At 38.1% G+C, this 57,671-nt stretch carries 55 protein-coding genes, 1 tRNA gene and 2 pseudogenes (2 of these 58 running past the window's edge); 48 read left to right on the forward strand and 10 right to left on the reverse strand.

The annotated features are described in order from the left end of the window. A protein-coding gene (locus tag BTR42_RS02375) for a hypothetical protein (protein ID WP_077496226.1) crosses the window boundary here: on the reverse strand, positions 1–275 show its 5' portion. 28 nt of this gene lie to the left of the window's left edge; 275 of the gene's 303 nt are visible here — the first part of the coding sequence; it begins with the start codon at positions 273–275; its stop codon lies beyond the left edge, outside the window. Continuing rightward, positions 272–691: an HIT family protein gene (locus BTR42_RS02380; RefSeq protein ID WP_061459029.1), complete on the reverse strand. Its 420-nt coding sequence runs from the start codon at positions 689–691 to the stop codon at positions 272–274. Before BTR42_RS02380 ends, BTR42_RS02375 begins: the two co-directional genes overlap by 4 nt. A 63-nt stretch (positions 692–754) precedes the next feature. Between BTR42_RS02380 and BTR42_RS02385 the strand changes: the two genes are divergently transcribed. From BTR42_RS02385 to BTR42_RS02495, 23 genes and pseudogenes are all read left to right on the forward strand, one after another. Then, a complete protein-coding gene (locus tag BTR42_RS02385) occupies positions 755–1,480 on the forward strand; it encodes an ABC transporter ATP-binding protein (protein ID WP_009853437.1) in 726 nt (241 codons plus the stop codon). Between the two features lies 1 nt (position 1,481). Then, entirely contained in the window at positions 1,482–2,516 is a 1,035-nt protein-coding gene (locus tag BTR42_RS02390; RefSeq protein ID WP_077496228.1) for an ABC transporter permease, read from the forward strand. 64 nt (positions 2,517–2,580) lie between these two features. Next, positions 2,581–3,375: a cell cycle regulator CcrZ gene (ccrZ, locus tag BTR42_RS02395; RefSeq protein ID WP_012961430.1), complete on the forward strand. Its 795-nt coding sequence runs from the start codon at positions 2,581–2,583 to the stop codon at positions 3,373–3,375. Further along, the gene (trmB, locus tag BTR42_RS02400; RefSeq protein WP_003063401.1) at positions 3,375–4,013 is read left to right on the forward strand and encodes a tRNA (guanosine(46)-N7)-methyltransferase TrmB; all 639 of its coding nucleotides are present in this window, start codon (positions 3,375–3,377) and stop codon (positions 4,011–4,013) included. The genes ccrZ and trmB overlap by 1 nt, the downstream gene beginning before the upstream one ends. A gap of 41 nt (positions 4,014–4,054) precedes the next feature. Continuing rightward, a tRNA-Ser gene (locus BTR42_RS02405) sits at positions 4,055–4,139 on the forward strand. Positions 4,140–4,355: 216 nt separating this feature from the next. Further along, positions 4,356–5,381, forward strand: coding sequence for a sensor domain-containing diguanylate cyclase (locus BTR42_RS02410; protein ID WP_077496230.1), 1,026 nt, complete (start codon positions 4,356–4,358; stop codon positions 5,379–5,381). A 5-nt stretch (positions 5,382–5,386) separates the two neighbouring features. Then, positions 5,387–6,454 (forward strand): bifunctional glycosyltransferase family 2/GtrA family protein, encoded by a 1,068-nt coding sequence (locus BTR42_RS02415; protein ID WP_077496232.1) that lies wholly within the window; start codon positions 5,387–5,389, stop codon positions 6,452–6,454. Further along, positions 6,441–8,666 carry a glycosyltransferase family 2 protein gene (locus BTR42_RS02420; RefSeq protein WP_077496234.1) on the forward strand — a complete coding sequence of 742 codons (2,226 nt, stop codon included), beginning with the start codon at positions 6,441–6,443 and terminating at the stop codon, positions 8,664–8,666. Before BTR42_RS02415 ends, BTR42_RS02420 begins: the two co-directional genes overlap by 14 nt. Beyond that, entirely contained in the window at positions 8,663–10,603 is a 1,941-nt protein-coding gene (locus BTR42_RS02425; RefSeq protein ID WP_077496236.1) for a hypothetical protein, read from the forward strand. The genes BTR42_RS02420 and BTR42_RS02425 overlap by 4 nt, the downstream gene beginning before the upstream one ends. A gap of 203 nt (positions 10,604–10,806) precedes the next feature. After that, the gene (gene rimP / locus BTR42_RS02435; protein ID WP_174564797.1) at positions 10,807–11,340 is read left to right on the forward strand and encodes a ribosome maturation factor RimP; all 534 of its coding nucleotides are present in this window, start codon (positions 10,807–10,809) and stop codon (positions 11,338–11,340) included. Between the two features lie 84 nt (positions 11,341–11,424). After that, positions 11,425–12,615 carry a transcription termination factor NusA gene (nusA, locus tag BTR42_RS02440; RefSeq protein WP_012961433.1) on the forward strand — a complete coding sequence of 397 codons (1,191 nt, stop codon included), beginning with the start codon at positions 11,425–11,427 and terminating at the stop codon, positions 12,613–12,615. Between the two features lie 19 nt (positions 12,616–12,634). Next, a complete protein-coding gene (gene rnpM / locus BTR42_RS02445) occupies positions 12,635–12,931 on the forward strand; it encodes an RNase P modulator RnpM (protein ID WP_077496238.1) in 297 nt (98 codons plus the stop codon). Continuing rightward, positions 12,924–13,226: a YlxQ-related RNA-binding protein gene (locus BTR42_RS02450; RefSeq protein WP_061459024.1), complete on the forward strand. Its 303-nt coding sequence runs from the start codon at positions 12,924–12,926 to the stop codon at positions 13,224–13,226. The genes rnpM and BTR42_RS02450 overlap by 8 nt, the downstream gene beginning before the upstream one ends. A 19-nt stretch (positions 13,227–13,245) precedes the next feature. Then, positions 13,246–13,872, forward strand: a pseudogene (locus BTR42_RS13015) (translation initiation factor IF-2 N-terminal domain-containing protein); the annotation flags it as partial. Between the two features lie 75 nt (positions 13,873–13,947). Continuing rightward, a pseudogene (gene infB / locus BTR42_RS02455) lies at positions 13,948–15,972 on the forward strand (translation initiation factor IF-2); the annotation flags it as partial. An 853-nt stretch (positions 15,973–16,825) separates the two neighbouring features. Continuing rightward, positions 16,826–17,176, forward strand: coding sequence for a 30S ribosome-binding factor RbfA (rbfA, locus tag BTR42_RS02460; RefSeq protein WP_077496240.1), 351 nt, complete (start codon positions 16,826–16,828; stop codon positions 17,174–17,176). 110 nt (positions 17,177–17,286) lie between these two features. Next, the gene (locus tag BTR42_RS02465) at positions 17,287–17,829 is read left to right on the forward strand and encodes an LOG family protein (protein ID WP_061459023.1); all 543 of its coding nucleotides are present in this window, start codon (positions 17,287–17,289) and stop codon (positions 17,827–17,829) included. A gap of 12 nt (positions 17,830–17,841) precedes the next feature. Next, positions 17,842–18,390: a nucleotidyltransferase family protein gene (locus BTR42_RS02470; protein ID WP_077496242.1), complete on the forward strand. Its 549-nt coding sequence runs from the start codon at positions 17,842–17,844 to the stop codon at positions 18,388–18,390. Between the two features lie 141 nt (positions 18,391–18,531). Next, positions 18,532–18,963 carry a CopY/TcrY family copper transport repressor gene (locus BTR42_RS02475; RefSeq protein WP_077496244.1) on the forward strand — a complete coding sequence of 144 codons (432 nt, stop codon included), beginning with the start codon at positions 18,532–18,534 and terminating at the stop codon, positions 18,961–18,963. 23 nt (positions 18,964–18,986) lie between these two features. After that, complete coding sequence (locus BTR42_RS02480; RefSeq protein WP_074658703.1) at positions 18,987–21,224, forward strand: heavy metal translocating P-type ATPase; 2,238 nt, start codon at positions 18,987–18,989, stop codon at positions 21,222–21,224. Between the two features lie 21 nt (positions 21,225–21,245). Further along, on the forward strand, positions 21,246–21,449 hold the full coding sequence (locus BTR42_RS02485; protein ID WP_003063427.1) for a heavy-metal-associated domain-containing protein: 204 nt from the start codon (positions 21,246–21,248) through the stop codon (positions 21,447–21,449). A gap of 102 nt (positions 21,450–21,551) precedes the next feature. Then, positions 21,552–22,169, forward strand: coding sequence for a trimeric intracellular cation channel family protein (locus BTR42_RS02490; RefSeq protein WP_009853452.1), 618 nt, complete (start codon positions 21,552–21,554; stop codon positions 22,167–22,169). A 2-nt stretch (positions 22,170–22,171) separates the two neighbouring features. Beyond that, complete coding sequence (locus BTR42_RS02495) at positions 22,172–22,984, forward strand: Cof-type HAD-IIB family hydrolase (protein WP_012961437.1); 813 nt, start codon at positions 22,172–22,174, stop codon at positions 22,982–22,984. Between the two features lie 35 nt (positions 22,985–23,019). Here the strand turns inward: BTR42_RS02495 and BTR42_RS12825 are convergent, their stop codons facing one another. From BTR42_RS12825 to BTR42_RS02510, 4 genes are all read right to left on the reverse strand, one after another. After that, entirely contained in the window at positions 23,020–23,589 is a 570-nt protein-coding gene (locus tag BTR42_RS12825) for an Mbeg1-like protein (RefSeq protein ID WP_231873065.1), read from the reverse strand. Beyond that, complete coding sequence (locus BTR42_RS12830) at positions 23,558–24,097, reverse strand: Mbeg1-like protein (RefSeq protein WP_231873066.1); 540 nt, start codon at positions 24,095–24,097, stop codon at positions 23,558–23,560. Before BTR42_RS12830 ends, BTR42_RS12825 begins: the two co-directional genes overlap by 32 nt. Next, positions 24,098–24,691 carry a TetR/AcrR family transcriptional regulator gene (locus BTR42_RS02505; RefSeq protein WP_074658707.1) on the reverse strand — a complete coding sequence of 198 codons (594 nt, stop codon included), beginning with the start codon at positions 24,689–24,691 and terminating at the stop codon, positions 24,098–24,100. A gap of 149 nt (positions 24,692–24,840) precedes the next feature. Further along, a complete protein-coding gene (locus tag BTR42_RS02510) occupies positions 24,841–25,398 on the reverse strand; it encodes a TetR/AcrR family transcriptional regulator (protein ID WP_009853456.1) in 558 nt (185 codons plus the stop codon). A 133-nt stretch (positions 25,399–25,531) separates the two neighbouring features. Between BTR42_RS02510 and BTR42_RS02515 the strand changes: the two genes are divergently transcribed. Next, positions 25,532–26,377, forward strand: a complete 846-nt coding sequence (locus BTR42_RS02515; protein ID WP_039692312.1) for a DegV family protein — start codon at positions 25,532–25,534, stop codon at positions 26,375–26,377. Positions 26,378–26,401: 24 nt separating this feature from the next. Here the strand turns inward: BTR42_RS02515 and BTR42_RS02520 are convergent, their stop codons facing one another. Continuing rightward, entirely contained in the window at positions 26,402–26,917 is a 516-nt protein-coding gene (locus tag BTR42_RS02520; protein WP_077496246.1) for a YgjV family protein, read from the reverse strand. Between the two features lie 5 nt (positions 26,918–26,922). After that, entirely contained in the window at positions 26,923–27,504 is a 582-nt protein-coding gene (locus BTR42_RS02525) for a GA-like domain-containing protein (protein WP_077496248.1), read from the reverse strand. Positions 27,505–27,854: 350 nt separating this feature from the next. On the opposite strand from BTR42_RS02525, the gene BTR42_RS02530 reads away from it, so the two are divergent. The 15 genes from BTR42_RS02530 (at position 27,855) to BTR42_RS02600 (ending at position 44,521) form a co-directional block, all read left to right on the forward strand. Continuing rightward, positions 27,855–29,486, forward strand: a complete 1,632-nt coding sequence (locus BTR42_RS02530) for a Na/Pi cotransporter family protein (RefSeq protein ID WP_012961444.1) — start codon at positions 27,855–27,857, stop codon at positions 29,484–29,486. 134 nt (positions 29,487–29,620) lie between these two features. Next, a complete protein-coding gene (gene nagA / locus BTR42_RS02535; protein WP_013642708.1) occupies positions 29,621–30,769 on the forward strand; it encodes an N-acetylglucosamine-6-phosphate deacetylase in 1,149 nt (382 codons plus the stop codon). Between the two features lie 620 nt (positions 30,770–31,389). Continuing rightward, positions 31,390–32,307, forward strand: a complete 918-nt coding sequence (gene glyQ / locus BTR42_RS02540) for a glycine--tRNA ligase subunit alpha (protein ID WP_012961446.1) — start codon at positions 31,390–31,392, stop codon at positions 32,305–32,307. Next, entirely contained in the window at positions 32,307–34,346 is a 2,040-nt protein-coding gene (gene glyS, locus BTR42_RS02545; RefSeq protein WP_077496250.1) for a glycine--tRNA ligase subunit beta, read from the forward strand. Before glyQ ends, glyS begins: the two co-directional genes overlap by 1 nt. Positions 34,347–34,524: 178 nt before the next feature. Then, positions 34,525–34,782, forward strand: a complete 258-nt coding sequence (locus BTR42_RS02550) for a DUF896 family protein (RefSeq protein WP_003063463.1) — start codon at positions 34,525–34,527, stop codon at positions 34,780–34,782. 138 nt (positions 34,783–34,920) lie between these two features. Beyond that, positions 34,921–36,402, forward strand: a complete 1,482-nt coding sequence (locus tag BTR42_RS02555; protein WP_013642711.1) for a BglG family transcription antiterminator — start codon at positions 34,921–34,923, stop codon at positions 36,400–36,402. Beyond that, the gene (locus tag BTR42_RS02560) at positions 36,392–36,814 is read left to right on the forward strand and encodes a PTS sugar transporter subunit IIA (protein ID WP_012961449.1); all 423 of its coding nucleotides are present in this window, start codon (positions 36,392–36,394) and stop codon (positions 36,812–36,814) included. The genes BTR42_RS02555 and BTR42_RS02560 overlap by 11 nt, the downstream gene beginning before the upstream one ends. A gap of 14 nt (positions 36,815–36,828) precedes the next feature. Next, complete coding sequence (locus tag BTR42_RS02565) at positions 36,829–37,266, forward strand: PTS sugar transporter subunit IIA (protein ID WP_061460061.1); 438 nt, start codon at positions 36,829–36,831, stop codon at positions 37,264–37,266. Between the two features lie 5 nt (positions 37,267–37,271). Next, a complete protein-coding gene (locus BTR42_RS02570) occupies positions 37,272–37,571 on the forward strand; it encodes a PTS sugar transporter subunit IIB (RefSeq protein ID WP_003063470.1) in 300 nt (99 codons plus the stop codon). Between the two features lie 27 nt (positions 37,572–37,598). Then, complete coding sequence (locus BTR42_RS02575; RefSeq protein WP_074658715.1) at positions 37,599–38,957, forward strand: PTS ascorbate transporter subunit IIC; 1,359 nt, start codon at positions 37,599–37,601, stop codon at positions 38,955–38,957. A gap of 13 nt (positions 38,958–38,970) precedes the next feature. Continuing rightward, entirely contained in the window at positions 38,971–39,624 is a 654-nt protein-coding gene (gene fsa, locus BTR42_RS02580) for a fructose-6-phosphate aldolase (protein WP_013642715.1), read from the forward strand. Positions 39,625–39,713: 89 nt separating this feature from the next. Next, entirely contained in the window at positions 39,714–41,699 is a 1,986-nt protein-coding gene (gene tkt, locus BTR42_RS02585; RefSeq protein ID WP_009853471.1) for a transketolase, read from the forward strand. Between the two features lie 139 nt (positions 41,700–41,838). After that, positions 41,839–42,141: a bacteriocin immunity protein gene (locus tag BTR42_RS02590; RefSeq protein ID WP_077496251.1), complete on the forward strand. Its 303-nt coding sequence runs from the start codon at positions 41,839–41,841 to the stop codon at positions 42,139–42,141. Between the two features lie 15 nt (positions 42,142–42,156). Continuing rightward, positions 42,157–42,891 (forward strand): ABC transporter ATP-binding protein, encoded by a 735-nt coding sequence (locus BTR42_RS02595; RefSeq protein WP_013642717.1) that lies wholly within the window; start codon positions 42,157–42,159, stop codon positions 42,889–42,891. Between the two features lie 4 nt (positions 42,892–42,895). Continuing rightward, the gene (locus BTR42_RS02600) at positions 42,896–44,521 is read left to right on the forward strand and encodes an ABC transporter permease (RefSeq protein WP_077496253.1); all 1,626 of its coding nucleotides are present in this window, start codon (positions 42,896–42,898) and stop codon (positions 44,519–44,521) included. Positions 44,522–44,578: 57 nt separating this feature from the next. Here the strand turns inward: BTR42_RS02600 and BTR42_RS02605 are convergent, their stop codons facing one another. Continuing rightward, the gene (locus BTR42_RS02605) at positions 44,579–46,432 is read right to left on the reverse strand and encodes a beta-glucoside-specific PTS transporter subunit IIABC (protein WP_077496255.1); all 1,854 of its coding nucleotides are present in this window, start codon (positions 46,430–46,432) and stop codon (positions 44,579–44,581) included. Positions 46,433–46,567: 135 nt separating this feature from the next. Next, entirely contained in the window at positions 46,568–47,437 is an 870-nt protein-coding gene (locus tag BTR42_RS02610) for a MurR/RpiR family transcriptional regulator (protein WP_012961456.1), read from the reverse strand. A 152-nt stretch (positions 47,438–47,589) separates the two neighbouring features. On the opposite strand from BTR42_RS02610, the gene BTR42_RS02615 reads away from it, so the two are divergent. The 9 genes from BTR42_RS02615 to BTR42_RS02655 all read left to right on the forward strand — a co-directional run. Next, positions 47,590–49,011, forward strand: coding sequence for a 6-phospho-beta-glucosidase (locus BTR42_RS02615; RefSeq protein WP_074658946.1), 1,422 nt, complete (start codon positions 47,590–47,592; stop codon positions 49,009–49,011). Positions 49,012–49,119: 108 nt separating this feature from the next. Then, positions 49,120–49,923: a glutamate 5-kinase gene (gene proB, locus BTR42_RS02620; protein WP_013642721.1), complete on the forward strand. Its 804-nt coding sequence runs from the start codon at positions 49,120–49,122 to the stop codon at positions 49,921–49,923. Between the two features lie 14 nt (positions 49,924–49,937). Then, positions 49,938–51,188 (forward strand): glutamate-5-semialdehyde dehydrogenase, encoded by a 1,251-nt coding sequence (locus BTR42_RS02625; protein WP_077496257.1) that lies wholly within the window; start codon positions 49,938–49,940, stop codon positions 51,186–51,188. 150 nt (positions 51,189–51,338) lie between these two features. Then, positions 51,339–52,289, forward strand: a complete 951-nt coding sequence (rsmH, locus tag BTR42_RS02630) for a 16S rRNA (cytosine(1402)-N(4))-methyltransferase RsmH (RefSeq protein WP_331852236.1) — start codon at positions 51,339–51,341, stop codon at positions 52,287–52,289. A 2-nt stretch (positions 52,290–52,291) separates the two neighbouring features. Further along, positions 52,292–52,615 carry a cell division protein FtsL gene (gene ftsL / locus BTR42_RS02635; protein ID WP_009853480.1) on the forward strand — a complete coding sequence of 108 codons (324 nt, stop codon included), beginning with the start codon at positions 52,292–52,294 and terminating at the stop codon, positions 52,613–52,615. 9 nt (positions 52,616–52,624) lie between these two features. After that, the gene (gene pbp2x, locus BTR42_RS02640; RefSeq protein ID WP_009853481.1) at positions 52,625–54,889 is read left to right on the forward strand and encodes a penicillin-binding protein PBP2X; all 2,265 of its coding nucleotides are present in this window, start codon (positions 52,625–52,627) and stop codon (positions 54,887–54,889) included. A 6-nt stretch (positions 54,890–54,895) separates the two neighbouring features. Further along, positions 54,896–55,909, forward strand: a complete 1,014-nt coding sequence (mraY, locus tag BTR42_RS02645; RefSeq protein ID WP_009853482.1) for a phospho-N-acetylmuramoyl-pentapeptide-transferase — start codon at positions 54,896–54,898, stop codon at positions 55,907–55,909. A 198-nt stretch (positions 55,910–56,107) separates the two neighbouring features. Further along, positions 56,108–57,451: a DEAD/DEAH box helicase gene (locus BTR42_RS02650; protein ID WP_009853483.1), complete on the forward strand. Its 1,344-nt coding sequence runs from the start codon at positions 56,108–56,110 to the stop codon at positions 57,449–57,451. 185 nt (positions 57,452–57,636) lie between these two features. Further along, positions 57,637–57,671 carry the start of a transporter substrate-binding domain-containing protein gene (locus BTR42_RS02655; RefSeq protein ID WP_077496261.1) on the forward strand. Its footprint extends 790 nt past the window's final position, so only the first 35 of its 825 coding nucleotides appear in the window; its start codon is at positions 57,637–57,639; its stop codon lies beyond the right edge, outside the window.

Genomic DNA, 57,671 nt, shown 5'->3' on the forward strand with positions numbered 1-57,671 from the left:
GTTGCTTTGATTTGCTCTAAGCGGCTATTGGTTTCTTGTTCAAAAAGGCGACGTTTGTAATCCAAATCTTGGCTGATTGTTTGAAGTATTGGAAGCTGGTTGTTAATGTCATCAATACTGCGACGAATTTTTGCGATGTCAGTTGAAATTCTTTCGCTAATGTCATCAGCTTCTACGATTTCTGCTTTAAATTGGTCGCGGTTTTTATAGACGTGATAAGCTGCATATCCTGCGCAACCAGCCACGCCGAGTGCGATAAGATGTCTTAATTTCATGCTTTTACCTCTTGAGAGATTTGCTCTGCTAATTTACCAAGCGCTTCAAAGTCAGGTTCGTGTTCTGTGAAGGCAAATGTGACTTCGTCGTTAGTATCATAACGTGGGATGAGGTGGACGTGTGCATGGAAAACAGTTTGTCCAGCGACTTCTTCGTTGTTATTAAGAATATTCATGCCGACAGCACCAGTAGCTTTTTGGACGGCACGTGCGACTTTTGGTAAACGAGCAAAGAGTATTTCTGATGTTTCTTGAGACATGGCAAGAACATTGCGGACGTGCTCTTTTGGAATTAATAGAGTATGTCCTTTAGTTGTTTGTGAAATGTCTAAAAAAGCAAGTACTTGGTCATCTTCATAGACTTTTGATGATGGGATGTCACCAGCGATAATTTTACAAAAGATACAATTTTCCATTTGAATCACCTATAATCCTTTGATTTTGTTATAATTATTATATCAAAAATTTGTGGGTATCTTATGTTAAAAATTGAAAATGTAACTGGGGGATATATTAACATCCCTGTCTTAAAAAATATTTCTTTTGAAGTTGGTGACGGTGAGCTTATTGGCTTAATTGGTTTGAATGGGGCTGGTAAGTCAACGACAATCAATGAAATTATCGGACTTTTAACGCCATATCAAGGGCAAATTTCGATTGATGGTTTGACTTTGGCGCAGGATCAGGCGGAATATCGTAAGAAAATCGGATTTATCCCAGAAACGCCAAGTTTATATGAAGAACTGACTTTACGTGAACATTTAGAAACGGTTGCAATGGCTTATGACCTTAATTATGATGAGGCGATGGCGCGTGCGACAGAATTGTTGGAACTTTTCCGTTTATCTGATAAATTAGAGTGGTTTCCGATTAATTTCTCTAAAGGGATGAAGCAGAAGGTCATGATTATTTGTGCCTTTATGGTCAATCCAAGTTTGTTTATCGTTGATGAACCCTTTTTGGGATTGGACCCATTAGCGATTTCGGATTTGACAGAATTATTGGCGCAAGAAAAGGCAAAAGGAAAAGCGATTTTGATGTCAACACACGTTTTGGATGCTGCTGAAAAGATGTGTGACCGTTTTGTGATTTTGCATCAAGGGCAAATTCGTGCGACTGGTACATTAGCAGAGCTACGTGAAGCTTTTGGTGATGAGACAGCAACGCTTAATGATATTTATATGTCATTGACTAAAGAGGTGTGATATGAAAGAAGTTTTTCAAAAGCGCCGTAGTGCTTTTTTAGGGCAATGCTTAAAGTATCTTCGTTATGTTTTTAATGACCATTTTGTGCTAGTCTTGGTTTTCTTAACAGGTTTTCTGATGGTTCAATACAGCCAGCTGTTACGTCAGTTTCCAAGTCAGACAGTCGTTATTGACGTGATTTTGGTCTTGGTTATCCTTGTTTTGCTTAGCCTTGGGAAGATTGCGACTTATTTGGAAGCACCTGATAAATTGTTCTATTTGCCAAAAGAAATTGAGATTTTGCAATGGCTATCACAGGCAAGACGTCGTGCTTTTGTGATTTGGACGATCGTGCAAACGGTAATTCTTGTCTTATTAGCTCCTATCTTCTTTAAACTAGGTTTTTCAACGGTTACCTTTGGCATTTTATTGCTTGCTTTAGCGGTTGTGAAATGGCTTGTAATGAAAGAAAAAAGCAAGGTATTCTTTTCTCAAGGAAAATTTTCATGGGATGCTGCCATTTCTTATGAAGCAAAACGTCGTCAAGGAGTGCTTAAATTCTTTTCACTTTTCACAACGGTTAAGGGAATTTCAGCTAGTGTGAAACGTCGTTCGTATTTGGATGGTCTGCTTGGTTTGGTCAAAAAAACACATGCCGAAACATGGTCAAATTTGTACCTACGTGCGTTTTTACGGAGTTCAGATTATTTTGCTTTAACCTTGCGATTACTCGCATTGAGCTTGCTTGCGCTTATCTTTATTTCTAATCGCTTGGTAGCAGTTGGCTTGGCTTTGGTCTTTAATTATTTATTACTTTTTCAATTATTAACCCTATCCCAACATTTTGATTATCAATATTTGACCAGTCTTTATCCAATTTCTGAAAAGCAAAAGGCGGCTAATTTAAAGACATTTTTGAAAAAATTATCGTATTTACTGGGCTTTTTGGAGTTGTTATTAACGTTTTCTTGGCAAGCAGCGGGCTTGTTGGTTTTGGTAACGGTTATTATTACAGAATGGTATCTTCCTTACAAAATCAATAAGATGATTGACTAGGCGCTGTAAAACAAGTAAAATAGGAGTAAACAAACGATTCACGAAAGAAAAGGAGGGCGGACAGGTGACAGTATCGGATCAAGAATTGACAATGACTCCCTTGCAAGGTAAGAGTGGTAAAGCCTTTATTGGTCAATATCCAAACGGTGAAAAAATCTTTATTAAATTGAATACGACACCGATTTTGCCTGCACTTGCTAAAGAACAGATTGCACCACAATTATTGTGGGTACGTCGAACTGGCAATGGTGATACAATGAGTGCTCAAGAGTGGCTTGATGGTAGAATTTTGACAAAAGAGGATATGGGGAGTAAACAAATTGTCCATATTCTTTTGCGTTTGCACAAATCACGCCCTCTAGTTAATCAGCTGTTACAGTTGAACTATAAGATTGAAAATCCTTATGATTTGTTGGTGGATTGGGAAAAAAATGCCCCACTTCAAATCCAAGAGAATACTTATCTGCAAAGTATCGTCAAAGAATTAAAACGCAGTTTACCAGAGTTTCGTTCAGAAGTTGCAACGATTGTGCATGGTGATATTAAGCATAGCAACTGGGTCATTACGACTAGTGGTATGATTTACCTTGTTGATTGGGATTCTGTGCGATTGACAGATAGAATGTATGATGTAGCCTTTCTTTTGAGCCATTACATTCCATATTCACGTTGGCATGAGTGGTTAAATTATTATGGTTACAAGGATAATGAGAAAGTACGCCAAAAAATTGTTTGGTACGGACAATTCTCATATCTTTCACAAATTTTAAACTGTTTTGATAAGCGTGACATGGAGCACGTGAATCAAGAAATTTATGGTTTACGAAAATTTAGGGAGTTAGTTAGTAAAAAGAAATAATGCGAGTTAGAAAACGTAAGGGTGCTGAGGAGCACTTAGAAAATAACCCACACTATGTTATTTTAAATCCAGAAGAAGCCAAAGGACGTTGGCGCGAAGTATTTGGTAATGATAATCCGATCCACATTGAAGTAGGTTCAGGAAAAGGAGCTTTCATTACTGGAATGGCTTTGCAAAATCCAGATATTAACTATATCGGAATTGACATTCAAGTATCTGTGCTTAGCTATGCTTTAGATAAAGTGTTAGATAGTCAAGCACCGAATGTTCGTTTGTTGTTAGTTGATGGCTCTGATTTGACAAATTATTTTGCAGATGGTGAGATTGATTTAATGTATTTGAATTTTTCAGATCCATGGCCGAAAAAACGTCATGAAAAACGCCGTTTAACTTATAAGACATTCTTGGATACTTACCGTCAAATTTTACCAGAACAAGGTGAAATTCATTTCAAAACGGATAACCGTGGTTTGTTTGAATACAGTTTGGCAAGTTTCTCACAATATGGCATGATTTTAAAACAAGTTTGGTTAGATCTGCATGCTAGTGATTTTGAGGGAAATGTCATGACTGAATATGAGGAAAAATTTTCTCAAAAAGGACAAGTCATTTACCGTGTTGAAGCACAATTTCAGTAATTAGTGGACTGGTTAAAGAAGTGGTTATCTAAGCTTCTTTCGGAGAGGTCGCATAGTGGTCGAGTGCGCACGCTTGGAAAGCGTGTAGTCCAATTGGGCTCGGGGGTTCGAATCCCCTCCTCTCCTTACAAAATTGAATAGTAAAAAACGCCCTTTATTTTATAGATAATGATGTAAAAAATCAAGGCATTTTTTTGTACTCAATTATCGTAATGTTATTGAGATTTATGAATGGGAAAAACTCTCACCGGAGTTAAGAAATATTTAAAAAATAACAACTATAGTTTGAATGTTTGGGAGCAAGCTGCTGGTAGTAAAACTACTTAGAATGGTGAGGCTGTAATGGTATTAGGAAAAGTAAGTGATTTTTTAATCAAGCATCAAAGATTGTTAACGTACTTAAGTATTTTTGCTGCGTTAATATTATTAATGCGCTTAGTGTATGATGATGTTTTGATTGACCATGATAATCCCATCGTTTTAGCAATCTTGATAGGAATACTAGTTCTTTGGACCCTAGCATCTTACCTTAATCGAAGACAGCATATGCTATCCCACTTTATCTTACAGAGTTCGAAACTTATTAACGTCTATGCTGTAGACTTAGATTATCGTTTTATTGCGGTTAATAAGAATGATATTCGGCTCATGGAAGAAATCTTTTATTTCACTCCCAAAATTGGTGACTTTCCAATGAATTATCTTGATAGTGAAGATGCTGCGCGTTTAAAAGCAAATGTTGATCGTGCGAAAAAGGGTGAAACATTTACATTTATGGATACTATTAAGACAGGCGACAAAACGCTTTACTGGCAAAATATGTATTCTCCCATTTATAACAATCGCCAAAAAGTGATTGGTGTTTTTTGTTTTGTTCTTGATGTTACAGAGCAGAGACTTCATGAACTTGAAATACAGAGGATGGCATACGAAGATGTTTTAACACGGGTTCATAATCGACGATATATTGAGCTTGCTTTTGAGGAATGTCTGACGCGTAAAGAAGAACAAATTACGGTTATTATATCTGATTTGGATAAATTCAAGGAAGCAAATGATACCTTTGGACATGCTACGGGGGATAAGATTCTAATTGAATTTGGTGATATTTTAACGAAGATAATGCCTGAAAGTGCTGTAATAGCAAGGTTAGGTGGAGATGAATTTGCGGTTCTATTACCGGAAGTTTCTGAAAATCAAGCTGAATTTTTAATAAAACTTGTTCAAGCAGAAATGACTGTCAAAGATATGGGTGTCACAGCATCTCTAGGTGCTTATACAGATTCTTATCAATCACATAAAACCTTCGTTGATTTTTGTGCAATGGCGGATAAGAAAATGTACGAAAATAAAAGTCAGAAAGGATAAAGCAGATGATATATCAAGATGTTGTTATTGTTATTCCTGCCTATGAACCTGATGAACGTTTGTTGGAACTTTTGAAAAATATTCGTGACAAGGAAAATCACGCATTTGACATTGTTCTTGTTGATGACGGTAGTGGGGTGGAGTTTGCGTCGTTATTTGCAACAGCACAGAGTAACTATGCTTGTCATTTGCAAAGACACGCTGAAAATAAAGGAAAGGGTCGTGCTTTAAAAACGGCTATTTCATATATTTTGGACAATTTTCCTAATGCCAAAGGAATTGTGACGATTGATTCTGATGGTCAACATACCTACGAAGACATGATGAAATGTTTGGCTGAATTTTTGCAACATCCTGATAGTTTGGTGCTGGGTGTTAGAACATTTGAAAAATCTGTTCCTTTACGTAGTAAATTTGGAAATTTATTGACAAGAGACGTCTTGGGGGCTATGACAGGTATGAACGTTTCTGATACGCAAACAGGGCTTCGTGTGATTCCTATGTCATGGCTACCAAAACTCTTAACCGTGGAGGGTGAACGGTATGAATTTGAGATGAATATGTTACTTGAGGCAAAAGAGGAAAATATTCCGATTCGTGAAGTTGGTATTGCAACGATTTATTTGGATGAAAATCAGTCGTCGCATTTTGATGTGATTCGTGACTCGATTAGAATTTACAAGGTTTTCTTCAAGTACATTTTTTCATCATTGTTTTCCTTCTTGGTTGATATTGTTGCTTTTACGATTTTAATTTCTTTGTTTAATGGATTGAGTTTTAGTGCGGTGACGTTAGCTTCGATTTTAGCGCGTGCGATATCATCTGTTGTTAATTTCACCTTGAATCATAAAGTGGTCTTTAAACAAGGTCAATCAAATAGTGCGATAAAATACTTCACTTTGGTGGTAGTACAGATTGCTCTGTCAAGTTTATTGGTAACAGTTCTAGGAAATGCCTTGACGATGCTGCCAATTTCAGTGGTGAAGATTTTAGTTGATGGTACACTTTTCTTTGTCAGTTATTTTGTGCAAAAACATTTGATTTTTAGTGGAGGCGAGAATGAAAACCAGTAAGAGGATACTCTATTTCGTTGCATTTGTAACGACTGCCTTTTATTTAACTTGGCGTTTGGTGGCGACTATTCCGTGGCATGATTCATGGTTTGCGCTGATTTTTGGGATTTTATTGTGGGGAAGTGAGGTAGTTTCAGCCATTACAGGATACATTCTCATTTGGAATAAGCAAAAGGACTTTGAGCTTGAAAAGCCTGAGATTGCTAAGGAGCGTTACCCAGATGTGGATGTTTTGATTGCAACGCATAATGAGGATCCAGAGTTGCTTTATAAGACGATTAATGCCTGCACTTTTATGGAATATCCTGATAAGTCTAAGGTGCATATCTACGTCTGTGATGATACCAATCGTCTAGAAGTTGCCAAATTGTCTGATGAGCTTGGTGTTGGTTATTTTGGTTTGGCGGATAATAAAGATGCCAAATCAGGAAACTACAATAATGCTTTACGTCAGACGTCATCACCTTTGGTGGCGACATTTGATGCGGATATGATTCCTTATCGTGAATTCCTGTTGGAAACTGTGCCTTATTTTGTTGAACAAGTTGAGGCTTATGAAAATGGTGACGATTATGATAAGTCAAAAGTTGGTTTGATTCAAACGCCACAAAGTTTTTACAATGCTGATATTTTCCAATTTAACTTGTTTTCAGAATCAACCTTACCAAACGAACAAGATTTCTTTTCCAAAGAAATTAATGTTTTCAATAATTCGCACGGCGCAGCGGTTTATACGGGGTCTAATACGGTTATTTTCCGCAAGGCGATTGAAGATGTTGGTGGTTTTCCGACAGATACCATTACGGAGGATTTCGAGCTAGGTGTTCGGATGAATGCGGCTGGTTATGTAAATTATTCGACGAAAAGTCCAATGGCTAGCGGGTTAACGCCAACAGATTTGAAGAGTGTCATCAAACAGCGCGTGCGCTGGGGACGTGGCGTTATTCGCAGTAGCTACAATATGAATATCTTCTTTAATCCCAAATTGACAAAGGGGCAAAGAATTGTTTATATTAATGGCTATCTTTACTGGTGGTCTTTCTTTAGACGGTTGTTGTATATCTTGGCGCCAATTTTATATACGGTTTTCCATGTGCGTGTGGTGGTGTCAAATATCTGGCTACTGTTCCTATTCTGGTTGCCAAGTTACGCCTTGACACGCTTGTCAATGCGAGAAGTCTCAAAACAATACCGAACACAGGTTTGGGGAGAAATTGTGGAAACGATTTTTGCTCCGTATTTGTTTATTCCCATGATGTTGGAGTCCTTTGGCATTAGCGAGAAAAAATTTAAGGTGACACGTAAGGGAAATGATACGTCGTGGACGTTGTACCTTTATGCGCTTCCTTATCTTGTTTTGTGGGGATTAGCCGTTTATGGTTTGGTGACTTTTAACTATGGAAAATTTGGTTCAGAGCTTTTTTATGGAAGTATTATCAGTTTTTGGTTGATTTATCATATTATCAATTTGACCTTTGCGATTTTCTGTGCGCTTGGTCGTCCGATTTATCGCTCAAGTGAGCGTTTTACTGTTGATGAAGCTATGGTTATTGAGGTTGATGATGATTCTTACCAAGTGAGAGTCTGTGATATTTCAGAAACGGGGATTTCATTCTATACGGATTTACCATTGTATTTGCCGAAAGAAAAAGAACTGACGCTTAATTTGCAATCACGTGATTACCATGCGAGAGTAAAAGGTCATGTTGTTCGTGTTTTTGCGATTGATAATGGTTGGCGCTACGGCGTTCAATTTTCAGAAGTTCCTGAAGCTGATAAGCGCGAATTTTATCAGTACATTTATGACCGCATTAATCACAATCTTCCGAAGGAAAAAGACCCTTGGATGACAACATGGGATGATTTATTTGAGAACTTTAGTCAACGTTTCCAAAGTAATGAACGTCCTGTTTCAGCCTATGACCAAGTAGCTTTTCCGAAAGTTCGCGTCAATGAAGAGGTTCAAGTTGCTGGAAAAAAACGCCAGCTTAGAAAGACAGATTATTATTACATGACATTTTCTGGAAAATTGACAAATCCTAAAAAAGAACCGAATGTCGCATTTACCTACAAAGATTTGCCAATTCAGTTGACTTTTGTGTCCTATGATATTGATAGAGACGAATCGCTTTATCAAGTTACCAATTTAGCGGATTTGGATAGCCTACCTGCTTTTAAAGCCTTGGCAAATGAATGGAGAGGGAGAGTATGATTAGTATTGCTAGATTACTGTTGTTCTTTGTAATTACTATGGGGTATGATGCCTTTTTCCGTAATACTGTGAAGATGAATCGTCGTTTGACATGGGTGTTTACATTTTCGGTCATTACATTGGTATTGTACCTTGGTAGTTTGTTAGGCTTTATGTTGCAGACTGTGTATGCCATTTCTGTTTTAGGCTGTCTTTTGAGTCTTTATTATCTTTGGGCGGTATGGAAAAAGAAATATCGCTTTAGGAGACTTGATTATATTGCGCTTGGAATGATGGCTTATTTGCTTTTGTTTGGAATAACGCTCTGGCATTCACCGCTTTTACATTATGATAATTTTACGCATTGGGCAACGATTGTAAAATTTTTCCATATCAATAATGCTTTGCCAACACAGCAGGATACGATTATTAGTTATTATACCTATCCTGTTGGAAGTTCACTTTTCATTTATTTTTTCACGACTATCGTAGGCTTTTCAGAAGGCAGTATGTTGGTCGGGCAATTCTTCTTGATTGCTTCATCTCTTTATGCCATGTTTGCAGCACTTCGTGATGATCGACGTGTCTTAATGGTTAGCATGATTTTTGCTTCGTTTGCTGTTTTTAATACGTTCAACGTTGCTATTCGATTAAATAATTTGCTGGTTGATTTTCTGCTTCCAGCCTTGGCCTTGGCAGCCATAGCAGGTTGTTTTGCCTATCGTAATCGTTTCTGTTTTTTGTCGCTAAATACGGCGGTAATTCTTGGATTATTAAGTATCGTCAAAGTAAGTGGACTTTTCTTTGTCGCTCTCGTTTTAGTAGCTTATGTGGTTTGTATTGTGCGTTTACTTGTTCGTAAAAGAGCACGCTTAAAAGCACTAGTGCTGCTCATAATGACCTTGCTAGTCAGCTTTCTTCCCTTTGTTATTTGGCAAAAGCACGTGACGGATAATTTCCCAAATGCCTCAAGTGCCAAGCATGCGGTGTCCATGTCAGAACTTGGTCAGGTATTGACTGGGAATCTGTCAGGCGACCCACAAAAAATTATCACTCTTTTTGTCAAATCGGTGTTTACGTTTGACAGTTTGGCAAGCAATGGAATTTTGATAATCAATCTGATTATGCTGATTGCCTTTATTGTGATTGGCATTCGTTTGAAACATAAGAAATTTGTCTTGTTGACATGGGGATTTGTTAATATTTCGATTGTGACTTACTATATTGGCATTTTACTCATGTATTTGACAGCAATGCCGACTGATGAAGCGTTAGAATTAGCAGGATTTGAGCGCTATGCTTCGAGCATCGTTATCTTTGCTTTTGGTTGTTTGACCATGGCTTTAGCATGGGTAATGGACAAGTGTCTGTATGAAAAAATCATTAGTAAACGTAATGCTAGGTCTTACAAGAGCTTATTTAATAAACGCTTGTACCAATATGTGAGCCTTGTTTTGACAGTTTATGCCATTGGAATGTTCTTGTCAGAAAATAATAGCATTGTTTACAATAACAATCAGGAAACAAACGAGGTCGCAAAAGAAATTCATCAGCTTACTGGAAGTCAGAGTGATTCGTCAACGGATAGAATTTTGGTTGTAACAGCAGACAAGGAGAATGTAGATAGTTATTTTGTCCAATATGCTAGTCGTTATTATCTGTGGGATGTCAATGTTGATGCCAGAGAAAATTTTGTGTCGGCTGACCAAGAATTTTTAGATTTAATGGCATCATACAGCGACAGCGCAACAAGTTATTACCTCTGGAATGAAAATATCGATACTAGAGATGATTTCAATTTAACAGACGATGACTTTATTGCACTCTTAAAAACATATGACGAAGTCTTGATTTTAGATGACCATTATACGTTTAATGCCTTGACGAAAAAGCTTTTCGGTCGGACATATTCCCCAGGATTGTATAAAGTATCAGATATTCTTGCTGGAAAAGGGTAAGTTTTCTAGCTTTATCAAGCATAAGTCTTGATATTTCAAATAAAATGTGCTATTATAATAAAAAATATGTAGAAGGAGGCGGAGTTTGTGACTTCGCCTCTTGTGGTGCTTAAATCTCATTTTAGCTAAAAAGGCTAGTGATTACATGAGATTAGGAGCGAAGTTCTACGATGAGACGCTACAAGTCCACTTCGTAGAAGTGAATGAGCGTAGTGAACTTTCTATTTTTGATTTTGAAGATAAAGGAGGGGATTCTTATCGCAAACGCAAATACAATCATTGATGTTGTTACAGAAGTGGTTGCACCAGCTATTAAAGAGCCGTTTGAATTGGTTGATGTCGAGTATGAGAAAATGGGGAGCGATTATGTGCTTAGCATTTTAATTGACAAACCAGAAGGGATTACGGTAGATGATACAGCAGAGTTGACTGAAATTATCAGCCCTTTGCTTGATGCGATTAAACCAGACCCATTTCCAGAGCAGTATATGTTGGAAGTGTCTAGCCCTGGTTTAGAGCGTCCGTTAAAAACGAAAGAAGCTCTTGAAAAAGCTGTAGGTTCTTATGTCAATGTTAGTCTCTACAAAGCGATTGATAAAGTTAAGGTATTCCAAGGGGACCTTGTTGCTTTTGACGGTGACACATTGACCATTGATTATTTGGATAAAACGCGGAAAAAAACAGTTGAAATTCCGTATTCGACAGTTGCAAAAGCGCGTTTGGCAGTGAAATTGTAGTCAAGATTTACAAACTACAATCTGATTTTATTTAGATATAGACGAAAGGATACGCTCTACTGACCATGTAGAGCAATGAAAACAATGAGCAAAGAAATGCTAGAAGCCTTCCGTATTTTGGAAGAAGAAAAACACATTAACAAAGAAGACATCATTGACGCTGTGAAAGAGTCTTTGAAATCAGCTTACAAACGTCGTTATGGTCAATCTGAATCATGTGTTATTGAATTCGATGACAAAAAAGGTGATTTTAAAGTTTACACTGTTCGTGAAGTTGTTGAAGAAGTTTTTGATAGCCGTTTAGAAATCAGTTTGTCAGATGCGTTGAAAATCAGTTCAGCTTATGAACTCGGTGATAAAATTCGTTTTGAAGAATCTGTTGCTGAATTTGGTCGAGTTGCTGCTCAATCAGCTAAACAAACAATCATGGAAAAAATGCGCCGTCAAATTCGTGAAGTAACTTACAATGAGTACAAACAACACGAAGGTGAAATCATGACTGGTACTGTTGAACGTTTTGACCAACGTTTCATCTATGTTAACCTTGGTTCGCTTGAAGCGCAATTATCACACCAAGATCAAATTCCTGGTGAAACCTTCAAATCACATGACCGTATTGAAGTTTATGTTTACAAAGTTGAAAACAATCCAAAAGGTGTCAACGTTTTTGTAAGCCGTAGCCATCCACAATTCATCAAACGCATTATGGAACAAGAAATTCCTGAAGTATTTGACGGAACAGTTGAAATCATGAGCGTTTCACGTGAGGCTGGAGACCGTACAAAAGTTGCTGTTCGTAGCCACAATCCAAACGTTGATGCTATCGGTACTATCGTCGGTCGTGGTGGAAGCAACATCAAGAAAGTGATTAGCAAATTCCATCCAAAACGTTACGATGCCAAAGCTGGTGTTGAAGTGCCAATCGAAGAAAATATCGATGTTATCCAATGGGTTGAAGATCCAGCAGAATTCATCTACAACGCCATTGCGCCAGCAGAAGTTGATATGGTTCTTTTTGACGAAGAAGACAGCAAACGTGCGACTGTTGTCGTTCCTGACAACAAATTGTCACTTGCTATCGGTCGCCGTGGACAAAACGTTCGTTTGGCAGCTCATTTAACTGGTTACCGTATCGACATCAAATCTGCATCAGAATACGAAGCACTTGAAGCTGAACGTGAAGCAAACGCAGCTGTAGCACAAGAAGAAGTTGCACCTGTTGAAGAAGCAGCTGAATCTGTTGAAACTGAAGTTGTAGCAAACGACGCAGAGTAAAGAAAGATAGAGGTGTTTGATGGCTAAAACACGTAAAATACCTTTAAGAAAATCAGTTGTTTCAGGCGAAGTAATTGATAAGCGCGATTTGCTTCGCGTTGTTAAGAACAAAGAAGGCGAGATTTTTATCGACCCGACTGGTAAGAAAAACGGTCGCGGTGCTTACATCAAGCTTGACAATGAAGAAGCAATCCAAGCTAAAAATAAAAAAGTGTTTAATCGTAGTTTTTCAATGGAAGTTCCTGACGAATTTTACGATGAATTAATTGCTTACGTCGATCACAAAGTTAAAAGAAGAGAGTTGGGTCTTGAATAACCGTGAAAGATTGTCAAATTTGATTGGTCTAGCACAGCGAGCAGGAAAAGTTATCTCTGGTGAAGAATTAGTTATCAAAGCGATTCAATCTGGAAAAGCACAGCTTATTTTCCTAGCCAATGATGCTGGCGCTAATTTGACAAAGAAAACAACTGATAAATGTCAATATTACAAAGTAGAAGTCTCCACAGTGTTTAACACACTGGAATTAAGTGCTGCTCTTGGAAAACCGCGTAAAGTGGTAGCCATAGCAGATGCTGGATTTTCAAAGAAAATGAGGACTCTTATGAACTAAAAGAATAGGAGGACATCAATTGTCAAAGAAAAGATTATATGAAATCGCTAAAGAATTGGGTAAATCAAGCAAGGAAGTTGTTGAATATGCTCAAGAATTAGGACTTGCTGTTAAGAGCCATTCTTCTAGCGTTGAAGAATCTGATGTCAAACGCATTGTGGCAAAATTTTCAGATAAGCCTCAATCTACTCCAGCTAAACCTAAAGTAGAAAAAGCATCTGAAAAAACAGTTGCACAAGCTCCAAAAGCTACTCCTGCAACACCAGCAAAACCACAAAGCCGTAATTTTAAGGCTGAGCGTGAAGCGCGTGCCAAAGCCGAAGCTGAAAGACGCGCTAATGGTGGCGATAAAAAACGTCGTAACGACCAACGTCGCGATGACCGTTCAAATCGTAATGATCGACAAGGGAATGCCCAAAATAATCGTAAACAAAATAAACGCGATCGCAATTCTCAAAATCATAATCGAAGAGATCAACGTGATAATCGCCACGATAACCGTCAGCAACCAGCAAAACCACGTGTTGACTTTAAAGCACGTGCCGCTGCTATAAAAGCTGAACAAAATGCTGAGTATTCACGTCAAAGCGAAAATCGAATTCATGAGCAAGAAAATGCCAAACGCAAAGCAACCGCTGCAAAAGAGCAAGAACAAAAGGCTCGTGTTGAGGCAAAAGCTAAGGCTGAAGAAAAGAAAGCAGTAGTTAAAAAGGCTGCGCCTTCTCCACAAACTGTGGTGGCAGAACATCCTGCACCAACTGCTGATAAACGTCGTAAGAAACAAGTTCGTCCTGAAAAATCACATGATTACAATCATGAGCATGAAGACGGACCGCGCAAGAATAAAAATAGAAAAAACTGGAATAATCAAAACCAAGTGAGAAATCAAAGAAATAGTAACTGGAATAATAATAAGAAAAACAAAAAAGGTAAAAATAATCGTAATAATGCTCCAAAACCTGTAACAGAGCGTAAGTTCCATGAATTGCCTAAAGAATTTGAATATACTGAAGGTATGACAGTCGCTGAAATCGCAAAACGTATTAAACGCGAACCAGCTGAAATTGTTAAAAAATTGTTCATGATGGGTGTTATGGCAACACAAAACCAATCCCTCGACAGCGATACAATCGAATTGTTGATGGTTGATTATGGTATTGAAGCTCATAAAAAAGTTGAGGTTGACGAAGCTGATATCGAACGCTTCTTCGTAGATGAAGATTACCTCAATCCTGAAAATATGGTTGAACGTGCACCTGTTGTTACAATCATGGGTCACGTTGACCATGGTAAAACAACCCTTCTTGATACCCTTCGTAATTCACGTGTCGCTACAGGCGAAGCTGGTGGTATCACTCAACATATTGGTGCTTATCAAATCATTGAAAATGGTAAGAAAATTACTTTCCTTGATACACCAGGACACGCGGCATTTACATCAATGCGTGCGCGTGGTGCGTCAATCACAGATATTACAATCTTGATTGTTGCTGCTGATGACGGTGTTATGCCTCAAACAGTCGAAGCCATTAACCACTCTAAAGCTGCTGGTGTCCCAATCATCGTTGCAATCAACAAAATTGATAAACCAGGTGCCAACCCAGAACGTGTTATCGGTGAATTGGCAGAACACGGTATCATCTCAACTGCTTGGGGTGGCGACTGTGAATTCGTTGAAATTTCAGCCAAATTTGGTCAAAACATTGATGAATTGCTAGAAACAGTTCTCCTTGTTGCTGAAATGGAAGAATTGAAAGCTGACCCAACAGTTCGTGCTATCGGTACAGTTATCGAAGCTCGTCTTGATAAAGGTAAAGGTGCTATCGCAACACTTCTTGTTCAACAAGGTACTCTTCACGTTCAAGACCCAATCGTTGTTGGTAACACATTTGGTCGTGTTCGTGCTATGGTTAATGACCTTGGACGTCGTGTAAAAGTAGCTGAACCATCAACACCAGTATCAATTACCGGTTTGAATGAAGTACCTATGGCAGGTGACCACTTCGCCGTTTATGAAGATGAGAAAGCTGCGCGTGCCGCTGGTGAAGAACGTGCTAAACGTGCATTGATGAAACAACGTCAAGTAACACAACGTGTTAGCCTTGAAAACCTCTTTGATACGCTTAAAGCAGGTGAAGTTAAGACTGTTAATGTTATCATCAAAGCCGATGTACAAGGTTCAGTTGAAGCTCTTGCTGCCTCACTTCTTAAAATTGATGTTGAAGGCGTGAAAGTTTCAGTTGTCCACTCAGCTGTTGGTGCTATTAACGAATCAGACGTTACCCTTGCTGAAGCCTCAAATGCCTTCATTATTGGATTTAACGTACGTCCTACACCACAAGCACGTCAACAAGCAGAAACTGATGAAGTGGAAATTCGTCTTCATTCAATTATCTACAAAGTTATCGAAGAAGTTGAAGATGCCATGAAAGGTATGCTTGACCCTGAATACAAAGAAAAAATCATCGGTGAAGCTATCATCCGCGAAACCTTCAAAGTTTCTAAAGTTGGTACAATCGGTGGATTCATGGTTACAAGTGGTAAAATCACTCGTGATGCTAACGCCCGTGTCATCCGTGACGGTGTCGTTATCTTCGACGGGAAACTTGCTAGCCTTAAACATTTCAAAGACGACGTTAAAGAAATCGGAAATGGCCAAGAAGGTGGTTTGATGATTGAAAACTACAACGACATTAAAGTTGATGACGTCATCGAAGGCTACATCATGGAAGAAATTAAACGTTAGGGAGTGGTACAGAACCCAAAGATTCAAAGTTCGTCGTACCACCCCCGCACAGTTGACTAGGTTGGTCGCAATTTTTGCGAAGCAAAATAAGAACTGCCAGTCAACCACTGCGCAACGATTGAGACTAAAGTCTCTAATGGGAATACGGCAATCTCTATGGAGCATTGCCTAAACGTTACACTAGTCTAAAACTTCCAGTATTATCGACTGAAAGTTTTAGCCGTCGAAACGCTTGGGAGTAAGACAACCACCAAAAAAAGTAGGTTCGTCGTCTTACACCCGCACAGCTCAAAAACTTTGGGGAAGCTTTTGAGGTTGGAAATGAAGTCAAGCGTAGCTTGATGTCAAAAGGGGTGTAAAAGCTGATTTATCAGCGCATTAGAACCCACTCAACTACTGCGCCAAGTATTGAGACTAAAGTCTCTAATGGCGTATGATAAGCTCTAGCAGACTTTCAGTTGATGGCTAGCTTTCAAGAATTCTCTAGTAAAAACAGAGCTACATACTGCAGTCTTGTTTTACCACGGTGGTAGCTATCTTTAGAGTATCAACAAATTTAGTTTTTATGAAATAATTTCTAAAATTTGCAAGTCTTGTCTATTGATTGATTATTTGCGAGCGAAGCGAGCAACAAGACGATACTTACCGCTGTGGTGAAAGTGGCTGAATTTACTACTATTCAGCCACTCGGAAGTTTTGAGACTTTAGGCTCAAAACTTAGGCATGGAATTTCTTGGATTCCTTCAATAGTCCACTGGACTATTGAACCTGCCGTCCGCACCACTTAAGGAAAGTATCAAAAAGACTTCTTTAGAAAAATAAAAAATATCAAAATAACTAGAAAGGATATTTTATGGCTAATCATCGTGTTGACCGTGTTGGTATGGAAATCAAACGTGAAGTAAACGAAATTTTGCAAAAAAAAGTTCGTGACCCACGTGTTCAAGATGTGACAATTACTGATGTTCAAATGCTTGGAGATCTTTCAATGGCTAAAGTGTATTACACTATTCACTCTGAACTTGCGTCAGATAATCAAAAAGCTCAAACTGGTCTTGAAAAAGCAAAAGGAACTATCAAACGTGAACTTGGTCACAACTTGACTATGTACAAAATTCCAGATTTGACATTCATCAAAGATGAATCAATCGAATACGGCAATAAAATTGACCAAATGCTTCGTGATTTGGAAGCTAAAAAATAACATAGCTTTCCATTTCAGTTAAAAATAGAAAAACAATTAAGAACTCGCTAATTGGCGGGTTCTTTTGTGTTATAATAAAAGTGTTTTTTTGAAATGGGGAAATAAAAAAGATGAATATCACGGTTTATTTGGCTTCAAGTATGGGAAATACGCCAGATTATTATGAACAAGTTGTCGCATTTGCGCATTGGTTAGCTCAACATGACCATTGTTTGGTTTATGGTGGAAGTAAAACTGGGCTTATGGGAGTTTTGGCGGACACGGCATTGGCACAGGGTGGTAAAGTCTATGGTATCATGCCTGATTTTATGCAAAAACGTGAAAAGGCACATCAAGGCTTAACACACTTGCAAATTGTTGATGACATGGACGAGCGTAAGCGTCTCTTAATGGAAGAGGGCGACATTTTAGTCGCATTTCCAGGCGGTCCAGGGACACTTGAAGAGATTATTCAGGCTATTTCATGGGCGCGTGTTGGGCAACTCGACAAGCCCTGCTTGCTTTTTAACATGAACGGTTACTATGATAGCCTCAAAGAACAATTTAATCAGATGGTGCAGGCAGGATTTTTAACGACAGCTGACCGCAAAAAGGTTATCTTTGTCGATAGTCTGCAAGCGTTAGAAGAGGTTATCAGTAGTTATCAGAAATGAGGGATGGGATTTATGGATTTACAAGCGTTATTTGTGCAAAATGAAGAGTTAATGGGGATTCTTAGGGTAATAGCAGAGCTGGATTTGCAAGATTCTTGGCTAGCAGCTGGAACATTACGCAACTATGTTTGGAATGTCTTGTCAGGAAAAGCTGGCTTGGCACAAGCAAGTGATTTAGATGTCGTTTTTTATGATGCCAATGTGTCTTATGATGAAACGCTGGCGCTTCAGCAAGGCCTTCAACAGCGCTACCCAGCCTATCAATGGGAAATCAAGAATCAGGTTTATATGCACAGCCATAGTCCAAATACGCTTCCTTACCAAAATGCGAGAGATGCTGTTAGCAAATATCCAGAGCGTTGCACAGCCATTGCAGCAAGATTGAAAAATGATGAGTTGGAACTTTTTTTGCTTTATGGTGATGACGATATTGTTAATTTTGTCGTGCAACCGACACCGCATTTTTTAGAAAATAAGAAACGGATGCAGGTCTATCGTGAACGCCTTGCTAAGAAAGATTGGCAGGAAAAATGGCCAAACTTACAACTGCTTGATAAATAAGAATAATACGCTAGGTGAAACAGATTGCTTTGAGTTTTGCAATGTGTTTCATTTTTTTATCTTTTATCGTTGACAAGTGTAAACGATAATCGTATAATAAATCTACAAACGTAAACCAAAGCTATTTTAAAGGAGGTAACAATGTCAATTTCAAATGCAGAGTGGGAAATCATGCGTGTTGTTTGGACGAAAGAAGAAACAACTAGTAGCCAGATTTTGGAAATTCTCGAGCAAAAGACAGACTGGACAGCCTCAACCGTTAAAACACTGTTGAAACGACTAGTGGATAAAGGCTATCTAGCAACACAGAAATCGGGCAAATCATTTCTTTATTCAGCACTTGTTTCTGAAGAAGAAGCTATTAATCGACAAGCTGATGAGCTTTTTGATAAATTTTGTCAGCGCAAGCATACTGCGATTATCAAACATCTCGTGGAAACAACGCCGATGACAATGGCAGATATTAACGACTTGCAAGCTATGCTATTGTCCAAAAAAGAAGAGGCACTTGAAGAAGTGCCGTGCAATTGCATCCCTGGGCAATGTCGCTGTAAAGAGCATTTGAGTGCTTAGGGTTAGATTGGAAAGGAAAATAAATGGCAAAAGAAGAAGTTTTCGTCATTGACGGCATGACCTGTGCAGCTTGTGCCTTAACGGTTGAAAATGCTGTTAAAAAGCTAGACCATGTTGACTCCGCTGTTGTCAATCTAACAACGGAGAAAATGACGGTGGATTATAATCCTGACTTAGTCAGTGAAAAAGAAATTGAAAAAGCGGTAGCAGATGCAGGTTATAGCGCCAGCGTTTTTGACCCGACAACGGCAAAGAGTCAATCAGAGCGCCAAAGTGAAGCCACACAGAATATGTGGCATAAGTTTCTTTTATCAGCTTTGTTTGCGATACCGCTCCTCTATATTTCTATGGGAAGTATGGTGGGGCTTTGGGTGCCAGAAATCATCAGCATGTCAGCTCACCCATTGAACTTTGCTTTGATTCAGCTGATTTTGACGCTTCCTGTCATGTATTTTGGACGTCGTTTTTATGTCAATGGCTTCCGCTCATTGTTTAAAGGGCATCCTAATATGGACTCGTTGGTTGCCTTGGCAACAACGGCTGCCTTCGTTTACAGCCTTTACGGTGTTTATCACATTATACTGGGGCATAGCCACCACGCGCATATGCTGTATTTTGAATCAGTTGCGGTGATTCTGACCTTAATCACTCTCGGGAAATACTTTGAAACGCTGTCAAAAGGTCGCACGTCAGATGCCATTCAAAAATTGGTGAAATTATCAGCAAAAGAAGCAACGGTTATCCGTGACGGTGTGGAACAAGCTGTTGCGATTGAGGACGTGCGCGTTGGAGACCTCATTTTAGTAAAACCTGGGGAAAAAATCCCTGTTGACGGTAGTGTGGTTTCAGGGCATTCGGCGATTGATGAGTCAATGTTGACAGGGGAAAGTATCCCAGTTGAGAAAGCTACAGAGGATAAGGTTTATGGTGCTTCAATCAATGGACAAGGGGCGCTAACCATTCGTGCTGAAAAAGTTGGTGATGAAACCTTGCTCGCCCAAATTATTAAATTGGTTGAGGATGCGCAGCAGACCAAAGCACCGATTGCGAAAATTGCGGATAAGGTAGCAGGTGTTTTTGTTCCAACTGTTATCGTGATTGCGCTTGTCACCTTCATTTTCTGGTACTTGATTATGGGACAAACCTTTGTCTTTGCTCTCCAAGTTGCCATTGCGGTTCTTGTCATTGCTTGTCCTTGTGCGCTTGGTCTTGCAACACCGACAGCGATTATGGTCGGAACTGGTCGCGGTGCTGAAAATGGTATCCTCTATAAACGCGGTGATACCCTCGAAAATGCTCACCACCTCGATACCATTGTCTTTGATAAAACAGGAACTATCACCCAAGGCAAACCACAAGTTGTTGATATTTTTGCTTATCAAGGCGATAAAGATAAGCTTCTTGCACAAGTTGCCTCAATCGAGAAATTGTCAGAACACCCTCTTAGTCAAGCTATTGTGGAAAAAGCATCCGCAGATAAGTTAGCTTTGACAGAGGTCACACAATTTAAGTCCTTAACAGGATTTGGCTTGCAGGCTGATATTGACGGACAAACAGTTTACGTCGGAAACCGCAAGTTAATGGAAAAATATCAGGTTGACTTGACCGCTAGTCAAGAAGCGGTGCTGGCTGCGACTCAAAAAGGACAAACACCGATTTACATCTCGGCAAATGCACAACTACTAGGACTTATCACCGTAGCTGATTTGCTAAAAGTAGACAGTAAAGAAACCGTCGCTAAATTGCAAGAAAAAGGCATTGATGTTGTCATGCTGACAGGCGACAATAGCAAGACAGCACAAGCTATTGCTAAACAAGCTGGTATCAAAAATGTTATTAGCGAGGTCCTACCAGACCAGAAATCGCAAGCCATTCAGGATTTGCAAAGTCAAGGAAAAATGGTTGCCATGGTTGGTGACGGGATAAATGACGCACCTGCCTTAGCGGTAGCGGATATTGGTATCGCTGTCGGTTCTGGGACAGACATTGCTATTGAATCAGCAGATATTATTCTCATGAAACCAGAAATCTCAGATGTTCTGAAAGCCTTGAGCATTAGTCGTTTAACGATTAAAATTATCAAGGAAAATCTTTTCTGGGCATTTATCTACAATATCTTAGCGATTCCTGTCGCTATGGGTGTATTATATCTATTTGGTGGACCTCTGTTAAATCCAATGATTGCAGGACTTGCCATGGGATTTAGTTCAGTTTCAGTCGTCCTCAATGCCCTTCGCCTAAAATATATTAAACTGAATTAATGATAAACAAAGGAGTTTCACATGGAAAAAACGTATGAAGTTACTGGCATGAAATGCCAAGGTTGTGTCAAAACAGTAACAGAAAAATTGTCAGCTGTTCGTGGCGTTGAAAAAGTGGTTGTTGATTTGGATAAAAAACAAGCAACCGTCACAGGAAATCCTTTCAAGCTCTCCCTAAAACGAGCACTCAAGGGAACAAAATTCACCCTTGGAAAAGAAATTTAAAAGAATTTTAAAAATCATAAAAAAACAGACTCAGTGCTGTTTTTTTTTTGCGTCAAAAATGATAAACTAGTCTAGTAAGAAAAAAATGAATTTGGAACGAAAATGACAATAGATGTTTGGGATATTTTAAGTATTATCGGAACGATTGCTTTTGCACTTTCAGGAGCTATTGTTGCCATGGAAGAAGATTTTGACATTCTAGGATTGTTTATCTTAGGATTTGTAACAGCTTTTGGTGGTGGTGCCATTCGTAATCTTTTGATAGGATTGCCCATTAGTGCGCTTTGGTCGCAAGGTCAAGCATTTTATTTTGCCTTGGTTGCTATGTTATTTATCATGGTATTTCCAAATCTCATTACTCATAAAGGTTGGAGAAAGGCAGAAGTGTTGACGGATGCTATCGGGTTAGCGGCGTTTAGCGTGCAAGGAGCTATGTATGCGGTGAAATTGCATCAACCCTTGAGTGCAGTCATTGTTGCGGCAGTTTTGACTGGTGCAGGTGGCGGTATTGTTCGTGATGTTTTAGCAGGGCGAAAACCTGGGGTGTTACGAAGCGAAGTTTATGCAGGTTGGTCAATTTTAGCAGCGCTAGCGATTTACTTTAAAATCGTCCATAACGATTCGGGTTATTATTTGCTTGTTTTGATTCTGACCATCTTACGTATGATAGGTTACTGGCGTCAATGGCATTTGCCAAAAATTAAACGGAAGGTCACTTAGAAATGATTAAATTAATTGCAATTGATTTAGACGGAACTTTACTGAATTCAGATAAAAAAATTCCTGATGAAAATGTCAAAGCTATTCAAGAAGCTGCTAAAGCAGGTGTGAAAATTGTTCTTTGTACAGGACGACCAAAATCAGGAATTCTGCCTTATTTTGAGCGACTTGGCTTGACTGATGAAGAATACATTATTATGAATAATGGCTGCAGCATTTACAATACTAAGAATTGGGAGCTTGTCAGTTATGCCCAAGTTAATAATGATGAATTGGACAAATTAGACCAAGTGTTAGCGGACTATCCAGAGGTTTGCTTGACATTGACAGGCGAAAAACATTATTATGCCGTTGGGAGCGAAGTGCCAGAATTGGTTCAATACGATGCAGGGCTTGTTTTCGATACAGCTAAAGCTGTTAGCATTGATGAACTGAAAGCTAGTTCAGAAATTATCTTCCAAGCCATGTATATGGCAAGAGCGCCTTATTTGGACCCATTCCAAGAAGCCAAAGAAAGCGCCTTGGCAGCTGAATTTAGCGTGGTGCGCAGTCAAGAATACATCTTTGAAGCTATGCCGAAAGGTTATACAAAAGCTACGGCTCTTAAAGCTTTGTCAGAAAAACTTGGCTTTACTCCAGCAGAAGTAATGGCAATCGGTGATGCTGCTAATGACATTGAAATGCTAGAATTTGCTGATAACAGTGTTGCCATGGGAAATGCGACTGACGAAGTCAAAGCGCTTTGCCGCTACGAAACAACAACCAACGACCAAGCAGGCGTAGCCCAAGCCATTTACGATTATGTGTTGAAATAACAATGAAACCTGATTGAGGCATATCAATCAGGTTTTTATTTGATAAAAAGGGTCTTGTGGTGGCTAAGTCCTGCCTGACCAAATGTTTTGGCTACCTGTTTCCAGCTTTCTTTACTACTCGGTGTGGCTTCTTTCAAACCTTTAACCAATAATTTAATGTTCTTTTTCCATTGGCTACTTGCATCTGCCATGTAAACGCCGTCCAGAGTTTGCGTAATCGTGTAAAGGGAGTCAAGACATTCTTTTTTGGTAGCGTCGTCAAGAGAATTATTCAAAGTTGCGATTGTTTCGCTAACAAAGTGAGACATTGAGCTTGCTTTATCCACACAGACAAACTGTCCATCTTGAATCAACCAAGTGTAGAGGTCATGTTCAAAGATAAGCTTAGCCGTACTTTTAACAATGACAATATTCTTCTCTTCAAAATCAAAGATACGTCCGATAACGGAATTTTCAGGGATAAATTTTAACAGTTTCTTTTTTCTTAGTTGCAATTGTGGGAAATCATACATGGATACTTGAATCCCAGGACCATCAAAACTGTCTGAACGTTTGATATGATTGGCAATTTCCTCAGAGACAAAACCTGTGGCGTAATGTGCCAAATTGCCCCCCCTTAGAATGTCCACCTAGGTAATGCGTTCCGCCGTATTTAGAGATAATGTGTTCGACATATGCAACAGCCGCTGTTTGTGAAGGAATAGCGTTCATATAAGAAAGATTAAAATCTTCTTTCCAGCCGACAAAAGTTGAATTTGTCCCACGAAATGCAATGTAATAAAGGTCTGGAGCAATTTTGAAGGTTGTAGCTGAAAATTGAAGCTCCGAATTAGCGTCAAATTGTGTTTGATTATCCAAAATTTGAATGTGTCGCCAGATAGGGTGTTTTGCTAAACTAGTGATTAATTTACGGTTCAACGCTTCATTCCAAGTACGCTCGACCAACTGGTCAATGACTTTCTCATCTGTAATGTCAGCAAGTTTCAGCGATTGTTCAAAGATTTCAAAATGAAGGTAACTTAACTGCGAGAAAATAAGACTTTCCACGCCTTTGATGTAACGCCCCTCAAAAAAATTAGGCGTAGAAAGCAGATAATCAATCATATTCGACATTTAGAGTTCCTCCGTCAAAACACCATTTAAGCCCTGTAAAATCACTTGACTAGCTTGCGCAGAAAGGGTTTCTAAACGATTGTCATTTTGAAATGATAACCAATTATCATAAATGGCAATGAGCCCTCCCACCACAAAAATAATCGTTGTTTCTTTTGTACTTTTATCTTTAAATAAGGTCTCAGGAAGAATCTGATTGACTTCCTTAATCAAAGAAGTCTTTAATTTTTGAATTAACGAATGATGTTCTAAACGTCCCAAACGCAACAAGTCATTATAATCGTTGTAGTCTGTTTCAATGATATTTGTCAATGCTTGGAAAATGCGACTAAAATTTTTTAAATCAGCTGGAACGAGTAGCAATTCAATGACAGTTTCAAAATCATCAATGATGTCATTTTCGATTTCTTCGATAACCTCATCCACATTTTGATAAGAATGATAAAACGATTTTCGTGTGATTTCCGCTTGGTTAGCAATGTCAGTAATGGTAATGTCTCTTAATTCTTTATGCTTTAATAGCGCCAACAAGGCTTCTCTGATTGTTAATCGAGTTTTTAAAGTTCTACGATTTAATTTTTCTTCTGTTGCCATAAGCCACCTCTTAAAATAAACAAATGTATAGTTTGTGATTTGATTTTAGAACAAATGTTTACTTTTGTCAAAGAAAAAATGTAATCAAGATTAGATAATTCACCCAAAATAAAATCCCTCCAACCAAATCGTGGTTGGAGGGGTTCTTTTCATAAGAAAAGTGGTAAACCAATAGCGGCTACTTCTTCGGCAGGAATTCGCATATCGTCGGCTACCCAGTTTGAGAGTACCGAGATAATGGCATTGCTCCAGAAAGAATTAGTGTAGCGAGAATCATGCTTTTTCTTGAAACGTTGATAAGCTTTTAAGCGTTTAGAAACGATACTTGTCAATAGCTTTTCAAGGTGTTGTTCAAAAATCATTCGTAAAACGTTGGCTTCCTTTTTCGCTTCCGTCAATATGAAAAGCCATGCTTGGGATAGCTGTGTCTTTAAATCGAAATTTTTGATGCCTCGAAAAATACGGCGAACAATTTGCGTTAAAATAGATTCAAGAATGGCTTCCTTAGATTTGTAATTTCGATAGAAAGCATTACGTGAAACGCCAGCTTTAGCGACAAGTTCAGAAATCGTAATTTGATTTAGTGGTTTCTTTTCAAGAAGAAGTAAAAGCGCAGTTTCAAGTGATTCACGCGTTAATTTTTGTGACTCCTTGTTGGACACCTGCAAATTTTGCAAGGATTTTTGTGAAATTGTTTTTTCCGTCATGACAAAATCCTCTCACTTGTGACGTCTGATTGTTTTTGATAGCTAAGATAAAGGCTCTAATGATATAATTTTAGGAGAAAATACTTTGTTTGTCAAATAATATCAAAATCAAAAGAAATGGAGGAAAAGAGATTTGACTTGGAAAATTGTGACAGATTCTGGCTGTGATATTAAACATATCGAAGCTATCGCAGACCACACAGAATTTCAAAATGTCCCTCTAACAATACAGATTGGCTCAGAAATTTTTGTGGATGATGAAGGGTTAGATGTCGATAATATGATGGCAAGTATGTATGCAAGTCCTACATCATCAAAATCAAGTTGCCCAAGCCCAGATGCCTTCTTACAAGCCTACCAAGGCGCTGAAAATGTCATTGCTATTACGATTACAGGAAATTTATCAGGAAGTCAAAACAGCGCTCAAGTGGCTAAAAATATGCTTCTTGAAGAACACCCAAATGTTAATATTCATGTGATTGACTCACTGTCTGCAGGCGGTGAAATTGACTTGATTGTTTTAGAGTTAAACCGTCTAATTGCTAAAGGTCTCAGCTTTGATGAGGTGGTCGAAGCGATTACTGCTTACCAAGCTAAGACCAAATTACTCTTTATTCTTGCTCGTGTGGATAACTTGGTGAAAAATGGTCGCTTGAGCAAATTGATTGGTAAAGTTATCGGACTTCTTAACATTCGTATGGTCGGAAAAGCTAGTGACGAAGGGACTTTAGAGCTTCTTCACAAGGCAAGAGGTCAGAAAAAAGCTGTTCAAGCAACAATCGATGAAATGTTCAAAGAAGGTTATCAAGGTGGCAAAGTCATGATTACTCACGCCAACAATGAAAAAGCTTGCCAACAGCTAAGTGATAAAATCAAAGAGAAATACCCTCAAGCCGATATCACATTTATCAAAGCTTCAGGACTTTGTAGCTTCTATGGTGAAGATGGTGGTATCTTATTAGGATACGAAACAAAATAAACGTTAAAACACCCAAGATGAATATCAGTCTTGGGTGTTTTGTGTATGACGATTTAAGCCACTGTATTTTTTAATAGCAATAAGTGTTGTAATTGTGATGACCACGTCCATAACTAAAGCAGGATAGGCTTTAATGGTGAAGTCGTATAAAGACCAAAGTAGCATATTCTCAACCGTTACCCAGCGAAGCCATTGTACCCTATCAGTCAAAAAAGAAACGATAGTATAAGATACTGATGAAATCAAAGGTAAACAGCCGATTAATCCTAAATTATTGACATGAATGCCTAATGTTACTTGAATGATAATGAGGAGGATAGTTGTATAAATTGAATCCCATTTCTTAATCATGAGCGTATTTCGAATAATAGAAACACTGATAGAAATAGCTCCCGTATAACCACCCAACAAAAAATTGGCAATCATGGTAAAGAAATAATCAGACAGTTGCCAACTCAACATGCTTTTCTTAGTTTTGGCAAAAGATGAGATTGCTAAACAAGTTGCGCCAATGGCTGAAAAGACAAGCCCGATTGACATAATGATTAATATCCGTAAGAATCGCTATTAGTGACAGTCGAATCAGAATAAGTATTATCGTAAGTGCTGTATGTTGAATCACCTGAAGTAGTATTGCTTTGTGTAGTTGCTGCTGCGATAGCGTTAGAAACAGCATCCAAACGAGCTTGAAGTTGGTCTTTGACGGTTTCGTTTGTTAGAACATCAATTGCTGCTTGTGCCGCAGTGACATTTGCGCTTGTTTGTTCAGATTCTGCCGTTGCAACAGCTGTTTCCGCATTGCTTTCATTGGTTACTTCAGCAGAGACAGCATCCAATTGTGATTGTAAATCTGTTTTTTTACTTTCATCAGAAAGTTTATTAATGGCTGCTTGGGCATTGGTAACAGCTTCTGACGTAGGATTGGCTTGTGCTTCTGCGAGCAATGCTTCTGCATTAGCTTCTAACTCTTCTTCGCTAGTAGATGATGAAGATGAGACAGCAGTAGTTGTTTGTGAACTTGATGTGCTGGCATAATTGTTACCAAAGATTAGGTAAATACCAGCTCCAAAAGCAATTAAAATAATGCTAAGAATGAGATAAGTAACTTCACTTCTTGAGGTTTTCATGAAAGCTCCTTTTCCTTTTTATAAATTAGATACTACTTCAATAACGTAGCGTTATTCGATAAGTCAAATAATGTTAAACTTCTGTGATTAACAGAGCATCTTTCTATATTATAACATAGAAATGACAGCGCATTAATTTTTTTCGATATTCTCTTAAAAATTTAGGCTAATTTAACCTAAAACGATTATACTGCCAAAAAGGAAACTTCAAAAAATGATCGATTATTAAAAAATCAGTTTTTTATCATTTTAGAAAAAGAACAAAAAATACTTGTTTGTTTGCTTTTAATACATTAAAATGGAATTATCGGCTTTTTACGATAAAAATTATAATATTTGAGGATAAAACTGTGTCAGTAAATTGGCAAGAAATTGCTTTTAATTTTTTTGGAGGTCTAGGGCTCTTTCTCTTCAGTATTAAATACATGGGAGACGGTTTACAGCAGGCTGCTGGAGACAGACTTCGTTATTATATTGATAAATATACGAGTAATCCTTTTCTAGGAATTCTTGTTGGTTTAGCCATGTCAGCTTTAATCCAATCAAGTTCAGGAGTGACGGTTATTACTGTTGGGCTTGTGTCAGCGGGACTTTTGAACCTTCGACAAGCAATTGGAATCGTCATGGGTGCCAATATTGGAACAACGGTAACATCATTTTTAATTGGGTTTAATCTAGGAGACTATGCGCTACCGATGATTTTTGTTGGTGCTGCCTTGTTGTTCTTTACATCACGTCGAAGCTTGAATAACATTGGACGTATTATTTTTGGTGTTGGGGGAATTTTCTTTGCACTCAATATCATGAGTGATGCAATGGAGCCTTTAAAATCTGTTTCAGCTTTTCAAGATTACCTAGCAACCTTGGGCGATAAGCCAATTATGGGGGTTCTGATTGGGACAGGCTTAACCATGCTTATCCAATCATCAGCTGCCATTATTGGAATTTTACAGGGCTTGTATGCTGGTAATTTGCTTGACCTTCAAGGAGCGATTCCGATTCTTTTAGGAAGTAACATTGGGACGTGTATCACAGCTGTTTTGGCATCAATTGGTTCGAATATAGCAGCTAAACGTGTGGCAGCTGCCCATGTCCTTTTCAATGTGATTGGAACTGTGCTGTTTATGATCCTTCTTTTGCCATTTACAAGCTTAATGGAATGGATGCAATCAAGCCTTGATTTAACACCAGCGATGACTGTAGCCTTTGCCCACGGAACATTTAATATCACTAATACCATTCTTTTGTTCCCATTCATTGGAACATTGGCTTATATTGTGACAAAACTAATTCCTGGACAAGACGAAGTAGCGAAATACGAAGCAATCTATCTCGACAAAATTTTGTTGAAACAAGCACCAGCTATCGCACTCGGAAATGCTAAAAAAGAACTTATTCACTTGGGTGCTTATGCGACACAAGCTTTTGAAGCGGCATTTCTATTTGTAGAAACGAGTAATGAAAAATACGCTGATAAGACGCAAAAATTTGAAGATACGATTAATAATGTCGATGAAGAATTGACCAAATACCTCATTGAGTTATCAAGTGAACAATTGAATCAGCATGAAAGTGAGATTCTTTCAAGTCTTTTAGATTCATCACGTGATTTGGAACGTATTGGTGACCATAGTATTGGTTTGGTTCGTTTGATGGAACACAATATTTCAAAAGATATTACGTTTTCACCAGCGGCAGTTAAGGAAATCGACCAACTTTACCATGAAACGCATCGTATGATTTTGGATGCTTTAAAGGTTGTTATTGATAATGATCGTGAATTGGCTGACGAATTGGTGGAACGTCATAAAGATATTGCGCATTTGGAACGTCGTATTCGTAAGAATCACATCAAACGCATGAATAATGGTGAATGTACACCGTTGGCAGGTATTAACTTTATTGACCTCATCACACCATGCACACGCATTACTGACCACGCTTTGAACTTAGTTGAAAAAGTCATTGAAGACCAAATTTAGATTATATAGTAAATAGAAACTGGAATTCTTCCAAGTTTCTATTTTTTTGCCAAAAAAGTTAAATAGATTTGGTATATACCATTTACAAAAGTAATTATTTGGCATATAATATAAGTGAATGGAGGCGGTTAAAAATGACAAAGTATATTAAAGCAGACGAATTTTATTATCCTTATCAAGTGAAAAAAGCTGGTTATCTTGCTATCGAGGGAGATACTTTTGGAGACTGGCAAGCAGAAGTACCAAGCGATGCTGACATCATTGATTATACGGGTTACAGCATTGCTCCTGGTTTAGTTGACACTCATATTCACGGTTTTGCTGGTGCTGATGTTATGGATAACAGCAAAGAAGCTCTGGAAACCATGAGTCATGCCCTTTTAGGAGCAGGAGTGACTAGCTTTTTACCAACTGGTTTGACAGCGTCATTTGAAACTTTAGATGATATTTGTCGTACGGCAGCTGATTTTGCAGGTCAAGAAAGCGGTGCACGTATTCAAGGGCTTTTCTTTGAAGGACCATATTTTACGGAAAAATACAAAGGGGCTCAAAATCCTTCCTATATGCGTAATCCGTCAATTGTTGAACTAGACCAATGGTTGGAAAGTTCAAAAGGTTTGTTAAGAAAAATTGCTTTGGCACCAGAACGTGATGATGTGGCTGATTTTATTAATCATGCTAAGGAAAAAAATGTGATTGTTGCTTTAGGGCATTCTGATGCGACTTATGAACAAGCGGCAAATGCTGTGGAAGCTGGTGCTTCAGTTTGGGTTCATGCCTATAATGGTATGCGTGGACTTAACCACCGTGAACCTGGTATGGTTGGTGCGGTTTATGAACTCCCAAATACCTATGCTGAATTAATCTGTGACGGACATCACGTTCATCCGTCAGCGTGTGATATTTTAATGCACCAAAAAAATTATGACCACGTTGCCTTGATTACGGACTGCATGAGTGCAGGCGGTCTTAAAGATGGTGATTATATGCTTGGCGAATACCCTGTTACTGTCGAAAAAGGAACAGCACGTTTGAAATCAAATGGTGCTCTTGCGGGTTCAATTCTCCAACTAAAAGATGCCGTAAAAAATGTTGTTAATTGGGGAATCGCTTCAAAAGCACAAGCTATTAGTATGGCAAGCCTTATTCCTGCTATCTCTGTTGGTATTGATGATAAATGCGGACAAATCAAAAAAGGACATCAAGCTGATTTTATTGTCCTTGACAAAGAACTTGATTTACAAGCAACTTACTTAGGTGGCGAAAAAGTTTGGAACGCCTAAACGTGAGAGCCTGAGATGAACAATCTTGGGCTTTTAGTTTTGGGTAAATGAAAACTGTTTTTTATCTCGCCTTTGAATTTTGAATGATGAAATGAGTGAAAACAAGATTTCAGCTATTAGTTTTTTGTTTGAACCTAGACACTCCAAGTCATTTATGCTAAAATACTCTTTAAAGAGAGAAAGTCTCATGGTGTTTCTTAGCGAGTCCGAGGTGGTGGAAGTCGGATGAAACTGAAGTGAGTCGCTGGCGCTTTCGCTTAGCAAGGCTAAGTTAAAATCAGATAAATGAAGTAATAAGATAGGGTGGAACCGCGTTTTAACGCCCCTTATGAGGTATCATATGGGTGTGTTGGCGGTTTTTTATTATGGAAAAACGTTAGCCTCCAAGATACGTCGCAAAAATTAGTTATTAAAATAAGGAGTAAATACATGTCTAAAAAATTGACGTTTTACCTAGGCAATGTCAGTAATCTCCTCATTTTAATTGGCAGTCGTCGAACTGACAAACGGCAATCGCTATGGCGATTTGCCTAGCCTATGCACTAGTCAGATTGTTTAAAAATAATCGTTTTGCCCAATCTGACGTCGCAAATCAAGTTACTAAAATAAGGAGTAAATACATGTCTAAAAAATTGACGTTTCAAGAAATTATTTTGACTTTGCAACAATTTTGGAATGACCAAGGTTGTATGTTGATGCAAGCTTATGACAATGAAAAAGGTGCTGGTACAATGAGTCCCTACACTTTCCTTCGTGCCATTGGTCCGGAACCATGGAATGCGGCTTATGTTGAACCATCACGTCGTCCAGCTGACGGTCGTTACGGTGAAAATCCTAACCGTCTTTACCAACACCACCAATTCCAAGTGGTTATGAAACCATCACCATCAAACATTCAAGAACTTTACCTTGAATCATTGGAAAAATTAGGAATTAATCCCCTAGAACACGACATTCGTTTCGTTGAAGATAACTGGGAGAACCCATCAACTGGTTCAGCTGGTCTTGGTTGGGAAGTTTGGCTTGATGGTATGGAAATCACTCAATTTACTTACTTCCAACAAGTTGGTGGTTTGCAAACAGGTCCTGTAACATCAGAAGTTACTTACGGTCTTGAACGTTTGGCATCTTACATTCAAGAAGTGGATTCTGTCTATGATATTGAATGGGCACCAGGTGTTAAATATGGTGAAATCTTCCTTCAACCAGAATTTGAACATTCAAAATATTCATTTGAAATTTCTAATCAAGATATGCTTCTTGAAAACTTTGAAAAATTTGAAGCAGAAGCAAAACGTTGCTTGGATGAACACCTCGTACACCCAGCTTATGACTACGTTTTGAAATGTTCACACACTTTCAACTTGCTTGATGCGCGTGGTGCGGTTTCTGTAACAGAACGTGCTGGTTACATCGCTCGTATTCGTAACTTGGCTCGTGTTGTTGCCAAAACATTTGTGGCAGAACGTAAACGCCTTGGTTACCCATTGCTTGATGAAGCAACACGTGAAAAATTATTGAAGGAGGATGCTGAATAATGGCTAAAAATTTACTTGTAGAACTTGGTTTAGAAGAATTACCAGCTTACGTGGTTACTCCAAGTGAAAAACAACTTGGCGATCGTATGGCAGCATTTTTGAACGAAAAACGTTTGGCATTTGAAGGCATTCAAACTTTCTCTACACCACGTCGTTTGGCTGTTCGTGTGACTGGTCTTGCTGATGCGCAAACTGATTTAACAGAAGATTTTAAAGGTCCTTCTAAGAAAATCGCATTGGACGCTGACGGTAACTTCACAAAAGCGGCTCAAGGATTTGTCCGTGGTAAAGGGTTGACAACTGACGATATTGAATTCCGCGAAGTTAAAGGCGAAGAGTATGTTTACGTTACAAAACACGAAGCAGGAAAAGCTGCCAAAGAAGTGCTTGTTGACATTCCAGAAATCTTGTCAGCAATGACTTTCCCAGTAAACATGCACTGGGCAAATAACACATTTGAATACATCCGTCCTGTTCACACATTGACTGTTCTTCTTGATGATGAAGCTCTTGACCTTGATTTCTTGGATATTCATTCAGGTCGTGTTAGCCGTGGACACCGTTTCCTTGGTCATGAAACAGAAATTGCTAGCGCTGATTCATACGAAGAAGACTTGCGTAGAGTCTTTGTTATCGCCGACGCTAAAGAACGTCAAGACATGATTGTTAACCAAATCAAAGACATTGAAAAAGCACAAAACGTCCAAGTTGAAATCGATGACGAATTGCTTAACGAAGTCCTTAACTTGGTTGAATACCCAACTGCTTTCATGGGAAGCTTTGATACGAAATATCTTGAAGTACCAGAAGAAGTGCTTGTCACATCAATGAAAAACCACCAACGTTACTTTGTTGTCCGTGACCAAGCTGGTAAATTAATGCCAAACTTCATCTCAGTTCGTAACGGTAATGCTGAGTACCTTGAAAATGTCATTAAAGGTAATGAAAAAGTGCTCGTGGCTCGTTTGGAAGACGGTGAATTCTTCTGGCGTGAAGACCAAAAACTTAAAATTGCTGACCTTGTGGCAAAACTTGACAACGTTACATTCCACGAAAAAATCGGTTCACTTTCTGAACACATGAAACGCAGCAAAGTAATTGCAGCTTACCTTGCCGAAAAAGCTGGCGCTTCTGCCGAAGAAAGCAAAGCTCTTGCTCGTGCTGCTGAAATTTATAAATTCGACTTATTGACTGGTATGGTTGGTGAATTTGATGAATTGCAAGGTATCATGGGTGAAAAATATGCCCTTCTTGCAGGCGAAGATGCCGCAGTAGCAACAGCTATTCGTGAACACTACCTTCCAAATTCAGCTGACGGTGACCTTCCAGAAACTAAAGTTGGTGCTCTTTTGGCACTTGCTGATAAATTGGATACTATCTTGTCATTCTTCTCAGTTGGCTTGATTCCGTCAGGTTCAAATGACCCATATGCTCTTCGTCGTGCAACAGCTGGTGTTGTTCGTATCATGGATGCCTTTGGTTTAAAAATTCCAATGGATGAATTGATTGACAACCTTTACGCCTTGTCATTTGATAGCTTGACTTATGAACACAAAGCAGAAGTTATGGATTTCATCCGTGCGCGTGTTGAAAAAATGATGAGCAAATCAGTTTCTAAAGATATTAAAGAAGCTGTTCTTGCTGGTTCAAACTTTGTTGTGGCTGAAATGCTTGAAGCTGCTGATGCTCTTGTTGAAGTAAGCAAAGCTGCTGATTATAAAGCCGCCGTTGAAAGTCTTTCACGTGTATTCAATCTTGCTGAAAAAGCGCCAGCTGACCTAACTGTGGATGCGAGCTTGTTTGAAAATGATGAAGAAAAAGCTTTGGCACAAGCTGCAGCAGAATTGAACTTGTCAGGTAGCGCTAGTGATAAATTGGCACAATTATTCGCTTTAAGCCCAGTTATCGACAAATTCTTTGACAATACAATGGTAATGGTGGATAATGAAGCTGTTAAAAATAATCGCTTGGCTATCCTTGCTGAATTGACTGCAAAAGCTAGCAGCGTAGCAGCATTTAACAAATTGAATACCAAATAAGAAGTGGCATTTCGCTTGCCGCTCCTGACACAGTTGGCTAAAATTTTGCTAATGACTGCTAAGTTAGCATTGTCATTTTAGAGGTGTATTAGCTAATTGATTTTCTGATTTGGTAAATTATAAGAAAGGAAAAAGCGTGTAGAATCTATGGATTTTATACGTTTGGTGAGTCTTACTCATGAATGAAAAAAAGATTCAACGCATTAATGAACTTGCGCGTAAGAAAAAAACAGTTGGTTTGACAGGTGCTGAAAAAGTTGAACAAGCTGAGCTTCGCAAAGAGTACATTGAAGGGTATCGTCGCTCACTTCTTCACCATATCGCAGGGATTAAACTTGTTGATGAAGAAGGAAATGATGTGACACCAGAAAAACTAAAACAACTTCAACGCGAACGTGGTTTGCATGGCAGAAGCCTTGACGACCCAAATTCGTAAGATAGGAATCCCAGTCAGTAATGACTGGGATTTTTGTGTACAATGAAAAGGAAAAATGTCCATTTTAAAGTGGACACTAAAAGGAGTTTGTTATAATTAGAAAACGCATACAATAATAAGTGTGAAAGGAAAATGAAGATGAATAAAAAACAATTACAATTTGATAGATTGCTAGCAGTATTGCATCAGAATTCAGATTATATCACGGCAAAATCTTTATCCGAACAATTGAATTTATCTGAAAAAACGGTTTATCGTCTTGTAAAGGAAATAAATCAAAACTATTTTCCTGATGAACTTATCATAAAAAAGAGAGGACGTGGTTTTAAACTTAATAGACTTAAAAATTATGCTACTTTAATAAATTCTAAGCAAAATGATTTTACACCAGCTAGTAGGCAACTTCAAATTTTGGAGAGATTGTTAACGATATCACCTAAAAAATTACTTATATATGACTTAGCACAAGAGTATTATGTCAGTGATTCCGTTATTATGAAAGATAAAATCGAGATTCAAAAGCGACTCAATCCCTTTCATTTAAAAATCTCAACTCGGACAGGCTATATTTTTATAACAGGTTCAGAATTGGATATTCGTAGAGCATTAGCGGATTTGGTACCAACGTTTAGCATGATTGATATTGACAATTTGTCTAATACTACTAACCAAAGTCATTTTGATTTAGAGCTTGCTAAAATTATTTTGGAAGAAATTGACCAAATTGAGACGGATTTACAGGCAAGGTTACCATACCCATACAATGTTAATATTTTTTCTCATCTTTACATTATGCTTGAACGGTTAAAAATTTCTAGTCGTAAAATCGCTAACGCAGAAGTAGTGGATATCAAGATGACAGATTACGATGACTCAATTCTCAAAGAAAGTAAAAAGATTATAAATGATATTGGGAATCGTTTAGGGAGGAGTATTGATGATTTAGAAATTAATTATCTCTATCAATACTTGTATTCGTCAAGATTTCAACTTAGTACACATCAGCAAAAAATTGAATTTTCAACGCGTGTTGTTTCTGTAACAAAATTTTATTTTAAAAAGATGGAAATGACAAAGTCAGAATCAATAAATGAACAATCTCCTATGTTTATTGATTTGGCAAACCATATCAGTCCATTGTTAAGAAGATTAGATAATAAAATTTATATCAAAAATAATATGTTGCATGATATTAAAGACCGTTATGCTGATATTTTTAATCAGACAGAGAAAGTTTCTCTGGAGATGACAGAACAATTTGGTTTTTCAATGTTAAGTGCTGATGAAATTGGCTTTTTGACGTTATATTTTGTTCGTTTCAAAGAATTAAACCCAACTCCCATAAAAGCGGTTGTGATGTGTTCATCGGGAATTGGCATTTCAGAACTGCTTAAAGTGAAAATTGAAACAGCTTTTCAAAATCTTGATATTGTTAAAGTAGTATCTTCTCAAAATATCAAAGAAATTTTGCAAAATTATCCAGATATTCAATTGGTTATCACGAGTGTTAGTTTGCAAGAAATGTTAAACGTAAAGACAATTCTTGTAAGTGCCTTATTAACAGATGAAGATAAAAAGAATATTCAAAATGCAATAAGGGAGATTAATTATGGTAACTGATTTATATCAATACGTTTCTAACCAAAATTTCAATAATCGGCAAGAAGTTTATGAATATTTAGCATCTCAAATTGACAGTCAAACCCTAAGTCAGCAAGAGATAGAAAGTAAATTCTTAGAACGTGAAGCGATGGGAAATATTGAAATCGCACAAGGTGTTGTTTTACCGCATTTCACCAATGAGAATGTTCAAGATAAAATCTTCATTGTACGTCTTTCGGAACCTATTTTGAATTGGTCTAAAGGTATTGCAAAGGTAAATATTGTAATTGCTCTTGTGATTAATTCTCAAACAGCATTTAAAATACGTCCACAAATTCAAAATCTCATTCAGCATCTAATTGATGAGCAGTTTATTGAATTATTAATGACAGGCAGTCAATTGGAAATTAAGAATTATTTAAAACAATAGTACGAGGAGAAATTATGGAGTTATTAGATAAAGAAAATATCCAGTTAAGTTCTCAAAAAATGAATTGGGAAGAGGCAATAAGATTAACGGCTCAACCTTTACTAACAAAAGGAAAAATTAAAGAGAGCTATATTCAGGCGATGATAGATAAGGTAAAAGAATACGGACCATTTATTAACATTGGAGAATATTTAGCTTTACCACATGCCCGACCGGAGGAGGGAGTTATTGAAACTGGTATATCTTTTCTGAAGTTAAAATATCCAGTAAATCTTTTAGATGACCCTAACCATCCAGTATCTATTTTTATTTGTTTGGCTGCTAGTGATAGTAGTCAACATCTAGAAGCATTGATGAAATTAACAAAAATTCTATCTAAGAAGGAAAATTTACAAGTATTGCTTCAATCATCAAATATTGAAGAAATTAGCTCATTGCTAGAAGGAGTGTAATAATTATGAAAATTTTTGCAGTATGCCAAAGTGGTTTAGGAACAAGTTTTATGGTTCAAATGAATATTGAGTCAGCCCTACAAGAATTAGGAGTTGATGTAGAAGATTTTACAGTTGAGCATACAGATTCAGGAAGTGTTAGTGGAGACATGGCTGATTACTTCTTTGCTGAAAAGACTTTGGTTCCTGCTTTATCTAACCTACCAGAGGAAAAGATTATTTCGTTAAATTCTATCATTGATGCTGATGAAATAAAACAACAAGTAATTAATATACTAGATAAAAATGCTATTACACATCGGTAATCAAAAAGTAGAGAAGAGGATTCTATTATGAAAAGTGCTTTAAATATATTTGTTTCTATAGTTACTCAACCTGCCATTTTAGTAGCTCTCATTGCTTTAATTGGTTTACTTTTACAAAAGAAAAAATTCTCTGATGTAATGTCAGGGACAATTAAAACAATAGTTGGATTTCTTGTTTTAACAGGTGGTTCAGGGATTTTGCAGAATGCCTTGGCTCCTTTTGCAAAAATGTTTCAAGTAGCTCTAAATACTCAAGGTGTTGTTCCTAGTAATGAAGCTGTTGTTGCGATTGCTTTACAAGATTATGGAAGTCAAACAGCTTTAATTATGTTGGTTGGAATGATTGTTAATATTCTATTGGCACGCTTTACACGTTTTAAATATTTATTTTTAACAGGTCAAGCTATGATGTATGTTTCTTGTATTACAGCTGTTATTTTGATAAGTGCTGGTATCAAAGCGAATCCTATAGTTATCATACTTGGAGGGTTATTTGAAGGAACGTTACTGACAATCACTCCCGCTCTTTGTCAACCTTTTATGAAAAAAATTACTGGTAATGATAATGTTGCCATGGGACATACAGGAAATATTGGTTATGCTATAGCTGGTTGGATTGGAAAATGGTTTGGTGATAAATCAAAATCTACAGAGGATATGGATGTTCCACAATCATTTAGTTTTCTACGTGATTCAACAGTATCTATTATGTTATTAATGAGTGTAGTTTATGTCATCTTGGCACTGGCAGCTGGCACAGGTTATGTAGAAAAAGAATTGAGTGATGGAACAAGTGCGATTGTTTATGCAATTATTCAAGCAGGGACATTTACGGCAGGATTTGTAGTTGTTCTACAAGGTGTTCGTATGGTACTAGCAGAAATCGTTCCAGCATTTCAAGGTATTGCTAAAAAATGGGTACCAAATTCTAAACCAGCATTGGATGTGCCAATTATCTTTTCTTATGCACCAAATGCAGTATTGATTGGCTTTTTTACTAGTTTTATTGTTGGCACAATTTCAATGTTTATAATGATTGCTCTTCATACTACGGTTATTATTCCAGGTGTAGTTGGACACTTCTTCTGTGGAGCTGCAGCAGGTATTTACGGAAATTCTACTGGTGGTAGAAGAGGAGCTGTTCTTGGCTCTGCTGTTAATAGTTTACTTATAAGTTGGTTACCATTGGCTATTTTACCATTACTTGGTTCTCTTAAAATGGCAGCTTCAACATTTGCTGATACAGATTATCTAATTCCAGGCTATATCTTAGGAAAAATTGGACAATTGGGGTCAGGTGCACTTATTACAGCAATCCTCGCTTTTGTATTTATTGTAATTGTAATAAGTATTATTCTTGATAAACGAACAGATTCTGAATTGTAAGAAGGGGAATACAATGAAATTTTTCTTAGATACAGCCGATGTTTCGGCGATTAAAACAATTAACGAATTAGGTGTCGTGGACGGTGTCACGACCAATCCAACGATTATTTCCCGTGAAGGGCGTGATTTTGAGACGGTTATCAAGGAAATTTGCCAGATTGTTGATGGTCCTGTGTCGGCAGAAGTCACAGGCGTAACAGCTGAAGAAATGATTACTGAAGCGCGTGATATTGCTAAATGGGCAGATAATATTGTGGTCAAAATTCCGATGACAATGGAAGGGTTGAAAGCAGTCAATGTGCTTTCAAAAGAAAACATTAAGACCAACGTCACTCTTATTTTTACGGTATCTCAAGGGCTTATGGCTATCAAAGCTGGTGCAACCTTTATCAGTCCATTTGTTGGACGTCTGGAAGACATCGGCACAGATGCTTACCAATTGATTTCAGATTTGCGAGAAATCATTGATTTTTATGGCTTTGATACGGAAATCATTGCAGCCAGCATTCGTAATACAGTTCATGTTGAGAACGTTGCGAAACGAGGTGCTCATATTGCTACCATTCCAGATGCTGTTTTTGATAAAATGACCAAACACCCTTTGACGACAAGCGGCATAAAAAACTTTACTAAAGACTGGGAAACGTTTAAAAATAAAGTCGAATAATAATTTGTTTTAAAAACTCTAATTATTTATGATATAATAGAATCCGAACAATAATACTATAAGTCCTTAAAAACAGAAAGGTTTCACTCATGACATTTGATGCTATTGATCAGTTGGCAGTCAATACTGTCCGTACGCTCTCAATTGATGCCATTCAGGCAGCTAATTCAGGTCACCCTGGTCTTCCAATGGGAGCTGCACCTATGGCTTATGTTCTTTGGAATCATGTAATGAATGTTAATCCGAAGACAAGCCGTTCTTGGTCTAACCGAGATCGTTTTGTACTATCTGCAGGACATGGTTCTGCCCTTTTATACAGCCTTCTTCATCTATCAGGTTACAATGTTAGCATTGATGATTTGAAGAATTTCCGTCAATGGGGTTCAAAAACACCAGGTCACCCAGAAGTCAATCATACAGACGGTGTTGAAGCTACAACTGGACCTCTTGGGCAAGGGATTGCCAATGCTGTTGGTATGGCAATGGCAGAAGCTCACTTAGCAGCTAAATTTAACAAACCAGGATTTAATATCGTTGACCACTACACTTATGCTTTGCATGGTGACGGTTGCTTGATGGAAGGTGTCAGTCAAGAAGCTGCCAGCCTTGCTGGACATCTTAAACTTGGCAAATTAGTCCTTCTTTACGATTCAAACGACATTTCACTTGACGGTCCAACATCAAAAGCTTTCACAGAAGATATCAAAGGTAAATTTGAAGCTTACGGTTGGCAACACATTTTAGTTAAAGATGGTAATGACCTTGAAGCGATTGCTAAAGCTATCGAAGAAGCAAAAGCTGAAACTGAAAAACCATCTATTATCGAAGTGAAAACAATCATTGGTTTCGGTGCTGAAAAACAAGGAACATCAGCTGTTCACGGTGCCCCTCTTGGCGTTGATGGCATTGCTTACGCTAAAAAATCTTACGGTTGGGAATATCCAGAATTCACAGTACCAGAAGAGGTGGCTAAACGCTTTGAAGTTGGTATCAAATTCCGTGGTGAAGCTGCTGAAAATGAATGGGATACTAAATTCCGTGAATACGAAGCTGCTTATCCAGAATTAGCCGCTGAATACAAAGCAGCATTCGCTAACAAACCAGTTGACGTGACACTTGAAGATTTCGAAATTGGTACAAGCCTTGCTAGCCGTTCATCAAGTCAACAAGCTATCCAACAAATCTCAGCACAAGTGCCATCATTCTGGGGTGGTTCAGCTGACCTTTCTGCATCAAACAATACAATGGTCAAAGTAGAATCTGATTTCCAACCAGACAACTACCTTGGTCGCAATATTTGGTTTGGTGTGCGTGAATTTGCCATGGCAGCTGCCATGAACGGTATTGCCCTTCATGGTGGTACTCGTGTTTACGGTGGTACATTCTTCGTATTCTCAAACTACCTTCTTCCAGCTGTTCGTATGGCTGCTCTTCAACAATTACCAACGGTTTATGTCATGACGCATGATTCAATCGCTGTCGGTGAAGACGGACCAACTCACGAACCAGTTGAACAATTGGCTAGCGTTCGTTCTATGCCTAACCTTAACGTTATCCGCCCTGCTGACGGTAACGAAACAAATGCTGCATGGAAACGTGCTCTTGCTGAAACTGATCGTCCAACAATGCTCATCTTGACACGTCAAAATCTTCCTGTCCTTGAAGGGACAAAAGAATTGGCAGCAGAAGGTGTTAATAAAGGTGCTTATATCCTTTCAGAAGCAAAAGGTGACCTTGACGGTATCCTTATTGCAACAGGTTCTGAAGTGAAATTGGCGCTTGATACGCAAGCTGCTTTGGAAGCAAAAGGTGTTCATGTTCGTGTGGTTTCAATGCCAGCACAAAACATCTTTGACGAACAAGACGCTGCTTATAAAGAAAGCATTCTTCCAGCTAACGTCACAAAACGTTTGGCTATCGAAGCTGGTTCAAGCTTTGGTTGGGGCAAATACGTTGGTCTCCAAGGTAAAACTCTTACAATCGATACTTGGGGCGCATCTGCACCAGGCAATAAAATCTTTGAAGAATACGGCTTCACAGTTGATAACGCTGTAAATCTTTACGAATCATTGTAATTAATAACTAACTGAAACCCTCCTTGTTTTCAAGGAGGGTTTTTATAATTATTTGACAAATGATAGCTGAAAAGGTAAGATAGAATAAAAATATTTTTGTGTTACTTTAATAGTACAAATAAAATTTTAGGGGGATTTTATGGAAGAGAAGTGCAGTGAATTATACAAAGCAATTAGGAATGCTTATGAAGATATGATCATTCGTCAAGATAACGATTTGTCAAAAATCTTACTTTCTGCGTCAAATGAGGTGATTAGGTCTGGAGATGCTGGGTTGAGCGCTCTTCACCTTGACCGTCAGTTAAATCTGTATAGTACAAGGCATGATTTTTCGCTACCAAAGGGGGCAAAATCATTGAAACAGTTGACACAGGAATTTGCTGCGGATTACCGAAAGAGCAAAGAAGTTTCAAAATGGATAAAACCATTGTTAGGAGAGTAGGGAAAGGAGATAGGTATGATTCGATTTGATCATGTTTCAAAGTTGTATGGTGATAAGGAAGCACTAAGTGATGTCAATATGACCATTGCTAATGGCGAAATTTTTGGCTTGATTGGGCATAATGGTGCAGGAAAAACAACGACGATTAGCATTTTAACGTCAATCATTGAAGCGAGCTATGGTGAGGTATATGTTGATGAGTTACCTCTTTCTGAGCACCGTGATGATATCAAAAAACGCATTGGTTACGTGCCTGATTCACCTGATATTTTCCTGAACTTAACGGCGATAGAATACTGGCATTTTTTAGCTAAAATTTATGACGTTGATGATAAGCTCACTGATGAACGGATTGAACGATTGTCACATTTGTTTGATATTGCGGAGAATATCAATGATTTGATTGATAGTTTTTCACACGGTATGCGTCAAAAAGTGATTCTTATTGGTGCTCTGATATCAAATCCAGATATTTGGATTTTAGATGAACCTTTGACAGGGCTTGACCCACAAGCATCGTTTGATTTGAAAGAAATGATGAAAGAGCACGCGCGTGGTGGCAATACGGTTCTTTTCTCAACACATGTTCTTGCTGTTGCGGAGCAACTTTGTGACCGTATTGGAATTTTAAAAGATGGCAAGTTGATTTTTATCGGTACCTTAGATGACTTAAAAGCTAATCACCCTGATAAAGATTTGGAAACAATCTATCTTGAATTAGCAGGGCGTAAAGCGCAAGAGGAGGGATAGGCGTATGAATTGGTCAACAGTTTGGGAGTTAACCAAGATTAATATCCTCTATTCTAGCCCACAGTCTGTCACGGCGGCAAAGCGAAAACAAGAACGTAAACCAAGCAAAGGTTTTTCGGCTTATAAGAGTGTGATGCGCCAGCAAATTCTCCTCAGCCTTTTGTTTGCGGTTATTTACATTTCTATGTATGCTAACATTGATTTTCGTTATTTCCCAGGGTATTTCTCTTTTTACATAGCGATTTTCTTTATCATGGCAACTCTAAATGCTTTTTCAGCCATGTATAGCATTTTTTATGAGAGCGATGATGTTCGGCTTTATGCACATTTGCCGATTAAATCGAGTGAACTTTATATGGCAAAAGTGATTTCCAGTTTTGGTATGGGCATTACATTTTTAATGCCACTTTTGTCCTTGTTTTTTATCGCTTACTGGCAAATAGCAGGGCTTGTACTAGCGATTCCGTTGACAATTATCCTCTTTTTTGTTCTGTTTGCGGCTGTGATTTTGTTGGCACTTTATCTTAATAGTTTTGTGGGAAAAATCATTCTTCGAAGTCAGCACCGAAAAATCGTCTCGACTGTTCTCATGTCTATATCAACGATTGGAGCAGTCGGTGCCATTCTTTACATGAATGTTATCAACAGTCAAAACATGACTTATGATGATAATGTTGCCCTTGCAGACCATACTGTTTTACCATATTTTCGTGGTTTTTATGACGTGGTAAAAGCACCATTTCAATCAGCGACTGTTCTTAATTTTTGGCTACCTTTGTTAGTGTTGATGATTTTAACAGTTGGGGTTGTCAAATGGTTGATGCCAACGTATTACAAAGAAGTTCTTTATGCTAAGCCTAAATCTAAGCCGAAACAAAAAGTATCGTCAGCATCTCAAAAAGCGTTGAAAGGTAAATCGTTGAAAACGATGATGATTCGTCACCATATGTCAACCTTACAAAATGCGACCTTGCTGACACAAACTTATCTATTGCCTTTGATTTATGTGGTGATTTTTATCACACCGAGTGTGACAAATGGGGTTAGTTTGGCTGAAGTGCCGAATGATTATTTTGGTGTGGCAATGCTTATCGGAATTGTTTTGGGAAGTTTTTGTAGCACGCCAAGCTCATTTGTTGGGGTTGGGATTTCATTAGAAAAAGAAAATCTGACTTTCTTTAAAGCTCTACCAATCAATTTCAAGGATTTTCTTGTTCAAAAATTTTTAACGCTGGTAGGACTCCAAGCACTTGTTCCAGCTATCGTTTATTTATTAGTGGGCTTGTTTGTCTTAAAAGCACCGCTAGTGTTGGTCATTTTCTTTATCCTAGGACTTCTTGCGAGTATCTTGCTTCAGGGACAACTTATGTATCGCCGTGATTTTAAATTTCTTGATTTAAAATGGCAAGATGTGACCCAACTTTTTAACCGTCACGCAGGACAATGGCTGACCCTCGCTATTATCCTAATCGCCTTAGTAGTAGGTGGAAGTCTAGGGGCAGGCACATTTTTACTCGGAGCTCTACTCAAAGATGTTCTGTTGGCGAATGTTTTGTTTGCAATACTGGCTGTTTTGATAGGAATCGCTTCTCAAATAGTGATTTACCAAACATTTTGGAAAAAGTTATAAAAAACTCTCCCCAAGTTATTTTGAGGAGAGTTTAGGAGCGGAATTTTTCCGCTTTTTTTATTTCTCTAATTCTAAAATCAAATCACCAGTTTGGCTAAATTGATTGTCGTGTTTAATGATTTGATTATAATTAGAACCGTTTGTAATGATGACCATTGTTTGGCTAGAGTAGCCAGCGTTTTCAATAGCTACTTTATCAAATGAAATTAATTTGTCACCTTTTGTGACGGAATCTCCTTGCTTAACGAAGGCTTTAAATCCTTCTCCGTTGAGATCTACGGTATTGATACCAATATGAATGAGAATCTCTGCTCCCATGTCTGAGACAAGTCCAATAGCATGTTTAGTTGGAAAGAGAGTTGCGATAGTACCATCAAATGGGGCATAGACATCGGTTGCTTCTGGTAAGATAACAACACCGTCTCCCATAACTTTTGATGCAAAAACTTCATCTTCAGCTTTTTCAATAGGGAGAACTTCACCAGTCAATGGAGACATGACTTCTTGACCTGTAATGACAGGAGCTTGTGTTGTATCAAGGTTGTCAGTAGTTTCTTCTTTTTCGAAGTGTTTGGCAAGGACAAAGGTAATAATAGCAGTTGAAATGATGCTAATGACAATAGCAATGATAATATTGTAAAAATAAGTCATTGTGTTATCACCAATATAGAGAAGAACTGCTGGAAGTCCAGAAGAACCAGTCGCAAATCGGTGAGCATGTGTTAAACCAGCATAAAGACCACCAAGTCCTCCACCAATCATTGAAGCAATCAATGGGTAGCGTTTGGGTAGATTAACACCATAAAGAAGAGGTTCGGTAATTCCCATGTAGGCTGTGATAGAACCAGGAATAGCTGTTTCTTTGGTTGTTTTATCCTTTGTTACGAAAGCAACGACTGCACCAGCTGTTGCTTGTGCCATATTTGAACAGACACACCCAGGACCAAAGATTGAGTCATAACCTAGTTGAGACATTTGCATGATTCCAAGTGGGGCAACACCGTTATGGATACCAAACATCACCATAATCGGTAAGAATGTTCCAATGATTAAAGCAGGTGCCCAGCTTGCATTTTCTGCTAAGAATGTGAAAACGGTAGCTAAGTAATTTCCGACAATGGCTCCAATTGGCCCAAGAACTGAGAAGGCTAATGTTCCCATGATAAGGAAAGTTAGCATTGGAACAAAAACAATATTGATTGATTTTGGAATGTGTTTGTTTAAGAATTTCTCAACATAAGATTGGACAAAAATGATGAGAATAATAGGGATAACACTTGAACCATAACTTGCTAGTGTAAATGGAATGACGTTAAAGAAGTTGACAGCGTCTCCAGCAGTCACAAGCGCCGACCAATTTGGATGTAAAAGCATGGCAGCGACACCTGCAGCTAAAATAGGGTTACATTTGAGTTTTTGTGCCTGAGTAAAGGCAATGAGAATTGGTAAGAAGTAAAATACACCATCTGCAAATACATTAAGCATGTAATAGGTTTGTGAATCAGTGGTGATGACATTGAAAACGACAAGAAGTGCTAAAACAGCTTTTACCATACCAGCCCCAGAGAGTGCGGGGATGATTGGTTGGAAAGTTCCTGCGACAAAATCAATGATAGTATCAAAAATGCCTTTTTTCTCTTGGGTAGTAGTATCTTGTGATATTTCAACGAGCTTTTCAATTTCTTCAAAGACATCTGCAACGTGTGTTCCGATGACGATTTGGTATTGTCCAGCATTGATAATAACCTTTGTTACGCCGTCGAGCTTTTCAAGAGCTTCGGTGTCAGCTTTTAGGTTATCAACAAGCGTAAAGCGTAGTCGTGTTTGACAATGATAAACGTTAGCAACATTTTCTTTACCACCAACTAAGGCAATAATTTGGGTAGCCAATGTTTGATATTCTTTTGACATAATCTTGTCTCCCTTTTGTTTTTTCGAGATAAGATTATCACAGCAAAAAAGCCCTTTCAAGACTTAGGAAAGGGGATGGAAAAAGGTTTCATTTTCATAAATGGTAGCGCTTTAAAAATGAAATTTTATTTCAAGTTATATATGTTTATCTTGACGTCCAGTTTCTAGGAGCTCTGCCATTTTTTGTTTATAAGATAGATTTATTTCATAGTCTAATGAAAAATAAGTTGCGTAGAGGATATTGAGAATGAATAAGATTGACTCTTCTGAAGCAAAGCCTGAAATTTTTCCAACGATTTGCTCTCGTCCAGAAATCGGAAGCGTGAAGTCACAAAATTGTGCCAATGGTGATTTTTCTTGGCTGGTGATAGCAAGTGTTGTCACGTCGCAATCGCTAAGATGTTCCAGTAAATGATGTGGAAATTGAACAATTTGACCAGAGTAGGAAATCAAAATAGCTAAATCTTCAGATGTTAAGGATAGAGAAGTCAAGCCCATTTCGTCATTACGTGGAACTTCAATAATTTTCCCAATACCAGCCATACGTCGTCGGAAAACTTCGGCTAAAATATTATTAGGACTGATACCAAAAATGGCGACACGTTTTGCTTTTTTGATGGAATAGGCCGCTTGTGTTAGTAGAGCATCATCTAGTAGAGCTAAGCTATCCTCAATACTTGCTATTTGAAGTTGTGCAATCTTTCTTGCTAAGGTCAGATTATCATCGTTTTTGGTAAAGGGAACATCTGGGTCAACATCAGAAAAATAATGATTCTCTTGATGAATTTCTTCCATTAGAGGCACTAAAAATTCTTTCCAACCAGAAAATCCCAAAGATTTAGCAAAGCGAACTAAGGACGATTTTGAAATATACGCTTGATTTTGAATATCATCTAGTGTTAAATGAGCTAACTCTGTTTTATGAGTCAAAATAAAGTTTGCAATGTCTTTTTTGGAATCTTTACGTGTCTGAGCTAGATACTCAATATCTTGTAATAGTGTCATAAAAAATCCTTTCTGATGAAATTTTGTTTCAGCTTTTTCTAGTTGACTTAATTTAAAATGAAACCTTTTGCCAAGTCGTTTTGGACTCATTGAAGTCGTTTTCCAGAAATGCTAAAGTAATTTTAAAATATTATAACATGCGGAGGGAGAAAATGGTTTTATCAGAAAATTTTTTATGGGGCGGTGCTACGGCAGCCAATCAAGCTGAAGGTGGTGTCTTAGAAGGTGGTCGTGGCTTGTCAAATGTTGATTTATTACCTATTGGAAAAGACAGAGCCACAATTTCTAGTGGTGAAATAGAACATTTAGAGTGGGATGATAATCATTTTTATCCTGCCAAAGAAGCTATTGACATGTACCATCATTATAAAGACGATATTAAATTATTTGCAGAGCTTGGTTTCAAGGTTTATCGTATGTCAATTTCGTGGACTCGTATTTTTCCAAATGGAGATGATGAGATGCCAAATCAGGCAGGACTTGATTTCTACCGTGGTATTTTTGAAGAATTGAAAAAGTATGGTATTGAACCTCTTGTAACTTTGGCACATTTTGATGTACCAGTCAGTTTAATTAAACGTTATGGTGGTTGGCGTGACCGTCATTTAGTAGATGCCTATGTCCGTTATGCGCAAACGGTTATGACAGCTTACAAAGGTTTGGTCAACTATTGGTTGACATTCAATGAAATTAATATCCTAATTCATAGTCCCTTTGTAGGTGGTGGGCTTATCTTTAAAGAAGGAGATAATAAGAAACAACTCATGTATCAAGCAGCTCATCATCAATTAGTCGCTTCAAGTTTGGTGACTAAAATGGCACACGATATTGATTCTGAAAATCAAATTGGGTGTATGTTAGCAGGTGGTATGCATTATCCTTACTCTTGTCGTCCAGAAGATTACAAAGAAGCCATTGATAGTGATCGTAAGAATTACTTCTTTATTGATGTTCAAGCGCGTGGTTATTATCCAAATTATGCGAAAAAAATGTTTGAACGTGAACAGATTGAGTTGGAGATGTTAGATGGTGATTTAGAGTGTTTGAAAAATACTGTTGATTTTGTTTCTTTCTCTTATTATTCATCACGTACAGTAAGTGGTTTTGAGGAGGATTATGAAACAACAACTGGCAACCTTTTCCGCTCGATAAAAAATCCTAATTTAGAATCAACAGAATGGGGCTGGCAAATTGATCCGTTGGGGTTACGTAATGCCTTAAATCAGCTTTATGACCGTTATCAAAAGCCATTATTCATTGTCGAAAATGGTCTTGGTGCTAAGGACGTCCCTGATGAAAATGGGTATGTGGCAGATGATTATCGTATTGATTATATGCGCAAGCATATTATTGCTTTAAAAGATGCTGTTGAAATCGATGGTGTTGAGTTAATGGGCTACACCAGCTGGGGCTGTATTGATTTGATTTCAGCCAGTACAGGTCAAATGAGTAAACGTTACGGTTTTATCTATGTTGACCGAGATGACGCAGGTCAGGGCACTTTACGTCGCAGTAAGAAAAAATCATTTGACTGGTATAAACAAGTCATTACTTCAAATGGTGAAGAGCTTTAATCCCTTTCAAAATCTCCTAAAGGGTATTGTGTTAAAAATCCCATTGATTTCGTAATAAAGCTAATAAAAACAGTTCCTCGGACTGTTTTTTTAGTGTATAATAGGCATATGAAACGAAATTTTGAAACTGTTAATCGAATTGTTATAAAAATTGGGACAAGCTCGCTTGTCATGCCAAATGGCAAAATTAATCTTGAAAAAATTGACCAACTAGCTTTTGTTATCTCTAGCTTGATGAATAAAGGAAAAGATGTTATTTTGGTGTCATCTGGTGCCATGGGTTTTGGGCTCAATGTGTTAAATATGGACAAACGTCCGACAGAAATTGCACGTCAACAGGCGGTGTCAAGTGTTGGGCAGGTTGCCATGATGAGCCTTTATTCTCAAATCTTTTCGCATTATCAGACAGAAGTTAGTCAGCTGTTGATTACACGTGATGTTATTGAATATCCTGAAAGCTTAGAAAATTTCACTAATGCCTTTGAAATGTTATTAACAATGGGAATTGTGCCAATCGTTAACGAAAACGATGCTATTAGCGTTGATGAAATGGACCACACAACAAAATTTGGTGATAATGACCGACTTTCAGCGATTGTAGCCAAGGTAACCAAAGCAGATTTGTTAATCATGTTATCAGATATTGACGGACTTTACGATAAAAATCCAAATATCTATGATGATGCCAAACTTCGCGAACACGTTACTGAAATTACGGACGAAATCATTAAATCAGCGGGCGGTGCTGGAAGTAAATTTGGCACGGGAGGCATGCTCAGCAAGATTAAGAGTGCTCAAATGATTTTTGACAATAACAGTCAGATGATTTTGATGAACGGTGCAAATCCGCGTGATATTTTAAAAGCTCTAGAAGGTGCTAATATTGGAACGTGGTTTTCACAAGTGAATTAAAAGGAGGACCAAAGATGGGCTATATTGATGAATTAGGTAAAAATGCTAAAGTAGCTAGCCAAAGTCTGGTAAAGCTTGGAACTGCTGAAAAAAATCAGATTTTAGGACAAGTTGCGGATGCTCTGCTTGCAGAGACAGACTATATTTTGGCTGAAAATGCATGTGATGTTGACCAAGCACAGGAAAATGGTATTTCGCCTGTTATGGTTGACCGTTTGCGTCTAGATGCTAAGCGTATTGAGGGGATTGTTGAGGGCGTCCGTCAAGTTGCGGATTTGCAAGACCCGATTGGTCAGGTTGTCCGTGGTTATACCAATCTTGATGGCTTGAAAATCGTTCAAAAACGTGTACCACTTGGCGTGATTGCCATGATTTTTGAAAGCCGTCCAAATGTATCTGTTGATGCTTTCAGCCTTGCTTTTAAAACAAGTAATGCTATTATTTTGCGTGGTGGTCGCGATGCCATTCATTCTAATACAGCCCTTGTGACGGTTATCCGAAAAACTCTTGCTAAAGCAGGTGTAAATGAAAACGTCGTCCAGCTTGTTGAGGATACTAGCCATGCCGTTGCTGAAGAATTAATGCAAGCTGTTGATTATGTTGATGTTCTTATCCCACGTGGTGGAGCTCGTTTAATTCAAACGGTCAAAGAAAAATCAAAAGTTCCTGTTATTGAAACAGGTGTCGGAAATGTTCACATTTACGTTGATGATTCGGCTGACCTTGATATGGCAACGAAGATTGTGATTAATGCCAAAACGCAACGTCCAAGTGTTTGTAATGCTGCAGAAAGCTTGCTTGTTCACAAAGCGGTAGCAAAAACATTCTTACCACAGTTAGAAGAAGCAATTGCGAAAGTTCATGCTGTTGAATTTCGTGCAGATGATAAAGCGCTAGCTATTTTCAAAAATGCAGTAGCAGCCACAGATGAGGATTACGGTACAGAATTTTCAGATTATGTCATGTCTGTCAAAGTGGTTGATTCTGTTGATGACGCTATTGATTGGGTGAATCGTTACACGACTCATCATTCAGAAGCTATTATCACCAAAGACCTTGAACACGCTGAACGTTTCCAAGATGAAGTGGATGCGGCTGCGGTTTACGTCAATGCCTCAACACGCTTCACAGACGGTTTTGTCTTTGGATTGGGTGCAGAAATTGGTATTTCAACACAAAAACTGCATGCGCGTGGTCCAATGGGCTTGGAAGCTTTGACAAGCACAAAATTTTACATTAATGGTAAAGGACAAATTCGAGAATAATTGATTTTTGCTTACTGCTTGTCCTTATGCAGATGGCAGCCTTTACAATAAAAAACATTACCAAAAGCTTGATATTATCAGCTTTTGGTTTTTGTATTTCTGGTGGAGGTTTTAAGGAAGAATCTTATGATTTATGATATAATGAAAGGTATGACAACAGATTTTCATCATATTACAGTGCTTCTACATGAAACCGTTGATATGCTTGATATCAAGCCTGATGGTATCTATGTAGATGCAACGCTTGGTGGGGCGGGGCACAGTGAGTACCTGCTTTCTAAGCTTGGACCGACTGGTCATCTTTACGCGTTTGACCAAGACCAGACGGCTATTGATAATGCACAAATTCGTTTAAAAGACTATATTGAAAAAGGACAAGTCACTTTTATCAAGGATAATTTCAGAAACCTAGCTTCCAATTTGGCGTCTCATGGTGTGACTGAAATTGATGGTATTTTGTATGACCTTGGGGTGTCAAGCCCACAATTGGATGAGCGCGAGCGTGGCTTTTCGTATAAAAAAGATGCGCCTTTAGACATGCGTATGAATCGTGACCAAGATTTGTCAGCTTATGACGTGGTTAACACTTATGATTATCATGACTTGGTTCGTATTTTTTTCAAGTATGGTGAGGACAAATTCTCAAAACAAATTGCACGTAAAATTGAGCAGGCGCGAAAAGTTAAGCCGATTGAGACAACGACAGAATTAGCAGAAATCATTAAATCTGCTAAGCCTGCTAAGGAACTCAAGAAAAAAGGACATCCTGCGAAGCAGATTTTCCAAGCCATTCGTATTGAAGTCAATGATGAGCTCGGTGTGGCAGATGAGTCTATCCAACAAGCTATTGAGTTATTGGCAGTTGATGGGCGCATTTCAGTGATTACTTTCCATTCTTTGGAAGACCGTTTGACAAAACAATTATTCAAAGAAGCTTCTACCGTAGATGTGCCGAAAGGGTTGCCTTTTATTCCTGAGGATATGCAACCTAAGCTTGCTTTGGTTAATCGAAAACCTATTTTGCCAAGCGAAGAAGAGTTAGAAGTCAATAATCGTTCTCACTCAGCCAAGCTCCGTGTGGCTAGAAAGGTTCGTAAATAATTATGACAGATAAACATCGTAACGAAGCTATTTCTAATGCGCTTAAAAGACGGATTAGAAAATTTTCGAGAATTGAAAAAGTTTTTTATGGTTCTATTATTTTGACGGCTATTACCATGGCTGTTAGTATTATTTACCTACAGAGCCGTAATCTACAAGTGCAACAAGAAATCACAAATCTTAATAGTCAGATAAGTGATATGCAGACAGATTATGATAATGCTAAACAAGAGGTTAACGAATTAACAAGTCGTGACCGTATTGAACAAATAGCAGGAAATGCAGGCTTGACTAGCCAACAGGATAATATTAAACAGGTGGAGTAAAAATAGTCTATGAAGAAATTAATGAACCGTTTTTTAGACTATGTGGTAAAGGATAGACGAACGCCCAACAAAAACCGTGAGCGCGTTGGTCAGAATTTGATGATTCTGGCGGTCTTCCTTTTCTTTGTGTTTGTTATCAATTTTGCCATTATTATTGGGACAGATACAAAGTTCGGACACAATTTGTCAACAGAAGCGTCAGAAGTTTATCAACAGACAGTAACCGTTCAGGCTAAACGTGGTACGATTTATGACCGTAATGGTGTTGCTCTTGCGGAGGATTCAACAACTTACAGTATCTATGCCATTATTTCAACATCTTATGTTTCATCAACAGGTGAAAAGCTTTATGTCAAAAAATCTCAGTATGAGAAAGTGGCAGAGATTTTAAATGAACAGCTTGGAATTGACAAGGATGAAGTGCTGAGTCAGCTAAAACAAGATGGGCTTTTCCAAGTTTCTTTCGGAAGTTCAGGTTCTGGGCTGTCATACAGTACAAAATCAGCTATTGAAACGGCTATGGACGAAGCTGGCATTAAAGGAATTGGTTTCACTTCAACGCCCGGACGTATGTATCCAAATGGTATTTTTGCTTCACAATTCCTTGGTTTGACACAATTAAAAGAAAATAAAGATGGCACATCAAGTCTTGTAGGAACATCAGGTCTTGAAGCAGCTTTAGATGATATTTTGTCAGGTACAGATGGTAAAGTGACTTATCAAAAAGATAAAAATGGTAATCTGTTACTTGGTACTGAAACAACGGTTAAACAAGCTGTCGATGGGAAAGACGTTTACACAACACTTTCTGAACCATTGCAATCTTACTTGGAGTCTCAAATGGATATCTTCCAAAATGAAGCCCAAGGAACGTATGCTAGTGCCACAGTTGTTAATGCAAAAACCGGTGAAATTTTAGCAACGACACAACGTCCAACTTACAATGCGCAAACCTTGGATGGTTATAGTGAGGATAATCTAAAAACTTGGAACACCTTACTCTATCAAAACTATTATGAACCAGGGTCAACCATGAAAGTCATGACCCTTGCTTCAGCAATTGATGACGGTGTTTTCAATCCTAATGAGGTTATTTCAACAATCAATGGTATTACGGTTGCTGATACGACAATCAATGACTGGAACGTCAACGAAGGAATGACTTCGGTTCAGTACCTGACTTACGCGCAAGGTTTTGCTTGGTCAAGTAACGTTGCTATGACTAGCCTTGAACAAAAAATGGGGAATGACAAGTGGCTCACTTATCTTTCGCGTTTCAAATTTGGTTATCCAACACGTTTTGGTATGCTAAATGAGGACAGTGGTTTGTTACCTTCTGACAATGAAGTAACGGTAGCCATGAGCTCATTTGGTCAAGGGATTGGTGTTACACAAGTGCAAATGTTGCGTGCCTTTACAGCTATCTCTAATGGTGGTGTCATGCTAGAGCCGCAGTTCATTAGTCAGATTTACGATCCAAATACGAATTCGGCACGTGTAGCGACATCAGAAGTTGTTGGTAATCCTGTTTCAGAAGATGCTGCTGATCAAACACTTGATTACATGGTAACTGTTGGTACCGATTCACAATATGGTACATTGTATAACAGCACAACAGGTCAACCATATATCCAAGTTGGTGACTATTCCGTCGCTGTGAAATCTGGTACTGCCCAAATTGCTGCTTCGGCCGAAGACGGTGGTGGGTACTTAACTGGAGATAATGATTACATTTACTCAGTTGTTGCGATTGTGCCATCAGATGACCCAGAATTTATCATGTATGTAACGCTTCAACAACCATCTGAAAAATTCAGAGCTATGTATTGGCAAGATGTTGTCAATCCTGTACTTGAAAGGGCGATGATGATTAAAGATACCTTGACTAGTACAGCGGTAACGGGAACTGATACAGAAACCGAATATACACTAAAAGATTATATCGGTGAAAGCCCAGGAGATACAGCCCAAGAACTTCGTGATAACCTTGTACAACCAGTTGTTGTTGGTTCAGGTAGCAAGATTAAGAAAATGTCTAAAAAAGTCGGAAGCAACCTTTCTGCTAATGAGCAAATCTTACTTTGGACAGGTGATCTTGAAACAGTGCCAGATATGTATGGTTGGACGAAAGAAAATGTTGAAAAATTTGCTAAATGGACTGGAATTAAGATAACCTTTAAGGGTTCCGATTCGGGAACAGTCACGAAACAAAGTGTCGAATCCGAAACAGATATCGACGGTGTTAAAAAAATTACAATTACTCTAGGAGAATAAACTAAGATGTTTTTAAGTTTAATCGCAGGTATTGTCGCTTTTGTGTTGACAGTATTTGCCATGCCCCATTTTATCCGTATTTACCAAATCAAGAAAATCGGTGGGCAACAAATGCACGAGGATGTCAAACAACATTTGGCTAAAGCTGGTACTCCAACCATGGGAGGAACAGTTTTTCTAACAGTCGGAATCCTTGTTAGCCTCATTTTTAGCTTGTTTGTCGAAAAGCAAAACGGTGCTTCAATGGGAGCAACGGCAGGCATTCTTTTGGTGGTTCTCATTTATGGGATTATTGGTTTTCTTGATGATTTTTTGAAAATCTTTAAACAAATTAATGAAGGCTTGACACCTTGGCAAAAAATGAGCTTGCAAATTATTGGTGGCTTGATTTTCTATTTCGTTCATGTCCGTCCAAGCGGAACAGATGATTTAAATGTCTTTGGTTTTGACCTTCATCTTGGTATTCTTTACGTTTTCTTTGTTCTTTTCTGGGTTGTTGGTTTTTCAAACGCCGTTAATTTGACAGACGGTATTGATGGTTTGGCTTCTATTTCAGTTGCTATCAGCTTGGTTGCCTATGGAATCATCGCCTTTGCTCAACGACAATTTGATGTCTTGTTGATTATCGTGACAATGATTGGTGCTTTGTTTGGCTTCTTTGTCTTTAACCATAAACCTGCCAAAGTCTTTATGGGTGATGTGGGAAGTCTGGCTTTAGGAGCAATGCTTGCAGCAATTTCTATTGCACTTCGCCAAGAATGGACTTTGTTAATCATTGGTATCGTTTATGTCTTTGAAACAAGTTCAGTCATGCTTCAAGTGTCATATTTCAAATACACGAAGAAAAAATATGGTGAAGGGCGTCGTATTTTCCGCATGACACCATTCCATCATCATTTGGAACTTGGTGGTTTGACAGGAAAATCAGAAAAATGGTCAGAATGGAAAGTTGATGCTTTCTTGTGGAGTGTTGGCGCTATTGCAAGTATTTTGACCTTGATTGCACTTTACGTATTTTAATAAATGAACGAGTTGGGTTTCCAGCTCGTTTTTGATTCTAAATCGCAGTGTACTTTGCTTTAATCACCCTTTTAATGATATAATAGAAAAGAATGAAAAAATTCGCCTAGTCGCTTTTGGCTAGGGATTAAACGATAAGTAAATAATATAGAGAAATTTTCAAGTGAAACTTGATGAGATAAGAAATTGAGGTAAAACATGTCTTTTAACGATTTTAATTTTAAGCCCTACATTCGTGAGGCGCTTGCAGAGCTTAAATTCACAAATCCGACAGAAGTGCAACAAAAGTTAATTCCCGTTGTGCGTTCTGGTCGTGATTTGGTTGGAGAATCTAAAACTGGTTCAGGAAAAACGCACACTTTCTTGTTGCCGATTTTTGAAAAATTAGATGAAAACAGCAATAATGTTCAGGTGGTTATCACAGCACCAAGTCGTGAGTTGGCAACGCAAATTTATCAAGCAACCAAACAAATTGCTGAAAAATCTGAAACAGAAATTCGTGTGGCAAACTACGTTGGTGGTACAGATAAACTACGTCAAATTGAAAAATTGAAATCATCTCAGCCACACATCGTCATTGGTACACCTGGTCGTATCTATGATTTGGTCAAATCAGGTGATTTGGAAATTTATAAAGCTCATACCTTTGTTGTTGATGAAGCTGATATGACGCTTGATATGGGATTCCTTGATACAGTGGATAAGATTGCAGGGACATTGCCAAAAGATGTTCAAATTTTGGTTTTCTCAGCGACTATTCCACAAAAATTGCAACCCTTCTTGAAAAAATATTTGACAAATCCAGTCATGGAAAAAATCAAGACAACTACTGTTATCGCAGACACAATTGATAATTGGTTGGTTTCAACTAAGGGACGTGATAAAAATGCGCAAATCTTGGAAATCACTAAAGCCTTAAATCCATATCTTGCCATGATTTTTGTAAACACAAAAGAACGTGCAGATGAGTTGCATAGCTATCTTGTGTCAAATGGATTGAAAGTGGCAAAAATTCACGGCGATATTCCTCCACGCGAACGTAAACGCACCATGAACCAAATCAAAAAACTGTCATACGAATACATTGTGGCGACAGATTTGGCAGCGCGTGGGATTGATATTGAAGGAGTTAGTCATGTTATCAATGATGCTATTCCGCAAGATTTATCATTCTTTGTGCACCGTGTTGGACGTACAGGACGTAATGGTTTAAATGGTATTGCGATTACGCTTTACAAACCAAGTGACGATTCTGATATTCGTGAACTTGAAAAAATGGGGATTAAATTTGTCCCTAAAATGCTTAAAAACGGTGAATTTCAAGATACTTACGACCGTGACCGTCGAGCTAACCGCGAAAAATCATACCAAAAATTAGATACTGAAATGATTGGTTTGGTTAAAAAGAAAAAGAAAAAAATCAAACCAGGCTATAAGAAAAAAATTCAATGGAAAGTTGATGAAAAACGCAAACGTGAACGCCGTGCCGCTAATCGTGCCAAAGGACGTGCTGAACGTAAAGCAAGAAAACAAACTTTCTAGAAAACAGAATCCCGAAATAACTTCGGGATTTTTATTTTAATCAAGTAGCGCTTGGTTTGCTTTGTCAAGAAATGTGATTTATTTCCTGATAGTTTTTTCTTATCAAGTCCATAGAAAAAATGTATTGGGAAAGTGTGGCTAAGTTTGATAGACTGGAAAGGAATTATTAGAAAAGAGGCAGACAAATGAAAAAGAGGAGATTACTATCGTTTGGTTTCTT

Source organism: Streptococcus gallolyticus subsp. gallolyticus DSM 16831 (assembly GCF_002000985.1).
Classification (GTDB): Bacteria; Bacillota; Bacilli; order Lactobacillales; family Streptococcaceae; genus Streptococcus; species Streptococcus gallolyticus.

What these genes read in the sequence shown, in the direction of transcription:
- BTR42_RS02380 (WP_061459029.1), bottom strand. Translation starts at nt 691, where the DNA reads ATGGAAAATTGTATCTTTTGTAAAATTATCGCTGGTGACATCCCATCA.
- BTR42_RS02385 (WP_009853437.1), top strand. Translation starts at nt 755, where the DNA reads ATGTTAAAAATTGAAAATGTAACTGGGGGATATATTAACATCCCTGTC.
- BTR42_RS02390 (WP_077496228.1), top strand. Translation starts at nt 1,482, where the DNA reads ATGAAAGAAGTTTTTCAAAAGCGCCGTAGTGCTTTTTTAGGGCAATGC.
- trmB (WP_003063401.1), top strand. Translation starts at nt 3,375, where the DNA reads ATGCGAGTTAGAAAACGTAAGGGTGCTGAGGAGCACTTAGAAAATAAC.
- BTR42_RS02410 (WP_077496230.1), top strand. Translation starts at nt 4,356, where the DNA reads ATGGTATTAGGAAAAGTAAGTGATTTTTTAATCAAGCATCAAAGATTG.
- BTR42_RS02415 (WP_077496232.1), top strand. Translation starts at nt 5,387, where the DNA reads ATGATATATCAAGATGTTGTTATTGTTATTCCTGCCTATGAACCTGAT.
- BTR42_RS02420 (WP_077496234.1), top strand. Translation starts at nt 6,441, where the DNA reads ATGAAAACCAGTAAGAGGATACTCTATTTCGTTGCATTTGTAACGACT.
- BTR42_RS02425 (WP_077496236.1), top strand. Translation starts at nt 8,663, where the DNA reads ATGATTAGTATTGCTAGATTACTGTTGTTCTTTGTAATTACTATGGGG.
- rimP (WP_174564797.1), top strand. Translation starts at nt 10,807, where the DNA reads ATGAGCGTAGTGAACTTTCTATTTTTGATTTTGAAGATAAAGGAGGGG.
- nusA (WP_012961433.1), top strand. Translation starts at nt 11,425, where the DNA reads ATGAGCAAAGAAATGCTAGAAGCCTTCCGTATTTTGGAAGAAGAAAAA.
- rnpM (WP_077496238.1), top strand. Translation starts at nt 12,635, where the DNA reads ATGGCTAAAACACGTAAAATACCTTTAAGAAAATCAGTTGTTTCAGGC.
- rbfA (WP_077496240.1), top strand. Translation starts at nt 16,826, where the DNA reads ATGGCTAATCATCGTGTTGACCGTGTTGGTATGGAAATCAAACGTGAA.
- BTR42_RS02465 (WP_061459023.1), top strand. Translation starts at nt 17,287, where the DNA reads ATGAATATCACGGTTTATTTGGCTTCAAGTATGGGAAATACGCCAGAT.
- BTR42_RS02470 (WP_077496242.1), top strand. Translation starts at nt 17,842, where the DNA reads ATGGATTTACAAGCGTTATTTGTGCAAAATGAAGAGTTAATGGGGATT.
- BTR42_RS02475 (WP_077496244.1), top strand. Translation starts at nt 18,532, where the DNA reads ATGTCAATTTCAAATGCAGAGTGGGAAATCATGCGTGTTGTTTGGACG.
- BTR42_RS02480 (WP_074658703.1), top strand. Translation starts at nt 18,987, where the DNA reads ATGGCAAAAGAAGAAGTTTTCGTCATTGACGGCATGACCTGTGCAGCT.
- BTR42_RS02485 (WP_003063427.1), top strand. Translation starts at nt 21,246, where the DNA reads ATGGAAAAAACGTATGAAGTTACTGGCATGAAATGCCAAGGTTGTGTC.
- BTR42_RS02490 (WP_009853452.1), top strand. Translation starts at nt 21,552, where the DNA reads ATGACAATAGATGTTTGGGATATTTTAAGTATTATCGGAACGATTGCT.
- BTR42_RS02495 (WP_012961437.1), top strand. Translation starts at nt 22,172, where the DNA reads ATGATTAAATTAATTGCAATTGATTTAGACGGAACTTTACTGAATTCA.
- BTR42_RS12830 (WP_231873066.1), bottom strand. Translation starts at nt 24,097, where the DNA reads ATGTCGAATATGATTGATTATCTGCTTTCTACGCCTAATTTTTTTGAG.
- BTR42_RS02505 (WP_074658707.1), bottom strand. Translation starts at nt 24,691, where the DNA reads ATGGCAACAGAAGAAAAATTAAATCGTAGAACTTTAAAAACTCGATTA.
- BTR42_RS02510 (WP_009853456.1), bottom strand. Translation starts at nt 25,398, where the DNA reads ATGACGGAAAAAACAATTTCACAAAAATCCTTGCAAAATTTGCAGGTG.
- BTR42_RS02520 (WP_077496246.1), bottom strand. Translation starts at nt 26,917, where the DNA reads ATGTCAATCGGGCTTGTCTTTTCAGCCATTGGCGCAACTTGTTTAGCA.
- BTR42_RS02525 (WP_077496248.1), bottom strand. Translation starts at nt 27,504, where the DNA reads ATGAAAACCTCAAGAAGTGAAGTTACTTATCTCATTCTTAGCATTATT.
- nagA (WP_013642708.1), top strand. Translation starts at nt 29,621, where the DNA reads ATGACAAAGTATATTAAAGCAGACGAATTTTATTATCCTTATCAAGTG.
- glyQ (WP_012961446.1), top strand. Translation starts at nt 31,390, where the DNA reads ATGTCTAAAAAATTGACGTTTCAAGAAATTATTTTGACTTTGCAACAA.
- glyS (WP_077496250.1), top strand. Translation starts at nt 32,307, where the DNA reads ATGGCTAAAAATTTACTTGTAGAACTTGGTTTAGAAGAATTACCAGCT.
- BTR42_RS02550 (WP_003063463.1), top strand. Translation starts at nt 34,525, where the DNA reads ATGAATGAAAAAAAGATTCAACGCATTAATGAACTTGCGCGTAAGAAA.
- BTR42_RS02555 (WP_013642711.1), top strand. Translation starts at nt 34,921, where the DNA reads ATGAATAAAAAACAATTACAATTTGATAGATTGCTAGCAGTATTGCAT.
- BTR42_RS02560 (WP_012961449.1), top strand. Translation starts at nt 36,392, where the DNA reads ATGGTAACTGATTTATATCAATACGTTTCTAACCAAAATTTCAATAAT.
- BTR42_RS02565 (WP_061460061.1), top strand. Translation starts at nt 36,829, where the DNA reads ATGGAGTTATTAGATAAAGAAAATATCCAGTTAAGTTCTCAAAAAATG.
- BTR42_RS02570 (WP_003063470.1), top strand. Translation starts at nt 37,272, where the DNA reads ATGAAAATTTTTGCAGTATGCCAAAGTGGTTTAGGAACAAGTTTTATG.
- BTR42_RS02575 (WP_074658715.1), top strand. Translation starts at nt 37,599, where the DNA reads ATGAAAAGTGCTTTAAATATATTTGTTTCTATAGTTACTCAACCTGCC.
- fsa (WP_013642715.1), top strand. Translation starts at nt 38,971, where the DNA reads ATGAAATTTTTCTTAGATACAGCCGATGTTTCGGCGATTAAAACAATT.
- tkt (WP_009853471.1), top strand. Translation starts at nt 39,714, where the DNA reads ATGACATTTGATGCTATTGATCAGTTGGCAGTCAATACTGTCCGTACG.
- BTR42_RS02590 (WP_077496251.1), top strand. Translation starts at nt 41,839, where the DNA reads ATGGAAGAGAAGTGCAGTGAATTATACAAAGCAATTAGGAATGCTTAT.
- BTR42_RS02595 (WP_013642717.1), top strand. Translation starts at nt 42,157, where the DNA reads ATGATTCGATTTGATCATGTTTCAAAGTTGTATGGTGATAAGGAAGCA.
- BTR42_RS02600 (WP_077496253.1), top strand. Translation starts at nt 42,896, where the DNA reads ATGAATTGGTCAACAGTTTGGGAGTTAACCAAGATTAATATCCTCTAT.
- BTR42_RS02605 (WP_077496255.1), bottom strand. Translation starts at nt 46,432, where the DNA reads ATGTCAAAAGAATATCAAACATTGGCTACCCAAATTATTGCCTTAGTT.
- BTR42_RS02610 (WP_012961456.1), bottom strand. Translation starts at nt 47,437, where the DNA reads ATGACACTATTACAAGATATTGAGTATCTAGCTCAGACACGTAAAGAT.
- BTR42_RS02615 (WP_074658946.1), top strand. Translation starts at nt 47,590, where the DNA reads ATGGTTTTATCAGAAAATTTTTTATGGGGCGGTGCTACGGCAGCCAAT.
- proB (WP_013642721.1), top strand. Translation starts at nt 49,120, where the DNA reads ATGAAACGAAATTTTGAAACTGTTAATCGAATTGTTATAAAAATTGGG.
- BTR42_RS02625 (WP_077496257.1), top strand. Translation starts at nt 49,938, where the DNA reads ATGGGCTATATTGATGAATTAGGTAAAAATGCTAAAGTAGCTAGCCAA.
- rsmH (WP_331852236.1), top strand. Translation starts at nt 51,339, where the DNA reads ATGACAACAGATTTTCATCATATTACAGTGCTTCTACATGAAACCGTT.
- ftsL (WP_009853480.1), top strand. Translation starts at nt 52,292, where the DNA reads ATGACAGATAAACATCGTAACGAAGCTATTTCTAATGCGCTTAAAAGA.
- pbp2x (WP_009853481.1), top strand. Translation starts at nt 52,625, where the DNA reads ATGAAGAAATTAATGAACCGTTTTTTAGACTATGTGGTAAAGGATAGA.
- mraY (WP_009853482.1), top strand. Translation starts at nt 54,896, where the DNA reads ATGTTTTTAAGTTTAATCGCAGGTATTGTCGCTTTTGTGTTGACAGTA.
- BTR42_RS02650 (WP_009853483.1), top strand. Translation starts at nt 56,108, where the DNA reads ATGTCTTTTAACGATTTTAATTTTAAGCCCTACATTCGTGAGGCGCTT.